49 protein-coding genes (1 of these 49 running past the window's edge) are annotated in these 57,671 nt (G+C 59.9%); 29 read left to right on the forward strand and 20 right to left on the reverse strand.

Features of this window, described 5'->3' with window-relative positions:
• Positions 1 to 213: 213 nt before the first annotated feature.
• Positions 214 to 834, reverse strand: coding sequence for a cell wall hydrolase (locus ACP7EE_RS22040; RefSeq protein WP_426236733.1), 621 nt, complete (start codon positions 832 to 834; stop codon positions 214 to 216).
• A gap of 202 nt (positions 835 to 1,036) precedes the next feature.
• Here ACP7EE_RS22040 and ACP7EE_RS22045 point away from each other — a divergent pair, with 202 nt between their 5' ends.
• Positions 1,037 to 1,888, forward strand: a complete 852-nt coding sequence (locus ACP7EE_RS22045) for a CAP domain-containing protein (RefSeq protein WP_426236735.1) — start codon at positions 1,037 to 1,039, stop codon at positions 1,886 to 1,888.
• A 43-nt stretch (positions 1,889 to 1,931) separates the two neighbouring features.
• Here ACP7EE_RS22045 and ACP7EE_RS22050 read toward each other — a convergent pair whose 3' ends face one another.
• From ACP7EE_RS22050 to ACP7EE_RS22060, 3 genes are all read right to left on the reverse strand, one after another.
• On the reverse strand, positions 1,932 to 3,218 hold the full coding sequence (locus ACP7EE_RS22050; RefSeq protein WP_426204355.1) for an ATP-binding protein: 1,287 nt from the start codon (positions 3,216 to 3,218) through the stop codon (positions 1,932 to 1,934).
• On the reverse strand, positions 3,219 to 3,926 hold the full coding sequence (locus ACP7EE_RS22055) for a response regulator (RefSeq protein WP_420649616.1): 708 nt from the start codon (positions 3,924 to 3,926) through the stop codon (positions 3,219 to 3,221).
• A gap of 141 nt (positions 3,927 to 4,067) precedes the next feature.
• Positions 4,068 to 4,670 (reverse strand): tRNA-(ms[2]io[6]A)-hydroxylase, encoded by a 603-nt coding sequence (locus ACP7EE_RS22060; protein ID WP_426236842.1) that lies wholly within the window; start codon positions 4,668 to 4,670, stop codon positions 4,068 to 4,070.
• Positions 4,671 to 4,829: 159 nt separating this feature from the next.
• On the opposite strand from ACP7EE_RS22060, the gene ACP7EE_RS22065 reads away from it, so the two are divergent.
• Positions 4,830 to 5,693 carry a universal stress protein gene (locus tag ACP7EE_RS22065; RefSeq protein WP_420649615.1) on the forward strand — a complete coding sequence of 288 codons (864 nt, stop codon included), beginning with the start codon at positions 4,830 to 4,832 and terminating at the stop codon, positions 5,691 to 5,693.
• 124 nt (positions 5,694 to 5,817) lie between these two features.
• Here ACP7EE_RS22065 and ACP7EE_RS22070 read toward each other — a convergent pair whose 3' ends face one another.
• Entirely contained in the window at positions 5,818 to 6,288 is a 471-nt protein-coding gene (locus ACP7EE_RS22070; protein WP_420649614.1) for a DUF1289 domain-containing protein, read from the reverse strand.
• Positions 6,289 to 6,756: 468 nt separating this feature from the next.
• Here ACP7EE_RS22070 and acnB point away from each other — a divergent pair, with 468 nt between their 5' ends.
• The gene (gene acnB / locus ACP7EE_RS22075; RefSeq protein WP_426236844.1) at positions 6,757 to 9,366 is read left to right on the forward strand and encodes a bifunctional aconitate hydratase 2/2-methylisocitrate dehydratase; all 2,610 of its coding nucleotides are present in this window, start codon (positions 6,757 to 6,759) and stop codon (positions 9,364 to 9,366) included.
• 618 nt (positions 9,367 to 9,984) lie between these two features.
• Here the strand turns inward: acnB and ACP7EE_RS22080 are convergent.
• The gene (locus tag ACP7EE_RS22080; protein ID WP_426236737.1) at positions 9,985 to 11,265 is read right to left on the reverse strand and encodes an HAAAP family serine/threonine permease; all 1,281 of its coding nucleotides are present in this window, start codon (positions 11,263 to 11,265) and stop codon (positions 9,985 to 9,987) included.
• Between the two features lie 473 nt (positions 11,266 to 11,738).
• Positions 11,739 to 11,933, reverse strand: coding sequence for a hypothetical protein (locus tag ACP7EE_RS22085; protein ID WP_426236739.1), 195 nt, complete (start codon positions 11,931 to 11,933; stop codon positions 11,739 to 11,741).
• A 456-nt stretch (positions 11,934 to 12,389) separates the two neighbouring features.
• Between ACP7EE_RS22085 and ACP7EE_RS22090 the strand changes: the two genes are divergently transcribed.
• The 3 genes from ACP7EE_RS22090 to ACP7EE_RS22100 all read left to right on the forward strand — a co-directional run bounded on the left by ACP7EE_RS22090 (position 12,390) and on the right by ACP7EE_RS22100 (position 15,407).
• Positions 12,390 to 13,358 (forward strand): 2-hydroxyacid dehydrogenase, encoded by a 969-nt coding sequence (locus ACP7EE_RS22090; RefSeq protein ID WP_426236741.1) that lies wholly within the window; start codon positions 12,390 to 12,392, stop codon positions 13,356 to 13,358.
• Between the two features lie 175 nt (positions 13,359 to 13,533).
• On the forward strand, positions 13,534 to 14,601 hold the full coding sequence (locus tag ACP7EE_RS22095) for a phosphotransferase family protein (protein WP_426204365.1): 1,068 nt from the start codon (positions 13,534 to 13,536) through the stop codon (positions 14,599 to 14,601).
• Positions 14,602 to 14,639: 38 nt separating this feature from the next.
• Positions 14,640 to 15,407, forward strand: coding sequence for an SDR family oxidoreductase (locus ACP7EE_RS22100; RefSeq protein WP_426204367.1), 768 nt, complete (start codon positions 14,640 to 14,642; stop codon positions 15,405 to 15,407).
• A 118-nt stretch (positions 15,408 to 15,525) separates the two neighbouring features.
• Here the strand turns inward: ACP7EE_RS22100 and ACP7EE_RS22105 are convergent, their stop codons facing one another.
• From ACP7EE_RS22105 to ACP7EE_RS22130, 6 genes are all read right to left on the reverse strand, one after another.
• Positions 15,526 to 16,179: a trimeric intracellular cation channel family protein gene (locus tag ACP7EE_RS22105; RefSeq protein ID WP_426236743.1), complete on the reverse strand. Its 654-nt coding sequence runs from the start codon at positions 16,177 to 16,179 to the stop codon at positions 15,526 to 15,528.
• An 885-nt stretch (positions 16,180 to 17,064) separates the two neighbouring features.
• The gene (locus tag ACP7EE_RS22110; RefSeq protein WP_426204371.1) at positions 17,065 to 17,316 is read right to left on the reverse strand and encodes a DUF1652 domain-containing protein; all 252 of its coding nucleotides are present in this window, start codon (positions 17,314 to 17,316) and stop codon (positions 17,065 to 17,067) included.
• 192 nt (positions 17,317 to 17,508) lie between these two features.
• Positions 17,509 to 19,005 carry a helix-turn-helix transcriptional regulator gene (locus ACP7EE_RS22115; protein WP_426236745.1) on the reverse strand — a complete coding sequence of 499 codons (1,497 nt, stop codon included), beginning with the start codon at positions 19,003 to 19,005 and terminating at the stop codon, positions 17,509 to 17,511.
• Positions 19,006 to 19,113: 108 nt separating this feature from the next.
• Positions 19,114 to 20,007, reverse strand: coding sequence for a LysR substrate-binding domain-containing protein (locus ACP7EE_RS22120; protein WP_426236747.1), 894 nt, complete (start codon positions 20,005 to 20,007; stop codon positions 19,114 to 19,116).
• Positions 20,008 to 20,013: 6 nt separating this feature from the next.
• Entirely contained in the window at positions 20,014 to 22,227 is a 2,214-nt protein-coding gene (locus ACP7EE_RS22125) for a molybdopterin cofactor-binding domain-containing protein (RefSeq protein WP_426236749.1), read from the reverse strand.
• The gene (locus ACP7EE_RS22130) at positions 22,227 to 22,691 is read right to left on the reverse strand and encodes a (2Fe-2S)-binding protein (RefSeq protein ID WP_426204378.1); all 465 of its coding nucleotides are present in this window, start codon (positions 22,689 to 22,691) and stop codon (positions 22,227 to 22,229) included. Before ACP7EE_RS22130 ends, ACP7EE_RS22125 begins: the two co-directional genes overlap by 1 nt.
• A gap of 118 nt (positions 22,692 to 22,809) precedes the next feature.
• On the opposite strand from ACP7EE_RS22130, the gene ACP7EE_RS22135 reads away from it, so the two are divergent.
• Positions 22,810 to 23,721 carry a LysR substrate-binding domain-containing protein gene (locus tag ACP7EE_RS22135; protein ID WP_426204380.1) on the forward strand — a complete coding sequence of 304 codons (912 nt, stop codon included), beginning with the start codon at positions 22,810 to 22,812 and terminating at the stop codon, positions 23,719 to 23,721.
• Positions 23,722 to 23,786: 65 nt separating this feature from the next.
• Here ACP7EE_RS22135 and ACP7EE_RS22140 read toward each other — a convergent pair whose 3' ends face one another.
• Positions 23,787 to 24,773 (reverse strand): GlxA family transcriptional regulator, encoded by a 987-nt coding sequence (locus tag ACP7EE_RS22140; protein ID WP_426236751.1) that lies wholly within the window; start codon positions 24,771 to 24,773, stop codon positions 23,787 to 23,789.
• 154 nt (positions 24,774 to 24,927) lie between these two features.
• On the opposite strand from ACP7EE_RS22140, the gene ACP7EE_RS22145 reads away from it, so the two are divergent.
• The 9 genes from ACP7EE_RS22145 to ACP7EE_RS22185 all read left to right on the forward strand — a co-directional run bounded on the left by ACP7EE_RS22145 (position 24,928) and on the right by ACP7EE_RS22185 (position 34,661).
• On the forward strand, positions 24,928 to 25,818 hold the full coding sequence (locus ACP7EE_RS22145; protein ID WP_426236753.1) for an MBL fold metallo-hydrolase: 891 nt from the start codon (positions 24,928 to 24,930) through the stop codon (positions 25,816 to 25,818).
• Between the two features lie 250 nt (positions 25,819 to 26,068).
• Entirely contained in the window at positions 26,069 to 26,998 is a 930-nt protein-coding gene (locus ACP7EE_RS22150) for an amidohydrolase family protein (protein WP_420649597.1), read from the forward strand.
• Between the two features lie 4 nt (positions 26,999 to 27,002).
• Positions 27,003 to 27,908: an amidohydrolase family protein gene (locus ACP7EE_RS22155; RefSeq protein WP_134418495.1), complete on the forward strand. Its 906-nt coding sequence runs from the start codon at positions 27,003 to 27,005 to the stop codon at positions 27,906 to 27,908.
• Positions 27,909 to 28,156: 248 nt separating this feature from the next.
• Positions 28,157 to 29,542 carry a UbiD family decarboxylase gene (locus tag ACP7EE_RS22160; protein WP_426236755.1) on the forward strand — a complete coding sequence of 462 codons (1,386 nt, stop codon included), beginning with the start codon at positions 28,157 to 28,159 and terminating at the stop codon, positions 29,540 to 29,542.
• An 11-nt stretch (positions 29,543 to 29,553) separates the two neighbouring features.
• The gene (locus tag ACP7EE_RS22165; RefSeq protein ID WP_426236846.1) at positions 29,554 to 30,168 is read left to right on the forward strand and encodes a UbiX family flavin prenyltransferase; all 615 of its coding nucleotides are present in this window, start codon (positions 29,554 to 29,556) and stop codon (positions 30,166 to 30,168) included.
• Between the two features lie 92 nt (positions 30,169 to 30,260).
• Positions 30,261 to 31,307 carry a CobW family GTP-binding protein gene (locus tag ACP7EE_RS22170; protein WP_426236757.1) on the forward strand — a complete coding sequence of 349 codons (1,047 nt, stop codon included), beginning with the start codon at positions 30,261 to 30,263 and terminating at the stop codon, positions 31,305 to 31,307.
• A gap of 250 nt (positions 31,308 to 31,557) precedes the next feature.
• The gene (locus tag ACP7EE_RS22175; RefSeq protein WP_426204388.1) at positions 31,558 to 32,925 is read left to right on the forward strand and encodes a nucleobase:cation symporter-2 family protein; all 1,368 of its coding nucleotides are present in this window, start codon (positions 31,558 to 31,560) and stop codon (positions 32,923 to 32,925) included.
• Between the two features lie 12 nt (positions 32,926 to 32,937).
• Positions 32,938 to 34,326, forward strand: coding sequence for an amidohydrolase family protein (locus tag ACP7EE_RS22180; RefSeq protein WP_426236759.1), 1,389 nt, complete (start codon positions 32,938 to 32,940; stop codon positions 34,324 to 34,326).
• Between the two features lie 125 nt (positions 34,327 to 34,451).
• Positions 34,452 to 34,661, forward strand: a complete 210-nt coding sequence (locus ACP7EE_RS22185) for a hypothetical protein (protein WP_426236761.1) — start codon at positions 34,452 to 34,454, stop codon at positions 34,659 to 34,661.
• A 133-nt stretch (positions 34,662 to 34,794) separates the two neighbouring features.
• Here ACP7EE_RS22185 and ACP7EE_RS22190 read toward each other — a convergent pair whose 3' ends face one another.
• Both ACP7EE_RS22190 and ACP7EE_RS22195 read right to left on the reverse strand, forming a co-directional pair.
• Positions 34,795 to 36,075 carry a Zn-dependent hydrolase gene (locus tag ACP7EE_RS22190; protein ID WP_426236763.1) on the reverse strand — a complete coding sequence of 427 codons (1,281 nt, stop codon included), beginning with the start codon at positions 36,073 to 36,075 and terminating at the stop codon, positions 34,795 to 34,797.
• Between the two features lie 156 nt (positions 36,076 to 36,231).
• Positions 36,232 to 37,716 carry an NCS1 family nucleobase:cation symporter-1 gene (locus ACP7EE_RS22195; RefSeq protein WP_426236765.1) on the reverse strand — a complete coding sequence of 495 codons (1,485 nt, stop codon included), beginning with the start codon at positions 37,714 to 37,716 and terminating at the stop codon, positions 36,232 to 36,234.
• A gap of 631 nt (positions 37,717 to 38,347) precedes the next feature.
• On the opposite strand from ACP7EE_RS22195, the gene hydA reads away from it, so the two are divergent.
• The 3 genes from hydA (at position 38,348) to preA (ending at position 42,624) form a co-directional block, all read left to right on the forward strand.
• Positions 38,348 to 39,790 (forward strand): dihydropyrimidinase, encoded by a 1,443-nt coding sequence (gene hydA / locus ACP7EE_RS22200; protein WP_426236767.1) that lies wholly within the window; start codon positions 38,348 to 38,350, stop codon positions 39,788 to 39,790.
• Positions 39,791 to 39,981: 191 nt separating this feature from the next.
• Positions 39,982 to 41,349 carry an NAD(P)-dependent oxidoreductase gene (locus ACP7EE_RS22205; protein ID WP_426236769.1) on the forward strand — a complete coding sequence of 456 codons (1,368 nt, stop codon included), beginning with the start codon at positions 39,982 to 39,984 and terminating at the stop codon, positions 41,347 to 41,349.
• Complete coding sequence (gene preA, locus ACP7EE_RS22210) at positions 41,350 to 42,624, forward strand: NAD-dependent dihydropyrimidine dehydrogenase subunit PreA (protein ID WP_426236771.1); 1,275 nt, start codon at positions 41,350 to 41,352, stop codon at positions 42,622 to 42,624.
• A 90-nt stretch (positions 42,625 to 42,714) separates the two neighbouring features.
• Here the strand turns inward: preA and ACP7EE_RS22215 are convergent, their stop codons facing one another.
• Positions 42,715 to 43,335 carry a TetR/AcrR family transcriptional regulator gene (locus ACP7EE_RS22215; RefSeq protein WP_064587091.1) on the reverse strand — a complete coding sequence of 207 codons (621 nt, stop codon included), beginning with the start codon at positions 43,333 to 43,335 and terminating at the stop codon, positions 42,715 to 42,717.
• A gap of 99 nt (positions 43,336 to 43,434) precedes the next feature.
• Between ACP7EE_RS22215 and copC the strand changes: the two genes are divergently transcribed.
• Complete coding sequence (copC, locus tag ACP7EE_RS22220; protein ID WP_426204405.1) at positions 43,435 to 43,797, forward strand: copper homeostasis periplasmic binding protein CopC; 363 nt, start codon at positions 43,435 to 43,437, stop codon at positions 43,795 to 43,797.
• A gap of 3 nt (positions 43,798 to 43,800) precedes the next feature.
• The gene (gene copD, locus ACP7EE_RS22225; protein WP_426236773.1) at positions 43,801 to 44,658 is read left to right on the forward strand and encodes a copper homeostasis membrane protein CopD; all 858 of its coding nucleotides are present in this window, start codon (positions 43,801 to 43,803) and stop codon (positions 44,656 to 44,658) included.
• 168 nt (positions 44,659 to 44,826) lie between these two features.
• On the opposite strand, the gene rnhA is transcribed toward copD, so the two are convergent.
• Complete coding sequence (rnhA, locus tag ACP7EE_RS22230; RefSeq protein ID WP_420649408.1) at positions 44,827 to 45,297, reverse strand: ribonuclease HI; 471 nt, start codon at positions 45,295 to 45,297, stop codon at positions 44,827 to 44,829.
• Positions 45,298 to 45,387: 90 nt separating this feature from the next.
• Positions 45,388 to 46,146 carry a methyltransferase domain-containing protein gene (locus tag ACP7EE_RS22235; RefSeq protein WP_426236776.1) on the reverse strand — a complete coding sequence of 253 codons (759 nt, stop codon included), beginning with the start codon at positions 46,144 to 46,146 and terminating at the stop codon, positions 45,388 to 45,390.
• 65 nt (positions 46,147 to 46,211) lie between these two features.
• Between ACP7EE_RS22235 and gloB the strand changes: the two genes are divergently transcribed.
• From gloB to fabI, 8 genes are all read left to right on the forward strand, one after another.
• The gene (gloB, locus tag ACP7EE_RS22240) at positions 46,212 to 46,979 is read left to right on the forward strand and encodes a hydroxyacylglutathione hydrolase (protein ID WP_426236778.1); all 768 of its coding nucleotides are present in this window, start codon (positions 46,212 to 46,214) and stop codon (positions 46,977 to 46,979) included.
• A gap of 99 nt (positions 46,980 to 47,078) precedes the next feature.
• On the forward strand, positions 47,079 to 48,542 hold the full coding sequence (locus ACP7EE_RS22245) for a transglycosylase SLT domain-containing protein (RefSeq protein ID WP_426236780.1): 1,464 nt from the start codon (positions 47,079 to 47,081) through the stop codon (positions 48,540 to 48,542).
• A 287-nt stretch (positions 48,543 to 48,829) separates the two neighbouring features.
• Positions 48,830 to 50,662 carry an extracellular solute-binding protein gene (locus ACP7EE_RS22250; RefSeq protein WP_426236782.1) on the forward strand — a complete coding sequence of 611 codons (1,833 nt, stop codon included), beginning with the start codon at positions 48,830 to 48,832 and terminating at the stop codon, positions 50,660 to 50,662.
• A complete protein-coding gene (locus ACP7EE_RS22255) occupies positions 50,659 to 52,500 on the forward strand; it encodes an extracellular solute-binding protein (RefSeq protein ID WP_426236784.1) in 1,842 nt (613 codons plus the stop codon). The genes ACP7EE_RS22250 and ACP7EE_RS22255 overlap by 4 nt, the downstream gene beginning before the upstream one ends.
• A gap of 4 nt (positions 52,501 to 52,504) precedes the next feature.
• The gene (locus tag ACP7EE_RS22260) at positions 52,505 to 53,578 is read left to right on the forward strand and encodes a microcin C ABC transporter permease YejB (RefSeq protein ID WP_426236786.1); all 1,074 of its coding nucleotides are present in this window, start codon (positions 52,505 to 52,507) and stop codon (positions 53,576 to 53,578) included.
• A 1-nt stretch (position 53,579) separates the two neighbouring features.
• Positions 53,580 to 54,599, forward strand: a complete 1,020-nt coding sequence (locus ACP7EE_RS22265) for an ABC transporter permease (protein WP_426236788.1) — start codon at positions 53,580 to 53,582, stop codon at positions 54,597 to 54,599.
• A 1-nt stretch (position 54,600) separates the two neighbouring features.
• Complete coding sequence (locus tag ACP7EE_RS22270; RefSeq protein WP_426236790.1) at positions 54,601 to 56,211, forward strand: ABC transporter ATP-binding protein; 1,611 nt, start codon at positions 54,601 to 54,603, stop codon at positions 56,209 to 56,211.
• Between the two features lie 19 nt (positions 56,212 to 56,230).
• Entirely contained in the window at positions 56,231 to 57,025 is a 795-nt protein-coding gene (gene fabI, locus ACP7EE_RS22275; RefSeq protein WP_150802880.1) for an enoyl-ACP reductase FabI, read from the forward strand.
• A gap of 622 nt (positions 57,026 to 57,647) precedes the next feature.
• Here fabI and ACP7EE_RS22280 read toward each other — a convergent pair.
• Positions 57,648 to 57,671: the final stretch of a sensor domain-containing diguanylate cyclase gene (locus tag ACP7EE_RS22280; RefSeq protein ID WP_420649417.1), read on the reverse strand. Its footprint extends 942 nt past the window's final position; 24 of the gene's 966 nt are visible here — the last part of the coding sequence; the start codon falls outside the window, past its right edge; the stop codon is at positions 57,648 to 57,650.

Here is a 57,671-nt window from a genome sequence, read left to right on the forward strand (position 1 = left end):
CTTTATCGGCGCTTGGGTGAAAGGAGGAGGGGCGAAATCTCCCACGGATCTGTACTGCGTCAACAGTCAGAAGCCAGCCTAGTCCCTTCTCCTCCCTTCAAGTACTAAGCATACAAGCTGGCTTGCCAGCGATAGCGGTGGGTCAGCCAGCAAAAATATCAGCCCTGCCGACCGCATCGCTGGCAGGCCAGCTCCCACATTTGATCCCTGCGCCTAACGCGCGTCGCCGTTCTTGGGTTTGTAGAACAGAAACTTGCCGGTCTCGGCAGTTTTGGTGTATTCCCCGGCCCAGCTCGGATGCACGTTACGGTCGTGGAAATATAACGCGCCGCGAGTGCGATCCTTGAGCTGACGGTTCAGTGCCTTGCCGGCGATTTTCTTGGCCAGGGTGTACTCGGCATCTTCGTTGACCTGGTCCGAGCGGCCATCGCACCACCAGGAAAACTGGCAGCTCCTGGTTTCCGAACCCTGCTTGACTACCTCGCAAACAGTGCCGGGAAAGCCGTCGTGGCCGAGACGATTCATCACCACGCTGGCCACCGCTTCCATCTCGGGAGTGTTGCGGCCCTTGGCTTCCCAATAAATGCTGCGCGCCAGGCAGGTGATCGGATCGTCCAGCGGCGCGGTGCCGGCCGGGTCGACGGCTTGCACCTCTTTCGGGGTGATGGCTTCGGATTTTGCTGCAGGCGGGGCGTCGGGTTTGTCAGCGGCTTTTTCTTCCAGCACCTGAGCCTTTTCTTCGGCCCTGGCTTTGATTGGCGCTTGATCGGTGGCGCTGGCAGCGCCGGTCAGCAGGGTTAACGCAAGACACACAAGAAAACCGTTCAATCGCATGATCGATTCTTCCGGCAGAGCCCGGTCCGGGCAAGTTGTTACGTGGTTGAGACCCCCGAATTGCGGGGCCTGCGCAGAGTGTAGACGGCAAATACTGACCCAACCTCAAGCGCAAAAATTCCACGTTTCAAGCAAAAAATCCATTGCCCCAAACCGGGGCTTTTCGAGCATCATGGGCGCATTCAGCCCAAGGGAGATTTCCATGCGCTTCATGTCATCCGTTCTGCGATTTGCCGCGTTGTCCGTGGGCCTGGCGTTTGCCGCTTCGGCCATGGCCAGCGACGAATCGCAACTGGTCGAGTCGATCAACAACTACCGCAGTCAACCGCAGCGGTGCGGCAGCCAAGCCTCCAACGAGTTGCCGCCACTGTCGGCCGACCCACGGCTGATTCTGTCCGCCAGCGGCGCCGTCGATTTGCAACAGGCGATGGCCCGCGCCAGTTACCCGATGGTCAACGTGCAAGCCATCACCCTCAACGGCCCGCGCGATGCGACGTCGGCGATGAAGGCGATTCAAGAGAGCTTCTGCCAGGTCGTGCTCGATCCGCAATTCGTCGATGTCGGCGTCAGCCATAACGATCGCGACTGGCGCATCGTGCTCGCGCGGCCGCTGCTGACTGCACGTCTCGGCGATGGTCAAAGTGAGGGGCAGAAATTGCTTGAGCAACTCAACGTCGCGCGCAGTCAGCCGCGTCAGTGCGGCGGCCAGGCATTCGCCGCAACCACACCACTGACGTGGAACGCGGTGCTCGGTGGCGCTGCCGAAAGCCACAGCCGGGCGATGGCCAACAACAACTTTTTCGACCACAAGGATCGCGACGGCCGCACCCCCGGCGACCGTGCGGAACTGGCCGGTTACAGCGGCCAACTGGTTGGCGAAAACATCGCTGCCGGGCAAGACACCGTGCGCAAAGTGGTCGACGGCTGGCTCGCCAGTCCGGGCCATTGCGCGAATTTGATGAACCCGCAATATCGCGAACTGGGCGCGGCGTATGCGACAGATCCGAAGAGCGACGCGGGGATTTACTGGACCGCGATGTTCGGCGCGCAATAACCTCGAACCCTCAGGGGATGTGTGCTGTTCAGGGGATCAGTGATTAATCCAGGTGTGCCCAGGTCATACGGAACGATGCCCCGCCCCACGCGGAATCGCCGACCTCAACCTGTCCGCCATGGGATTGCGACACGCGCCGTACCAGCGCCAGCCCCAGCCCGAAACCACCGGTGCGGCGGTCGCGACTGGCGTCGAGGCGCGAGAACGGCTCAAAGATTTTTTCGCGCCCGTGCAGCGGCACTCCCGGCCCGTCGTCGTTGACCTGCACCACGTAATAATCGCCAGTGCGCACCAATGACACCTCGACGCGCTGCTCGGCATAACGGATCGCGTTGCGCAGCAGATTGATCACGGCGCGCGCCATGAACCGCGGTTCGATGCGTACATGCTCAAGCTCGCAGTCGCAAATCAGCAACTGCACCCCCGCCGCCTCAGCCTCTAGCGCGACACTGCCGACCACGCTGTCGAGCCAATCGGCCGCCTGAATGTTCTCGCGGGTGATCACCGTGGCACCGCGCTCAAGACTGGCGTAGGTCAACAGTTCGGAAACCATTTCCTCCAGTTCGCCAAGATCGGCGTACATATCGGCGATCAGCTCGCGGTTCTGATTTGGATCAGGTTGCTGCTTGAGTTGGTCGAGTTCGAACGACAAACGTGCAATCGGCGTGCGCAATTCGTGGGACACGGCGTTGGTCAGCTCGCGCTGGTTGGCGATCAGGCTTTCGATGCGTGCCGCCATCAAGTTGAAGTGTTCGGCCAGATCGCGGATGTTCGAGCGCCTGGACAGCTGAATGCGCGACGACAGGTCGTTGTCGCCAAAACGTTCGGCGGCCAGCCGCAGTTTCTCCAGATCGCGCCAGTGCGGGCGCACCCAGAAGAACATGACGAAACCGAGCAGTACCGCCAGCATCAGATACGCGCCGACAATGTAGAACGTCATCAGGCTCGGCTCGGGCGGCAACTTGATGCTCAGCACTTGCGACCCGCCGTCGATGTTGCTGATGAACTGGGTGTAATTGTCACGCGTGACCAACAGCCCTCGGGCCAGTTCGGCTTTTTCCTGTTCATCCAGCGCCAGTTGATCGGCCTCGACCAGACTCAGCGTCAGCCCGTAATGCGCACGCAACGCCTCAAGTTGCTGTTCACGCGCAGCGCCCTGCCGATCACGCATGTGCTCAATCAGCGACCAGGCCTGACCACGGACTGCCTCGCGGTTGTAGGCTTTCATCTGATTGTCGAGCAGCGCATTGAAGGTGTGCTCGACCGTCTGTAACGCCAGTACCAGGCCGACCGTCATCACCAGAAACAGCCCGAAAAATAGCCGCAGCATCTACAACTCCCACGCGAACGGATTGAACAGGTATCCCTTGCCCCACACGGTCTTGATGCATACCGGTTCGCGCGGATTGTCCTTGAGCTTGTTGCGCAACTTGCTGATGTACACGTCGACGCTGCGATTCAGGCCATCGAAGGCGATGCCGCGCATGCGGTTGAGGATATCGTCGCGCGACAACACTTTGCCGGCGGCGCTCGCCAGCAGCCACAGCAGTTCGAATTCCATGGTGGTCATCTCCACCACTTCGCCGACCAGACGTACTTCGCGACAGCTGCGGTCGATGTTCAACTGGCCGAATTCCAGTGAATTGACTACACCGCTGTCCGGCACCTGGCGCCGTTGCAGTGCGCGCAAACGCGCGAGCAAAACCGGTGGTTTGATCGGTTTGATCACGTAATCGTCGGCGCCCGATTCCAGCCCGAGAATGTGATCGAGGTCGTCCTCTTTGGCGGTAAGGATGACGATTGGCGTATCCGACACGCTGCGAATCTCGCGGCACACGTGCAGGCCGCTTTGCCCCGGCAGCATCAGGTCGAGCACTACCACTTTCGGCTGAAATTCGACAAACGCTGCCACCGCCAGATCGCCGCGATGCACCGTGCGCACTTCGTAGCCGTGCTGTTCGAGAAAATGCGCAATCAGTGTCGCGAGGCGCTCGTCGTCCTCCACCAGCAGGACTTTGCCAAAACCCAGGTTATCCATACCAACCGCCGCCAACTGCTTTTTGAAGTGGCCGACATTATGGCGGCATTCGCGGGCAAGACGTTTAGCGCAGACAGCAAAAACCGGCCGCAGGGGCCGGTTTTCGATGATGTTTCATACTCTTAAGAGTTTTTAACAATCTTAAGCAGGCACACCACTGTGGAAACGGAATTCCACATCCGGCGATTCGATCAATTCCTGCTCGGCAGCGCGCACGCGTTCGATCACTTGCGCGATGTCCTTGGCGTCACCGTACTGATAAGCCAGTTTCAGATAACCCTGATAATGCCGCGCTTCGCTTTTCAGCAGACCAAAGTAGAACTTGCCGAGTTCTTCATCCAGATGCGGCACCAGCGCTTCGAAGCGCTCGCAACTGCGTGCTTCGATGAAAGCGCCGACCACCAGCGTATCGACCAGTTTCACCGGCTCGTGGCTGCGCACGACTTTGCGCAGGCTTGAGGCGTAACGGCCGGCGTGCAATTGACGCAGCTCGATCTTGCGCCGCTTCATGATGCGCATGACCTGTTCGTGGTGCACCAGCTCTTCCCGGGCCAGACGCGACATCATGTTGATCAGATCGACGTGGGAGTGGTACTTGGCGATCAGGCTCAACGCGGTGCTGGCGGCCTTGAACTCGCAGTTCTTGTGGTCGATCAGCAGGGTTTCCTGGTCGGCCAGTGCGGCTTGCACCCAGGCATCGGGCGTGCGGCAGCCAAGGAATTCGTGGATTTCGGGAAAGATCATCAGGCTCACGGCTAAAGGTGTTCGAGCGAAGGGCGCCGATTATACCGGCCTGCCCGCAGACCACCAGCCGCCCGCGTTGATATGCATCAACTCGCGGGCACGGGCGCAGCAACTATAGTTGTGCAACGCCGTGTTTTTTCTTTGCTGGAGACTCCGCTCATGCAAGCCATTCGCAGCATTCTGGTGGTCATCGAACCCGAACACGCCGAGAGCCTGGCGCTCAAGCGCGCCAAGCTGATCGCCGGGGTGACCTCAGCCCATTTGCACCTGCTGGTGTGCGACAAGAAGCACGACCACGCCGGCATGCTCGGCGTGCTCAAATCGGCGCTGCTGGCGGATGGTTACAGCGTGACCACCGAGCAGGCGTGGAACGAGAGCCTGCATGAAACCATCGTTGACGTGCAGCAGGCCGAGGGTTGCGGGCTGGTGATCAAACAGCATTTCCCCGACAGCGCGCTGAAAAAAGCCCTGCTGACCCCGGCAGACTGGAAGCTGTTGCGCCACTGCCCTACCCCGGTTTTGCTGGTGAAAACTTCTGGTTCGTGGAAAGACAAGGTGATTCTGGCCGCAGTTGATGTGGGCAATACCGATGGCGAGCATCGCCATTTGCATGCTGGCATCATCGACCATGGCTTTGACATTGCGGCTCTGGCCAAGGGGCATTTGCATGTGATTGCCGCTCATCCTTCCCCGATGCTCTCGGCCGCTGACCCTGCATTGCAGTTGAGTGAAACCATCGAGGCGCGATATCGCGAGCAATGTCGGGCGTTTCAGGCCGAGTTTGATATTGATGATGCACGCCTGCACATCGAGGAAGGCCCGGCGGATGTGTTGATACCGTTCATGGCGCACAAGCTGCAAGCGGCGGTGACGGTGATTGGTACGGTGGCGCGCACCGGTTTGTCTGGCGCGTTGATCGGCAATACAGCCGAGGTCGTGCTGGATGCGCTGGAGAGCGATGTGCTGGTGCTCAAACCGCAGGAGGTTGAGGATCATCTGGTGGAGCTGGCGGTGAAGCATTGAGAGATGTGAAGTCTATTCGGGCGCCATCGCTGGCAAGCCAGCTCCCACAGTGATTGTGTGATGCTCTCTGTTGAGGACACACCGAGAACCCTGTGGGAGCTGGCTTGCCAGCGATAGCGGTCAATCAGGCGCCGAAGGCATCTCTGAGGAAACCGGGAGCGATGTAACGCTGATAATGCGCTTCCGACAGCAGGAAAAATTCCCGATCAATGGCATCGCGCAATTCCGGCAGATTCCACTCGCGAAACTCCGGCAGCAACACCATCCCGTAGGCTTCCAGATTAATGATCACCCGCGCCCCTCGGGCAATCAGCTGATACGCCCAGCAATATTCCGACTGATGCGGCACAAAGCGGATCTTGCGCTGTTCAAGCTGCTGACGCAGCAGATCGCGGTCGAACACTTCGACCTTGCTCTCCATTACTTGTGACAGCAGTTGCTCCAGACGCAGCCACACCGCGCGCTTTTCCTCCTCGTTGTAACCATTCCAATTGATCACTTCGTGGTGAAAACGCTTGCAGCCACGGCACACGAGATCACCGTAAACGGTGGAGCAGAGGCCGACGCAGGGGGTCTTGATGGTCTGATTGGGCATAAATGGGCAAAACACTGCAACGCGGAACAGGCCGGCATGTTAGCCCTTTGTCGGGCATTGATCACCCCTCAAACGTCAGGGCTTAGCGCACAAAACGCACTTTGCCCCGTCGACGCGGCCCGCCACCAAAGTCCAATAGAGCGCGACTTACCTTTAAATTTTTTTTGCCGTAGAATCAGCCAGCCTTTTAAGGCGCAAATGTCCGTTAGAAGCTGTTTTCAAAGCGTCACGAGCACAGTCGTTCCTTCAGAACGGTGTTGGCGAAGGGTTTTTCCAGCGGGGAAAAATCCGACGCCAACCCTCATCAGCTCCACGTTCTGCAGGCGTAAAACTTTGAAAGCAGCTTCTGTAAGGAATGCCCGGTAATTCTGGCCAAGCGGCGCACAACGCCGCGCGGCGCATGAGTACGTGCATTTCGCGACGAGCGTCCCGGACACCCATTTGGGACCACTGATGAGGGTAATAACTGTGCTTGAAGCCTACCGCAAACATATCGAAGAGCGTGCAGCACTGGGTATTGTTCCCCAGCCGCTTAACGCCGAACAAACAGCCGGCCTGGTCGAGCTGTTGAAGAATCCTCCGGCTGGCGAAGAAGCTTTCCTCGTTGACCTGATCACCAATCGCATTCCGCCAGGCGTGGACGAAGCGGCCTACGTCAAGGCCGGCTTCCTGTCTGCTCTGGCCAAGGGCGAAGTCTCCTCCCCTCTGCTGGACAAAAAGCGCGCTGTAGAACTGCTCGGCACCATGCAGGGCGGCTACAACATCGTGACCCTGGTAGACCTGCTGGACGACGCCGAGCTGGCGCCAGTCGCTGCCGCGCAACTCAAGCACACCCTGCTGATGTTCGACGCGTTCCACGACGTCGCTGAAAAAGCCAAGAACGGCAACGTTCACGCTCAAGGCGTGCTGCAGTCCTGGGCTGACGGCGAGTGGTTCAAAAACCGTCCGACCCTGGCCGACAAGATCAGCCTGCGCGTGTTCAAGGTCACCGGCGAAACCAACACCGACGACCTGTCCCCTGCTCCAGACGCCTGGTCGCGTCCTGACATCCCGCTGCACGCCCTGGCCATGCTGAAAATGGCCCGTGACGGCATCGTTCCTGATCAGCAAGGCGCCATCGGCCCGATGAAGCAGATCGAGGAAATGCGCGGCCAAGGCTTCCCGATCGCCTACGTCGGCGACGTCGTCGGTACTGGTTCGTCGCGTAAATCGGCCACCAACTCGGTACTGTGGTTCTTCGGCGACGACGTTCCTTTCGTACCGAACAAGCGTGCTGGCGGTTTCTGCTTCGGCAGCAAGATCGCTCCGATCTTCTACAACACCATGGAAGATGCCGGCGCACTGCCGATCGAATTCGACGTTTCCAACATGCACATGGGCGACGTGATCGACCTGTACCCGCATGCTGGCAAAGTCTGCAAACACGGTACCGACGAAGTCCTGACCACCTTCGAAATGAAGACTCCAGTGCTGTTGGACGAAGTCCGCGCTGGCGGCCGTATTCCGCTGATCATCGGCCGCGGCCTGACCGAGAAGGCTCGCGCCGAGCTGGGTCTGCCACCGTTCGACCTGTTCAAAAAGCCTGATGCACCGATCGAAAGCACCAAAGGTTTCACCCTGGCGCAGAAAATGGTCGGCAAGGCTTGCGGTCTGGCAGAAGGCAAAGGCGTTCGTCCTGGCACCTACTGCGAACCGAAGATGACCACCGTAGGTTCTCAGGACACCACCGGTCCAATGACCCGTGACGAACTGAAAGACCTGGCGTGCCTGGGCTTCTCCGCTGATCTGGTGATGCAGTCGTTCTGCCACACCGCGGCTTATCCAAAGCCGATCGACGTGACCACCCACCACACCCTGCCTGACTTCATCATGACCCGCGGCGGCGTTTCCCTGCGTCCGGGCGACGGCATCATCCACTCGTGGCTGAACCGCATGTTGCTGCCGGACACCGTCGGTACCGGTGGTGACTCGCACACCCGTTTCCCGATGGGCATCTCGTTCCCGGCCGGTTCCGGTCTGGTGGCGTTCGCCGCTGCCACCGGCGTAATGCCGCTGGACATGCCGGAATCGATTCTGGTGCGCTTCAAAGGCAAGATGAAACCTGGCATCACCCTGCGTGACCTGGTGCATGCAATTCCTTACTTCGCCATCCAGAACGGTCTGCTGACTGTCGAGAAGAAAGGCAAGAAAAACGCCTTCTCCGGCCGCATCCTGGAAATCGAAGGCCTGGAGGGCCTGACGCTGGAACAGGCTTTCGAGCTGTCCGATGCCTCGGCTGAACGTTCGGCTGCCGGTTGCACCATCAAGCTGTCGAAAGAGTCGATCACCGAGTACCTGAACTCGAACATCACCCTGCTGCGCTGGATGATCGGCGAAGGCTACGGCGATGCACGTACTCTGGAACGTCGCGCTCAAGCGATGGAAGCCTGGGTTGCCAACCCGGAACTGATGGAAGCCGATGCTGACGCCGAATACGCCGAAGTCATCGAAATCGATCTGGCCGACATCAACGAGCCTGTGCTCTGCGCGCCAAACGATCCGGACGACGCCCGTCTGCTGTCCAGCGTTGCTGGCGAGAAGATCGACGAAGTGTTCATCGGTTCGTGCATGACCAACATCGGTCACTTCCGCGCTGCCGGCAAGCTGCTGGAACAGGTCAAAGGTCAGCTGCCAACCCGTCTGTGGCTGTCGCCGCCGACCAAGATGGACGCTCACCAACTGACCGAAGAAGGCTACTACGGCATCTACGGCAAGGCTGGCGCGCGCATGGAAATGCCGGGCTGCTCGCTGTGCATGGGTAACCAGGCACGTGTAGAGCCGAACTCGACTGTTGTGTCGACTTCGACCCGTAACTTCCCGAACCGTCTGGGCGACGGCGCGAATGTCTACCTGGCCTCGGCCGAGCTGGCATCCGTAGCTTCGATCCTGGGTCGCCTGCCGACCGTCGAGGAGTACATGGAATACGCTGGCAAGATCGACAGCATGGCCGCCGACGTTTACCGCTACCTGTCCTTCGACCAGATCGCCGAGTTCCGTGAAGCTGCTGCGAACGCCAACATCCCGGTCGTTCAAGCCTAACGCTACAACGCAATAAAAAACGCCGCCCATCGTGAGATGAGCGGCGTTTTTTTATGCCTGCTGGAAAGTCGCCACCTGTTACGGCCGCATCGCTGGCAAGTCGAATCGTCGCACCGCAGCTCCCACAGGTTTGAGATCCACCCAAAAACCGCACTTCGCTTCTAACCACTCAACACAATGAGCGTTAGCTCGAGTGCAGCTCTTGATCACAAGCGCCCGTCGGCAGGCTGAGTGGAGGGATTGATCCGGGGGTGGGAGCGCAGCGACCGTTTGGCGCAGCCAAACACATCGAGAGGAGGTGCAGCGCAGCAAACCGGAGGCGATGCGCCCGGAACAATCCCGGAGCGAAGGAACCCGAGCCACAGCGAGGGCCGAACGTCAGGGTAAAGCCTTTTTGGTTACTTTTTCGGCGTCTGGAAAAAGTGACCCGCCGTCAGGGCGGAACCCCAAGAAGCCGTCACCGCAGCACTGGATCTGTACTCAGCCAGAAAAAAACCATTGCCAGCGATGAGGCCGGAGCAGCCACCACAGATAAAAACAGGCGTAAAAAAGGCCGACCTGCGATGCAGATCGGCCTTTCTTGATTCGCCAGATCAGACCAAAATTTGCGCCTGTCAGTTAAGCAGTCAGCGAGTAAATCAACGCAGAAATCGCCACCAGACCAACTGCGGTGACAAACACGTTCGATGCCTGGCCGCGATAGCGGGCCATCGCCGGCACTTTGCGGATGGCGTACATCGGCATCAGGAACAGGATCGCCGCGATCACCGGGCCACCCACGGTTTCGATCATGCCGAGGATGCTCGGGTTGAGCGTGGCAACGATCCAGCACACTACCAGCATGAACGCCGCCACAATGCGATCCAGAGCCTTGGCACTTGGGCGCTTGCCGCTTTTGACGATCAGGCCTTTCAAGCCTTCGCTGGCACCGATGTAGTGACCGAGGAACGACTTGGAGATCGCCACGAACGCAATTAACGGCGCGGCGAACGCGATGGTCGGGTTACTGAAGTGGTTGGCCAGGTACGACAGGATCGACAGGTTCTGCGCCTTGGCTTCGGCCAGTTGTTCTGGCGTCAGGGTCAGTACACAGCTGAAAACGAAGAACAGCACCATTCCGACCATCAGCAAGTGCGCACGGCAGAGGATCTGCGAGCTGCGCTCTTGGGCGTGGACGCCGTAACGACGCTTCTGATCAACCGCAAACGCCGAAATGATCGGCGAGTGGTTGAACGAGAACACCATCACCGGAATCGCCAGCCACAGCGTGTGCAGCAGCGCGGATGGCGCCGGCACTTGCGAAACGGTGCTGAGGATGCCGCCATTCCAGTGTGGGATCAGGTACACCGCCAGAAACAGCAGCGCGACGATAAACGGATACACCATCAGGCTCATGGCCTTGACGATCACCTGCTCACCGCAGCGAACCACCGCCAGCAACCCCAGAATCAGCGCAAACGACAGCAACGCGCGCGGTGGCGGCGTGATGTGCAGTTGGTGTTCGAGGAAACTGGCGACCGTGTTGGTCAGGCCGACGCTGTAAATCAGCAGGATCGGGAAGATTGCGAAGAAGTACAGCAAGGTGATCAGCGCGCCGGCCTTGATGCCGAAATGCTGCTCCACCACTTCCGTGATGTCGGCGCCTTCGCGACCGGAGAGCACGAAGCGGGTCAGACCGCGGTGTGCGTAGAACGTCATGGGGAATGCCAACAGCGCCAGAATCACCAGCGGCCAAAAGCCTCCAAGACCCGCATTGATCGGCAAAAACAGGGTGCCGGCGCCGATGGCCGTCCCGAACAGTCCCAACATCCAGGTAGTGTCATGGCGATTCCAGCTCGACAGTTCAGTTGGTGCTGCCGCTTCATAGCGTTCGTCGACGCTATTGGCCTGATCATTCATCCGGTCGGATCTCCGCATTCCGGTCACTTGCCACTCGGTCAGGACGCGTCGGAAAAAACCGACAGACATGCTCCGGCCGAAACAGGGGCGCGATTCTCCGTGATAAATCAGCAGAAGCAAAGATTTAGCTGAGGAATGGTTGTGCGGTGCAGATCGGAGGGGTGTCGTTTTTGGTGAATTAGATGTCGGCCAAGGATACGTATATCGTCGTTTTCTGACACGTTGCAGCGCCACGCTTGCTCATCAGGCGCGATCAGAATGATCGGCCCAACATGAAGCCAAGGCAAACGCAAAACATGCCGAAACCTAACAGCACCCAGAATCTAGACATGTTCTCCTTGTCTTCAAGGCGCATTGCCTGGACATACTCCTCGAGCTCTCGATCCATTTGCTCTCCACGAGCTTTGACGTCATAGGTACTCATTTTGATTTTTCCTTTTCAGGTTATGGGGCTGACGAGTGGTGTGAATAATTCAAAATTTGAGTGCAAGCCCTGCTACAGCGACGAATGCGACTAACACTCCGCCCATTACTGCGAATGGATACAAATTCGTCTCCCACCTCAGCTTTCTTTCTTCCGTCAGAAGCTTCTTTGTCTCAACCGCGATTTTCCGCACTTCTTTTTGTAGCCTCTCGAGTTCCAGATTTTCACGATCATCCTGAAGCATTGGCCTTCCTTGGCTTTGAGTTACCGCTCGGCCGGCGATTGCATCCTGGACCGCACTGCCCTTTCCACCCGGTAATAATTTCGTATTCATCACCCGAAGACTAGCGGGCAAATCCGGCAGTGTGCGTAGGCAAAATCCGTGCTTTGTGTAAGCACGCTCCGAGGACAACCACTAGCGAAACTTCCGACAAACATTCCAGACCAAACGGCCTTTCAATCTCGCCCGCTTCATCTAGCGTGATAGCAACCCTCTTCACCTGCGGAGCTGGCCCATGCCTCTGGTGAACTGGTCGTTCAGCAACGGCATCGCTCAATACGCCAGTTGATACAACGAGCTGCGCATCAGCTCCTACACTGCCTGATGCGGGTCAGCGGCCACCATTGCCAAACCGCTGTGCAATCAGCACTCTGACATGACTTACGCGACCGAACCGCCATAGATCTCAGGAGCCGCGCAATGCCCGCAACCGTTCTGGTACTGGTTGAAACCATCAATGACTACCTGCCGATTCTCGAACGACAGGGCTTTCACCTGATCCTCGCGCCGACTCCCGCCGAGCGTGCCCAGGCTATCGCCACTCACGGCGCGCGGATCGATGCGGTGCTGACCCGTGGCCCGTTGGGCCTGTACGCCGAAGAAATCTCCGCGCTGCCGGTCTTGAAAATCATCACGGTGATTGGCGCCGGTTACGAGCAGGTCGACCTGCAAGCTGCCAGCGACCGTGGGATCACCGTGACCAACGGCGCCGGGGTCAACGCATCTTCGGTGGCCGATCACGCGATGGCCATGTTGCTGGCGCTGGTCCGCGACATTCCGCGTTGCGATGCGGCCGTTCGCCGTGGCGAGTGGCCAAAAATCATGCGCCCGTCGCTGGCCGGCAAGCATTTGGGGATTCTCGGGCTCGGCGCGGTGGGCATGGCCATCGCCAAACGCGCCAACCTGGGGTTTGACATGCAGATCAGCTACCACAGCCGCAGATTGGCCAGCGATGTGCCTTACACATTCTGCTCGACCCCGACCGAGCTGGCACGCACCGCCGACTTTCTGATCATTGCCACACCAGGCGGACTGGGAACCAAACATCTGGTCAACCGCGCCGTGCTCGACGCGCTCGGTCCGGAAGGTTTCATCGTCAACATCGCCCGCGCCAGCGTGATTGCCACGGCAGATTTGATCGCGGCGCTGGAACATCGAAAAATCGCCGGTGCCGCACTCGATGTATTCGACCACGAGCCGCAGGTACCGGATTCACTGAAAGCCCTGAGCAACGTACTTTTAACGCCGCATGTGGCTGGTCTGTCGCCCGAAGCCACCCAAGGCACGGTGGAACTGGTGGGCAAGAATCTGGTGGCGTTCTTCAGCGGGGAAGCGGTGCTGACTCCATTGGAACTACCGCCGAAGCTTGGCGAAGAACGCGTGCACTAAGCCTCATTGGTAGCGTCAGCAGACGCTGCCGTCCGCGCTGGTCCCAGCCTATTCGAAACGCTGATTATCCGGCAACACGCTAACCTATAAGACCGCAGCGCGCTTGTGGCCGCCCCGGCGCGCCATTAGATTAGCCAATGATGTCTGGCCTCCAAAATAAGCAGAAGGGATAAGCATGGCGCTTACTGACCAGTCCACCCGTATCCGCTCCGGCGAAGAACTCGATGCCAGCCTGATTGATCCGTACCTCAAGGCGCACATTCCGGGCCTCAGCGGTACGCCGCAGATCAGCCAGTTTCCCGGCGGCGCGTCGAACCTGACGTACCTGCTGGAATACCCGGAACAGGAGTTCGTCCTGCGCCGTCCACCGTTCGGCCACAAAGCCAAATCAGCCCACGACATGGGCCGCGAATTCCGCATCCTCAATCAACTGCGCGACGGCTTTCCTTACTGCCCGAAAGCCTACGTGCACTGCACCGATGAATCGGTGATCGGCGCCGAGTTCTACGTGATGGAACGCGTCAACGGCATCATCCTGCGCTCGGAACTGCCGGCGGAACTGGGCTTTGATTCAGCCAGGACCGAAGCCCTGTGCAAGAGCTTCATCGACAAGTTCGTCGAACTGCACCGCGTCGATTACAACGCCTGCGGCCTCGGTGATCTGGGCAAGCCCGAAGGCTACGTCGCCCGCCAGATCAAAGGCTGGAGCGAGCGTTATGAAAAAGCCCTGACCCCGGATGCGCCGCAGTGGCAAGCGGTCAAAGCCTGGCTCAACGACAAGATGCCAGCCGACCACCCGACGTCGAGCATCGTGCACAACGACTACCGCTTCGACAACGTGATCCTCGACCCGCACAACCCGATGCAGATCATCGGCGTGCTCGACTGGGAACTGACCACCCTTGGCGATCCGCTGATGGATCTGGGCAACACCCTCGCCTACTGGATTCAAGCCGACGACCCGGCACCGGTGCAACTGATGCGCCGCCAGCCGAGCCACGCCCCGGGCATGCTCACCCGCCGCGAGTTCGTCGATTACTACGCTGAACGCGCCGGGATCCAGATCGACAATTTCGACTTCTACTACACCTACGGCCTGTTCCGCCTGGCCGGGATCGTGCAGCAGATCTACTACCGCTTCTACCACGGCCAGACCCAGGACAAACGCTTCGCGCAGTTCATTCACATGAACAAACTGCTGGAGCAGATGAGCCTGCAGGTCATCCAGAAATCCACGCTCTGATCGCACGCCTCATAACAAGACTCTTTCAAGGGGATAGCATGTCCAAGACTCAGTTGTTCGACCTCGACGGCAAGATTGCATTCGTCTCCGGCGCCAGCCGTGGCATCGGTGAAGCCATCGCCAAACTGCTGGCCCAGCAAGGCGCACACGTGATCGTGTCGAGCCGCAAACTCGACGGCTGCCAGCATGTCGCCGACGCGATCATCGCTGCCGGCGGCAAGGCCACCGCGGTCGCCTGCCACATTGGTGAGATGGAGCAGATCAGCCAGGTATTCGCCGGGATCAAGGAACAGTTCGGCCGTCTGGACATTCTGGTCAACAACGCCGCAACCAATCCGCAATTCTGCAACGTGCTCGACACCGATCTGAGCGCCTTCCAGAAAACCGTCGACGTGAACATCCGTGGCTACTTTTTCATGTCGGTCGAAGCCGGCAAGCTGATGCGCGAGAACGGCGGTGGCAGCATCATCAACGTCGCGTCGATCAACGGTATTTCGCCGGGGATATTCCAGGGCATCTACTCGGTGACCAAGGCTGCGGTGATCAACATGACCAAAGTCTTCGCCAAGGAATGCGCGCAATTCGGCATCCGCTGCAACGCTTTGCTGCCGGGTTTGACCGACACCAAGTTCGCTTCGGCGCTGGTGAAAAACGACGCAATCCTCAAGCAAGCGCTGGCGCAGATCCCGCTCAAGCGCGTGGCTGATCCGAGTGAAATGGCCGGCGCAGTGTTGTTCCTGGCGAGTGATGCTTCGAGCTACACCACCGGTGTTTCGCTGAATGTGGACGGCGGCTTCCTGTCCTGATTGCGCTCCGTGTAGGAGCTGACGAGTAAAACGAGGCTGCGATCCTTTGACTTTGATTTTAAAAAACCAAGATCAACAGATCGCAGCCTCGTTGCACTCGACAGCTCCTACAGGAGGCTTACAGGTCCATGACTTTTGGTAGTTGCCAGCCGAAATGCACCGACAACAGTCGCAACGACAAGCACGCCGCGCCCGCCAGCAACGCCGCAGCCACCGGTGACACGCCCAGCCGCCGGCCAATGATCAACACCGCCGCCCCGACAAACGCCGAGCTCGCATACAAATCCGCCTGCAACACCACCGGCACCCGTGCCAGCACAATGTCGCGAATCACCCCGCCACCGACCCCGGTGATCGTGCCCATCAGCATCGCCACAAACGGCGAGATGCCATAGTTCAACGCCTTCTGCGCCCCGGCCACGGCAAACAACGCCAGCCCGGCGGCATCAAGCACGATCAACGTCGATCCAGACCAGCTCAGCACCTGTTCATGAAACACAAACGCCAGACCGCCCATGGCGAACGCCAGCGCAGGGTAACGCCAATCCGCCACAGCATTGGCCGGCGTAGCGCCAATCAGCAGATCACGCGTAACCCCACCGCCCAGCGCCACGATGAACGCAATCACCATGACCCCGAGCAGATCAAGCTGACTGCGCATCGCCGCAATCGCGCCCTCGACAGCAAACACCGCCGTACCGGCCAGATCGGCCACCAGCACAACCCGCTCAACCCGGGACTTACGCCGCGCCGGCGCTATTGCGTGACGCAACGGGTGGTCGTGATCTGTCGAGTGACTTGGCCATCGGCATACGCATCACCGACCACTTCAGTGTTTTCGAGGACTTCGCAAGTACGTTCAGGCGGTGGAGGCGGCGCGGCAGGCGGCGGAGGTGGAGGACTGGCGCAGGCACTGAGCAGCCCCAACAGAAAAGCAAACGACAACGCAGAACACACGCGTTTCCCAGGATTATTCATAGGACGACCCGCGAAGAATGGAAGAAAACTCCCGTGGCCGGGCAGGACAATGCACGGCAATGGAAACCGAACCACTCATTCCTTATAGACCAGAGTCCGGCAAGTGCCAGTGGAATGGTGGGACTAGAGGGAATTGGCTGTCGATTTTGGGGTGGGATGGTAAAAGCGGATCGCGTGGTTTGAGCAATCTGTGCATGACTGTTGATCGCGGCCCTCACCCTAGCCCTCCCGAAACGTCGGACCGCCCAGAGGTAGAGGGGACTGACCGAGGTGCTCACAAGAATTACGCCGACGTGGGATACCGAGGTGAATTCAACATTTAAAAAGCACGCAATCGCGGCTCAGATTTTGACCCACCACCACTCAACAGGATGAGCGTTAGCTCGGCTGCAGCCCTTGATCTTGATCTCAAGCGCCCATCGGCAGGCTGAGTGGAGGGATTGATTCGGGGATGGGAGCGAAGCGACCGTTTGGCGCAGCCAAACACATCGAGAGGAGGTGCAGCGCAGCAAACCGGAGGCGATGCCCCCGGATCAATCCCGCAGCGAAGGAACCCGAGCCACAGCGAGGGCCGAACGTCAGGGCAAAGCCTTTTGGGTTACCTTTTTGGCGTTTGAAAAAGGTGACCCGCCGTAAGGGCGGAACCGTAAGCAGCCTTCACCCAACAACGGATATGTAATCAAACAGGATCCACAAAAGACCGCAAAGAATTGCTCTCCAACTCATACCGCAACTCCCCAACCAACCCCTCCACAGCCTCCCCAGACCGCAAAGCATCCAGACTCAACCCACTAACCACCAGGTCAACCCGCCCCGACGCCGGGTGATACAACTTCACCGTCAGCGAATTCTCCCCATCCACCACACACTCACACGCCAACGGCGAAAAACTGCGCTCCAGCTGCACGCGCAACTGCGCCAGATTGATCATCCCGATACTCCCGCGTGACGACGCACCAGAAATGACTCAATGAAAGACAACAGACACATGGGTCGATCCTTAAACCGCTTCGAAGAGGATGCGACCAGAATCCGCAGACCCGTATCGCACCTGAACAGACTAAGAACCTGCGCCTGATGCCAAAACCCGAATTTGCACCCCTTCGACTAGTGCATTTGCACCTTATCGCTGGCCTTTGCTTCCCCACACGCCAGAGAACAGTCCACGCTCCCGCGCCCAGACAATCGCCTCGCTGCGGCTGTGCACATCAAGCTTGGAGTAGACCGTCGCCACATGATTACGCACAGTATTCGGTGCGAGTTTCAGGCGCGCCGCGATTTCCTTGTCCGCCAGCCCTTCGCAGATCAGCCCGAGCACGTCACGCTCACGCGCCGTCAGCTCCGTGAACGACACGCTAGGCAATTGCGGAGAATTGACCTTTTTCACATTGGCCAGTTTTTCAATCAGCGTGCGGCTGAACCAGGACGCGTCTTTCATCACCTCCTCAATCGCCGCCACCAGCTCCAATTCGGTGCGTTTGCGCTCGGTGATGTCCATCAGCGCCAGCAAATAGCACGGCGTGTCCTGGATGACCATCGTCTCGGCCGAGACCGCGCACTCGAGCAGATCCGCGTCTTTCTTGCGCACGCGCAAATCCACGCGATCAACCCGGCCGGATTTGACCAGCGCCGCAAACAGACGCGTGCGCGCCGCGACATCATCGACAAACTCCAGCTCGGAAACCGTCTTGCCCAGCACCTCATCGCCGCTGTAAGCCAGGGTATCGAGGAACGCCTGATTGACGTCGATCACCCGCTGCTCGTCAGTGCTGCAGATGAGAATCGGCACCGGCGTCAGGCGAAAGGCCTTGGCGAAGCGTTCTTCACTTTGCCGTAACGCCACTTCGACCTTGCGCCGTGGCTCCATGTCGACAAAGGAAAACAACATGCAGTCTTCATCGTTGAGTATCAGCGTCTGACCGGCGACGACTACCTGCTTGCTGCCTCCGTCGGCCGTGCGCAGCTCAGCCTGCATCTGCGGAATGGTCGCCACATCGCGCAGACGCTGGATCGCTAGCTCTTTGCGCTCGGCCTTTTCGAGGATGTCCAGCTCATAGGTCGAGGCGCCGATCACCTGATCGCGGCTGTAGCCGGTCATCTCCAGAAACCCCGGATTGACCTTGATGTAGCGCAAGTCGCTGAGACGGCAGATGACCGCAGGGGCCGGGTTGGCATTGAAGGTCTTCTCGAAGCGCTGCTCGGCGTTGGCCCAGTCGGTGACGTCGCTCATGATCAGCACCAGCGATTCGGGATCGCCGTTGCGATCAGTCAATACCAGACTGCGCACGGTATGCACCCAGGTGCGTTCTTCATCATGCGCCGGAGTGACTTCGACCAGCACGTCGCTGAAGGTTTCACCGGCCGCCACGCGGCTGAGCGGGTATTGATCGGCGGTCAATGGGTGATTGTTGCGATAGCGCAGGTTGAAGCGTTCAGCGTACTCCTTGGCATTGTGCCCGAGCTCACCGACGCGACTGATGCCGTGCATGGTCAACGCCGCTTCGTTGGCCCAGAGAATGCTCTGATCGAGTTCCAGCAAAATCACCCCGTCGGACAGACTCGCAATGATCTGCTGCAACTGGCGGCGATTGGTTTCGGTGGTCAGTACGTCCTGGCTCATTGGCTCTCCACAGGTGATGCGAGCATGTGAAGGTTACGACCGCAGGCTGTTGGGATCGTGCCGAGCATTCTTCCCGGACATCCACCAATCCCCTAGCTCCCACAAGGTTCAGTGCAGATTTGAGGTTTCGACCAATTCGCGCAAGGTATCGAGAAACAACCTGAGCACCGGCGAGGCATCGTCGGCGCGGTAAGTGGCGTACAGCGGCACTTCCGGCAGCGCCGGAGTCAGGCGGCGAAACACCAGCCCCGCCGGAGCCAGTTGCTCGATTGACGCCGGCAACAGCGCCACGCCAAATCCGGCGCTGACCAGGCTGAGCAAGGTCTGCACCTCGATCACCTGCTGACGAATCTGCGGCGTGAACCCGGCCTTGATGCAGCACTGAAACAGAAAATCGGCGAACCGCGACTGCTTCAATTCCAGCGCCACGAACGGTTCCTGCGCCAGATCGGCGGGCGCCAGATGTTCGCGACTGGCCAACGGATGATCCGCCGGCATCACTACGCGGATCGGCTCGTAGATCAGCAGTTCATTGCGCAACTGCGGGTCGTCATAGCCAACGCGAAACACACAGGCGTCAATGCGCTTTTCCTTCAACGCCTTGACCTGCGCCGCCGGGGTCATTTCATGCAGACGCCAATTGACCTGCGGATAGCGCTCGCGAAACAGATGCAGGGCTTTGGGCAGCACGCCGACCATCACCGAACTGATCATGCCGATTTCCAGCTCACCGAGCTGCCCGCGCCCGGTCTGACGGGTCAGGTCCAGCGCGCGTTCGAGCTGTTCGAACACCAGCGGTGCCTGCTCCTTGAGCATCTGCCCCGCTGCCGTCAGCTCAACCCGATGATGACTGCGCTCGAACAGCGGCGTGCCAAGTTCTTCTTCGAGCAAACGAATCTGCTGACTGAGCGGCGGCTGGCAAATGTGCAACCGCTCCGCCGCACGACCGAAATGCAACTCGTCGGCCAGCGCCATGAAATAACGCAGCAAGCGCAGGTCCATGGCGGCTTACCCGAGGCTCAGCGGCGTCGAGCGCTGACGCACGCCGGTCAGGCTGAACAGCGCGTTGGCGATGGCCGGCACCACCGAAGGACTGCCCAGCTCACCGACGCCGCCGGGTTTATCCGGCTGGCCGTCGAGCACAAGGATGTCCACCGCCGGCATGTCGGACATGCGCGTAACGCGGTAATCGTGGAAGTTGCTCTGCAGCACCCTGCCCTGTTTGATGTCGAGCCGATCAAACAACGCATGGCCAAGGCCCCACATCAGCCCGCCATAGATTTGTTCCTCGACGCCTCCGGGTGAGACCGCCAGACCACAATCGACCACACAAGTGAGCTTCTCTACTTTCGCTTGCCCATCGACTTTCACAACCCGCGCGACCACCGCGATAAAACTGGTGTAACCCTGATTGGTCGCGATCCCCAGCGCGGTATCTGGCGGCAATGGCTGGCCCCACCCGGCGCGCTCGGCGGCTTGTTTGAGCACCGCGACATGCCGTGGACGCTCCTGCATATTCGCCAGCCGAAATGCCAAAGGATCTGCGCCAGCCGCATGCGCCAGTTCATCCATGAAACTCTCGACGGCGAACACGTTGGGAATGAAACTCACCGAGCGATACCAACCACTGGGCACACCGCTTTCGTGCTTGACCCAATTCAGATCCAGGTGTGGCGGACGATAGGCGAAGTCCCACGCGGTGATCGCCTCGGTGGTGCTGTAATCCATGTGATCCGGGCGCTCGAAATAGCCCGGCTCCCACTGCTCTGGCGAGGCTGGCGACACGGCGTGCAATTGCAGTGCGCTGAGTTTGCCGCTCGCATCCAGTGCGCCTTTGACCCGATGCAGAGTCGCCGGGTGATAGAACAGCGCGTGCATTTCGTCTTCACGGCTGTTGAGCAACTTCACCGGCACACCGGTCTGCTGCGCCAGATAAGCGACTTCGAACAACCAGTATTTGGCTTCTCGTGCGCCGAAACTGCCGCCGGACACCAGTTCATGGATGGTGACTTGGTCTTTGTCGAATCCGCAGATCACTCGGGCGCCTTCCAGTGCCGAGGACGGCACCTGCACGCCGCCCCAATAGGTGATCGCCTTGTCCTTGACCTGCGCGGTGATGCAGATCGGTTCCAGCGGGTTTTGCACCTTGTAGGGCATGCTGTAATCGGCTTCGAGCAGCTTGGCTGCGCGCGGCCATTGTGCGGCGACGTCACCGTGGGTCATGGCTTTGATGGTTTGCGTTTTCGCGTCGCCAATCGCCAAAGCCTGGGCCTTGTGTAGCTCTTCGCTGTCGAATCCCGCCAGCGTCGATTCGCTCCATTTGATTTCCAGCAGCTTGCGCCCTTCTTGCGCGGCCCAGAAAGTATCGGCCAGCACCGCCACGCCCTCCTGATTGCCGCCGAGAACATCAGGCCGGCCCGGAATTGCCATGACGTTGCGAACGCCGGGCACTTGCAATGCCGCCGCTGAATCTACCGCCACGACTTTCGCCCCGACCACCGGTGCACGCTGAATCACCGCCACTAACATCCCCGGCAATTGCACGTCGATGCTGTACTTGAAGCGTCCGCAGACTTTGGCTGCTGCATCGCGTTTGTGCCGCAGTTTGCCGATGTATTTGAACTGCGAAGGATCCTTCAGCGTGACGTTGGCCGGTGCCGGCAGATGCGCCGCCACGCCGACCAGTTCGCCATAGCCGAGGCTGCGTTGGCTCGACAGATGTACCACCCGACCTTCTTCGGTAGAACAGCTATCGGCACTGACTTTCCACTGCCTGGCAGCCGCCGAAATCAACAGCGCCCGCGCCGTGGCCCCAGCCATGCGCAGCCGGTCGTATTCCAGCGAAACACTGGTGCTGCCACCGGTAGAAAACACCTTCCACACCGGATGAATGTAGGTTTCGAAAAACGGATCTTCCGGGGTAATCACCTGCACGGTCATCGGGTTGACGTCCAGCTCCTCGGCCACGCACGCAGCCAAAGCCGTGTGAGTGCCGGTGCCGGAATCGTGCTTGTGCACCACCAGTTTCACCGTACCGTCGGGCAGCACGCGCACCCAGGCATTCGGCTCGAATTCGGTGGCTGGCGCCGGGGCTTTCGGGTCAGTCGCGGCCGCGCCGGAGGGCAAATACAGGGCAATCGCCAAACCTGAAGCGACCGTTACCGCTTGCTTGAGAAATTCCCGGCGCGGCAGCTCGAATTGCGTGTCATCCAGGCGGCTCATCACGCCTCCTTCGGCGCATTCGCCGCGCGTTTGATGGCTTTGTTGATGCGCCCGTAGGTGCCGCAACGGCAGATATTGCCGGACATGGCGTTGCGGATCGAATCGTCAGTCACCGCCGCGCCAGTGTTGAGCAGCGCAGCGGCAGACATGATCTGCCCGGATTGACAGTAGCCGCATTGCGGCACATCTTCGGCGACCCAGGCCAGTTGCAGCGGATGGGTCTCGGTGGGCGACAAGCCTTCGATAGTGGTGATGTTGTGGCCAGCGACGGCGGCCACTGGCAACTGGCAGGAACGCACCGCGACGCCGTTCAGGTGCACAGTGCAGGCACCGCACAGGCCCATGCCGCAGCCGAACTTGGTGCCGGTGAGTTTCAATTGATCGCGCAAGACCCATAACAAGGGCATGGAGGGGGACGCCTCGACCAGCTCGCGTCGTTCGCCGTTTACCGTGAATGTAATCATTGTCAGGCTCCAAAAGAGCGGCCCGTCTTTGTGCAGGCCTGGTGACCGATTATTGGGAGCCACGACAAATCGCGGCCAGCGACGATTTCTGCCAACCGGTGTAAGCAGGACTAACAACATGTACAAGCGATACCCGTCGGTGCAGTCCATGAGCGCGTTTATTCACGCAGCGCGCAGCGGCAGTTTCTCCAGCGCCGCGCGCAAACTCGACCTCACACACAGCGCCATCAGCCAGCAGATCCGCGCACTCGAAGATTTCATCGGCCAGCCGCTGTTCGTGCGTGAAGGCGGCGGCAGCAACCTGACCGATGCCGGGCAGCTGTTTGCCAGCGTGCTGTCGGATGGCCTGGCGCAGATTGATCGCGCCTTGTCTTCGGTGAAAAACCGTAGCGTGGCTCAGCGTCTGACGCTGGATGTGGACAGTGAACTGGCGCAGAGCTGGCTCAATCCGCGCCTGCCGCAGTTACTCGATAGCCTGCCGGATTATGAGGTGACGCTGCTGTCGATGCCGCGCAGTGATCGCAGCACGTTCGAGCGCGTGGACCTGGCATTGCGTTATGGCTATGGCGATTGGGATGACTGCGAGATGGTGCAGATCTGTGGGGATCGGGTGTTGGCAGTGGCTTCGCCTGAGCTGCTGGCGCGGCATGAATTACAGGTGCCGCTGAGTCCGGCGCAGATTTTGGAACTGCCGCTTTTGGGGTATACGCGGCGCTCGTGGATTCCGTGGCTGGATGCCGCCGGCATGCCGCCGAACGAGCCTCCGGCACGGGTGATTTTTGATAATGCGGCCAACCTGATTGCCGCCGCCGAGGCCGGTGTCGGCGCAGGACTGGTGCGCGGATTATTGGCAGCAGATGCGTTGCGCAGTGGGCGGCTGGTGGCGTTGAACGAGGCGCAGATTGCCGCGCATTACAATCTCTATGCGGTTTGGCCGCATGGGCAGGCTGAGCGCGTGGCGCCTGTGGTTGAAGCCGTGCGGCAGTTGGTTTTGGGTACGCTTGAAGATCCTGCCCTCCCCCAGCCATGACCGCGCGCTTTACACCGGAGTCACCGAAGACTGTTGATGAGGTTTACTGCTGAGGCCTTTCGGACTCAGCTGCTCCGTTTAAATCCATCCGGCTTCATTTCGCGAAAAAACGTTCGCCGATATTCAGAAGGCGACGTGCCGAGATGAGCGACGAATTGTTGCCTCAAGGATAAGGGCGTTCCGAAACCTGCCTCTCCGGCAACGCATTCAATGGGTAAATCAGTCGTTTCAAGCAGTTCTTGTGCTCTGACGACTCGCTCGGCATTCAGCCATTTAGAGACGGTACTGCCCGTCGCCTCCTTAAAGCGGCGAGTAAACGTGCGCCTGCTCATTTTCGCCATGTCTGCCAGGACATCGAGAGACAGATCACTGGACAGGTGCGTACGCGCCCACGCCAGTACATCAGACAAATGAGTCTCGCTGGATAGCTGCGGCACAGGGCGCTCAACGTATTGAGCCTGACCTCCCTGCCTGTGCGGCGGCGTTACCAGCATCTTTGCGGTGCGATTCGCCACATCGGCACCGAGCCGCTGGCGTATCAAGTGCAGGCAACAATCGATTGCCGCCACGGTTCCCGCAGAAGTCACGATATTGCCATCACTGACATAGAGCACCTCGGGCCTGAAATGAACCTCAGGGAAGCGTCGGGAAAATTCGTCTCTGACGGCCCAGTGGGTGGTCGCTTCCTTGCCATCAAGCAGCCCGGCATCTCCGAGCACGAATGCTCCCAGACACAAGCCGACGATGAGCTTTCCCTGGGCATTAGCGAGCTGCAAGGCTTTCACAAGCTGCGCAGATGCAACGACCGACTGATCGCCCCACGCGGGAATGACAATTACATCAGATGCCTCCATCAGTTCCAGGCCATGAGCGACCTCCAGGCCGATGCCTTGGTCGCTACTCACCGTACCCGGCGACTCTGCGCAGTAGCTGACCTCGTATTGCGGTTCACCGGGCGCGGATTGAGCCGTACCCAGAACCACGCCCGGGACAGAAAGATGGAACAGACTTACGCCGTCGAAAGCCAGAACAGCCACACGTATGGATTGCATCAGGCAGCCTCAGAGGGATAAATCGCCCCTCTCAAATGTACGGGCACGTTAGTCGATTGGCCCGATTATATCGAAATATGTCATTCAGGCCACTGTCAGGCTTCAAAGCATTCGGCAAGAATGGTGTTCTCGATGTATCAACAGGATTAATCACATGAACTTCAGAACACTCCCTCTTGCGCTCAGCATTGCTTGCGCTGTGGCCACCGCACCGGCATTTGCGGGATCAAACGCCCCCAAGTCGCCGGACGCATTGCATAAAGTCGACTTGCAGCAAATTCGTAACGCCACGGTGAAAATCACCTACGGCGGCACGACATTCCTGATCGACCCAATGCTCGCCAAAAAGGGAGCCTATCCAGGATTTGAAAATACTTACCGAAGCAACCTGCGCAATCCGTTGGTTGATCTGACAGAGTCGCCGGCTGAAGTGATCTCCGGTATCGACGCAGTCATCGTCACGCATACGCATCTTGACCACTGGGATGATGCCGCACAAAAAGCGCTGCCCAAAGACATCCCTCTGTTCACTCAGCATGAAGAAGATGCGCAGCTGATTCGCTCCCAGGGTTTCAAGGATGTCCGCGTACTGACTGATGAAGCTGAATTCGGCGGCGTCAAAATCAGCAAGACCGGTGGTCAGCATGGCACCGACGAAATGTATGCCGTACCCGCTCTGGCGAAACCACTGGGCGAAGCAATGGGCGTCGTTTTTCAAGCGCCAGGCTACAAGACGCTCTACCTCGCCGGCGACACTATCTGGCGTAAAGAGGTCGACCAGGCCATCGAGAAATATCACCCCGAGGTCATCGTGCTCAATGCCGGGAAAGCAAAAATGACCGACTACGAGGGTGCAATCATCATGGGTGAAGAGGACGTTCTGCGCGCTTCACAGGTCGCGAAAAACGCAAAAATCGTCGCCGTGCACATGGACGCAGTCAACCATATGTCCCTGACCCGCAAGCAATTGCGCACCTACGTCAAACAGCAGGGTATCGAGAGTCGCGTAGACATCCCGGAAGACGGCGCTTCATTAGAGTTTTGATTCAAGCATCAAGAGCCGCTGGTGAAGGCGGCTCGCGATATCCCTGAAGTATCACCACCCCTCCCAATTAATATTGTACGAACCCAACCCCTCCTCCCAATACTCGCCCTCAAGCAACCACCCACCCGGGCCGGATGCGACCAGGCGAGGGAATGTGCAATCCAGTTGCCCATAGAAATGGCCGATGACCCGGGACGTGGAAGCTGTCAGCCGCAAGGCTGCCTTCCCCGCTATCAGGAGATCGACTGCAATGATCATCGATATCAGCTGCTATCCCACCGATCTGGTGGACCTCGCCTGGAGGCATGACGGTGACCCGTTCACCGGCGAGCGTCTGCTGGAGATGATGGATGGCCCGTACATGGTCAACGGCAAACCTCGCCGCATCGACAAAGCCTTCATCCAGCCCCCCCAAGGCAACACTATTTACACCTGGACCGACGGCGACCTGACCGGTCGTGAGTCCATCGACGCCTACATGGCCTACACCCTGAAAATGGTCCAGACCTACCCGGATCGTTTCATCGGCTGCTTCGTCTACAACCCGCGCTGCGGCGTGGAAAACGGCGTCGAGGCGATCGAGCGCTACGTCACCGAGCACGGTTTCAAGATGGTGCAGATGCAGGCCAACATGCATGCCTATCGGCCTGACCGTGCGCTGGACTGGGTGCGTCCGTGCTTCGAGAAATGCGCCGAGCTGGGCATCCCGGTCAAGCTGCACACCGGCGATGGGCCGTACAGCATCCCGTCGGAATGGGTGCCGATGATCAAGGAATTCCCCAACGTCGATTTCATCATGGCGCACTTCGGCGTGCAGACCGGCGGCGTCTACGTGTTCGAACCGATGCAATGGGCGATGGAGTTGCCCAACGTCTACTGCGAATCGGGTTGGTGCCTGCAATCGCGGATTGTCGAGTTCGCCAAAGTCCTGCCGACGCACAAGATTCTGTTTGGCACCGACACCCCGCCGAACGAACCGGGCATGTGGCTGCGTTTGCTCGAAGTGCTCTGCCACGAGCCGCCGCAGGGCCTGAACCTCGACGAGAACACGCTCGAGGATTACCTGGGCAACAACACCGCGCGGATGATCGGCCTTGAGCCAACCCCGCCACCACGTTCCGTTTCCGAAGCAGAGGCGCAGCTCAAGCGCCCCGTCACCACTCAACTGGCCAGGAGCTGAACCGATGATCATCGACACCCATCTGCACCCCACCAATCTGGTCGACGAGGCCTGGCGCCACACCGGCGAACCGTTCACCGGCGAGCGCATGCTCAAACTGATGGACGGCCCGTACATGATCAACGGCAAACCGCGCCGCATCGACATGGGCTTCATCCAGCCGCCACCGGGCAACACCGGTTATCGCGACGGCAACCGCCGTGGCCGTGAGGGCGTGCGCGATTACATGTCGTACATCGCCGAACTGTGCATGAAGTACCCGGACCGCTTCATCGGCAACTTCAACTTCAACCCGCGCTGGGGACCGGAAAATGGCGCGGCGGAGCTGGAATTCCACATCAAGGAATACGGCTTCAAGATGCTCAAGCTGCACGCCAACATGCACGGCTATCGCCCGGATCGCGCGCTGGACTGGCTGCGCCCGGCGATGAAGGTCTGCGCCAAGTACAACATCGTGGTGCTGATCCATACCGGCGACGGCCCGTACACCATTCCGACCATGTTCTACCCGATCATCCGCGAGTTCCCGATGGTCAATTTCATCATCGGCCACTTCGGTATCCAGACCGGCGGCAACTACTCGTTCGAAGCGTTCTGGATGGCCATGGACACGCCGAACGTGTACTGCGAATCCGGTTGGTGCTTCCAGTCGCGGATCGTCGAATTCGCCAAGGAACTGCCGCGCAACAAGATCGTGTTCGGCACCGACTCGCCGCCGAACGAACCGGGCATGTGGCTGCGTGAACTTGAGGTGCTGTGCTCGCCGGCACCGCAGGGCTTGGGGATCGATGAGGATCATCTCGAAGATTACCTGGGCAACAACATCGCCAGGCTGTGCGGGATCGAACCGACCCCGCCACCCAAAGACCTGATCGAAGCAGACATACGTCTGACCACCACTTACCTCTAACTGAAAGAGATGTTGCACCTCTGTGGCGAGGGAGCTTGCTCCCGCTGGGTGGCGAAGCCGCCCCAAAAAACAGGCCTGCTGCGCAGTCCAGCGGGAGCAAGCTCCCTCGCCACGGGGGACCCGCGCAAAGAGCACACAGCGACTTTACAGGCGCGAAGATGACCCGGCGTTCGCTCGACCGGCAGGCCAACGGCTTGTCGATTGAAAGCTCTGTCAGCCCTGCGCGCCTGCTTTTTTGAGGTGAAACCATGACCGTTTCGACGCTTGGCGATACCCAGGATTTCCACGTTTTCATCGACGCTTATCGCCGCGAATACCCGGACGATGTGCTGACCATCACCCAACCTCTTTCCGCCGATCAGGACGTCACCGCGCTGGTCGATGCCCTCGCCGCTCAGGGCCGCGATCCGTTGCTGATCTGCGAGCAAGTCGGCAACCTCGGCGTGCCGGTGGCGACCAACCTGTTCGCCTCCCGTACCCGCATCGCCCGGTTGTTCGGCGTGCCTGCGGCGCAGTTGCACGAAACCTTCCAGGCCCGCGCCAACCATCCAATTGCGCCGCGCTATGTAGAAACCGGCCCGGTGCTCGACGAAGTGTTCGAAGGCGAAACACTCGACCTGGCGCTGCTGCCGATGCTCAAGCATTTCGACAGTGATCGCGGACCGTACATCACCAACGCGATCATCATCGCCGAGGACCCGCAGACCGGCATCGCCAACATGAGCTATCACCGCTCGATGCGCCACGCCCGCCAAGCCCTCGCCACCAGCCTGCACTCGCGCGGACACTTGTGGCGGATGTTGCAGATCGCCCGCGAGCGCGGCGAGGAATTGCGCGTGGCGATGGTGGTCGGCGCGCATCCGCTGTTCATGCTCGCGGCGGCGGCACGTTTGCCGTTCGGCAGTGATGAACGCGCAGTCGCTGGTGGCCTGTTTGGCGCCCCGCTGGAACTGGTCAAGACCCCGCGTTACGGCATCGGCGTACCCGCGTATGCAGAGTTCGTCCTTGAGGGCGCAATCGATCCTGCGGCCTATGCCGAAGAAGGTCCGTTCGGCGAATTCAGCGGTTATTCCTCGGACCGTTCGACCAACAACGTACTGCGCGTCGACACGATGTTACGGCGCAAAAACGCGTGGCTGGTAGACGTGGTCGGCGGGCGCTACGCCGAACATCTCACACTGGCGCGACTGCCGCGTGAAGCGGAAATGAGCGAGAAGCTCAAGGCGCGTTTCCCCGCCGTGACCGCCGTGCATTACCCGAATTCCGGCACGCATTTTCATTGCTACGTTGCACTGGATCAAAGCCGAGACGGCGAGGCGCGGCAGATCATGCTCGCCCTGCTCGGCTGGGATCCGTACCTCAAAAGCGTGATCGCGGTGGACAGCGATATCGACATCACCGACGACAGCCAGGTGTTGTGGGCACTGGCCACGCACTTCCAGCCGCACCTGGATATTTTCGTCATCGACGGCTTGCCCGGCAGCCCGCTGGACCCGTCATCCTCGGTCAACGGCACCACGTCGCGCATGGGCCTGGATGCCACGCGCGGTTCGGGGTTTGACGGGATCAAGGCGCAACTTGATCAGGACGTGCTCGAACGTGCGCGTGTTTTGCTCAAGGATTATCCAGCGTGAACCGCCAACGGATGGTGGTCGGGATCAGCGGCGCGTCCGGGTTCATCTACGGCGTGCGTCTGCTGGAATTGCTGGCCGAGCTGAATATAGAGAGCCACCTGATCATCAGCCGCGCCGCGCTGCTGACCATGGCCCACGAAACCGATTACAAACTCGCCGACGTCACGGCGCTGGCCAGTCATTACCACCGCGCCGATGACGTCGCCGCCGGGATTGCCAGCGGCTCGTTCCGCTGCCTCGGGATGGTCGTCGCGCCCTGTTCCATGCGCACCTTGGCGGAGATCGCCACCGGCACTTCATCCGGGCTGATCGGCCGCGCTGCCGACGTCACGCTCAAGGAGCGCCGCACGCTGGTGCTGATGGCCCGCGAAACGCCGTTGACCCTGGCGCACCTGCGCAACATGACCGCCGTCACCGAGATGGGCGGGATCATCGCGCCGCCGGTTCCGGCGTTCTACGCACGTCCCGATAACCTCGCACAAATGGTCGACCACAGCCTCGGCCGCGTCCTCGACCTGTTCGGCCTCGATGCGGGCACCGCCACCCGCTGGCGAGAACACACAGAACCCTGTGGGAGCTGGCTTGCCAGCGATGGCGCCAGGTCAGCCAACCTCACTTCTGAATGACACACCGTCATCGCTGGCAAGCCAGCTCCCACAGGAATCCATGCATCACCCAATTCATCGTGCACCGGTTAATCAGTATCAAGGAGCCTCACATGAACACCCCATTCAACGCCCCGACCCCGAACACCAAAATCCCCGTGACTATCCTCACCGGGTTCCTCGGCGCCGGCAAAACCACCCTGCTCAACTACATCCTCAAGGAAAACCACGGGCGCAAGATTGCCGTGATCGAAAACGAGTTCGGCGAGGTCGGCATCGACGGCGATCTGGTGCTCAGCTCGGAAACCGAAGAAATCTACGAAATGGTCAACGGCTGCGTGTGCTGCACCGCCGAAGTTCGCGAGGATCTGGTGCGCATCGTCCGCGAACTGGTGGCGCGCCCGGTGCGGCTCGATCACATCCTGATCGAAACCAGCGGCCTCGCCGATCCGTACCCGGTGGCGCAGAGTTTTTTCATCAACGATCCGATCGCCGATGAAGTCGAACTCGACGCCATCGTGACCATGGTCGATGCCAAGCACATCGCCCGGCATCTGGAAGATCTGCAACTGGATGGCGTCGACAATCAGGCGGTGGATCAGATCGTCTGCGCCGACCGCATCGTCATCAACAAGGTCGATCTGGTCAGTGCCGAAGAAGTCGAGGCACTAAGCAGCAAGATTCGTGGATTGAATGCCACTGCAGATCTGGTGACCTCGACCCACGCGCAAATCGATCTGTCGAAAATCCTCGGCATCGGCGCCTTCGAATCCACCCAGAAGCTGATGGAAATCGGCGCCGAACACGACCATCACGCCGATGAACATCACCACGAACATGACGAACCGGACCATACCCATGACCCGAGCGTGACCTCGGTCGGCATCGCCTTGGATGGCGCAGTCGATCTGATGGCGTTCCACCGCTGGATCAGCGAATTGCGCAACGTACAGGCCGACAACCTGTACCGGATGAAAGGCGTGCTGGCGGTGGCCAACGAAGACCAGCGCTACGTGCTGCAAGGCGTGCACAGCCTGGTCGAGTTCCGCGCCTCGACCTTGTGGGGCACGGAGCCACGCTCGAGCAAGATCGTATTCATCGGCCGCGACCTGGATCGTGCGGCGCTGAATCAAGGGTTCGCCGCCTGCCTGGCAGGCTGAAGAACGGCATCGGAGCCGGTGGATGGCGGTTCCGGGCACGAATGACTGATGCCAGAACAGAAGGAACTACACAAAACCTGTGGGAGCTGGCTTGCCAGCGATAGCGGACTGTCAGTTGATAAAGATGGTGACTGCAAAATCGCCATCGCTGGCAAGCCAGCTCCCACAGGGTTCCATTGTGCTCTTGAGCTAAGCGGCATCAGACGAATACCCCTCTGTACCGAATAACAACAGCTAGAGGTGTTTCCCCATGTCGTCAGCCACAACCCCATCAAGTACCGCCTCAACCGTGCACCCGGTCGACCGCGTTTTGCCGGTGCGACAGATGCTCACCCTCGGCCTGCAACACATGGCCGTTTCGTACATCGGCGCCATCGCCGTGCCGTTGATTGTCGCCAGCGCGTTGAAAATGTCCCATGCCGACACGGTGGTGCTGATCAGCACCACGCTGTTCTGCTCCGGCATCGCCACGCTGCTGCAAACCGTCGGCTTCTGGAAATTCGGCGTGCGCCTGCCGATTCTGCAAGGCGTGGCGTTCAGCAGTGTCGGCCCGGTAATCGCCATCGGCAGCAACCCGGAAGTCGGCTTTGCGGGGGTCTGCGGAGCGGTGATTGGCGCCGGGATCTTCACCATGCTGATAGCGCCGTTCGTGGGCCGATTGCGGCGCTTCTTTCCGCCAGTGGTGACCGGTTGCATCGTCACCGTGATCGGCTTGCAGCTGTTCCCGATTGCCTACGAATGGGTCGGCGGCGGGCGCAATGCGAGCAACTTCGGTGCTCCAGCATTTCTCGGCGTGGCGGTTGTGGTGCTGCTGACCATCCTGTTGGTCAACCGCTACGGCAGCCCGCTGCTGCGCAACATGGCGGTGCTGGTGGGGATGCTGATCGGCGCGGGGCTGGCGTACGGTTTGGGCATGGGCAGTTTTCACAGCGTCGAAGATGCACCGTGGCTGACGGTGCCCTACCCGTTCTACTTCGGTCTGCCGACCTTCAGCCTGATCCCGATTGCGACCATGGTGGTGGTGATGATCGTGCAGATGGTCGAGTCGATGGGGCTGTTCGTCGCCATCGGCGACATCGTTGAGAAACCCGTCGAAGACAAACAAGTCATCAACGGTCTGCGCGCCAATGGCCTGGCCAGCACCATCGCCGGCATGTTCGCCGCGTTCCCGTTCATTGCGTTCATGGAGAACGTCGGCCTGGTGATCCTTACCGGCGTGCGCAGCCGCTGGGTGGTGGCGGTCAGCGGCTTGCTGATGTGCTCGATTGCGCTGGTGCCGAAAGCCGGGGCGATCATCGCCTCGATGCCGACCGCAGCCCTTGGTGGTGCCGGGATTGCCATGTTCGGCGTAGTCGCGGCGGCGGGGATTCAGACCCTGGCCAAAGTCGATTACGAGCGCAATCGCTACAACGTACTGATCGTCGGTTTCACCCTCGCCGCCGCGCTAGTGCCGGTGCTCGCGCCGGCCCTGTTCAAACAATTGCCCGAGTGGTCGCAGCCGTTCCTGCACAGCAGCGTGGTGATCGCCTGCCTGGTGTCGGTGCTGCTCAACGCCGCACTGAACGGCGTCAACGTGCCAGAGAGCACGCCCAGCAAATCCGCTTCGCACATCCTCTGACTGGAGCTGCCCATGACTCAACTTCAAAACATCCTGATCAAAAACCCCGTGGCGGTGATGACCGGCCTGCGTGGCCCGCGCGCCCGCGCCGGTGCGGTGGACATCCGCATCGTCAACGGGCGCATAGCTGAAATGGCCGCCAACCTTGAAGCGCAGCCCGGGGAACGGGTGATCGACGCGCGCAATTCACTGGTGTATCCGGGATGGATCAACACCCACCATCACCTGTTCCAGAACCTGCTCAAAGCCGTGCCTGAAGGCTTGAATCAGGATCTGCAAGGCTGGCTGGCCAGCGTGCCCTACCCACGTTTGAACCGCTTCACCCCGCAACTGGCGCAGATCGCCGCGCGGCTGGGCATGGTCGAGTTGCTGCTGTCTGGGGTCACCACTTGCGCCGATCACCACTACCTCTATCACGCCAACGGCAGCACCGAGACCGGCGATTTGCTGTTCGACACCGCTGATGAATTCGGCCTGCGTTTTGTGCTGTGCCGGGGCGGCGCGCTGGAGTCGGCGAGCGCCCATCCGGGCTTCTCGAAAACCGCGCTGCAACCGGAAAGTCTTGAGCAGATGGTCGGCGATATTGAACGGCTGAAATCGCGCTATCACCAGGACACACCGGATGCGATGCGCCGCGTGGTGGTAGCGCCGACCACGCCAACCTTCTCCCTGCCACCAACGCTGCTGCGCGAATTGGCGCACACCGCTAGAGGGATGGGCCTGCGCCTGCACACGCATTTGTCGGAAACTCAAAACTACGTGAATTTCTGCCGCGAAAAGTACAACTGCCTGCCAGTGGAATTCGTCGCCGAACACGAATGGCTCGGCCCCGACGTGTGGTTTGCCCACGCAGTGCACCTGCAACCGGGCGAGATCCGCATGCTCGCCCAGACCGGCACCGGCGTCTCGCACTGCCCGGTGAGCAACGCCCGACTGGGCAGCGGCGTGGCGCCAATCCCGCAGATGTATGAAGCGGGTGTGCCGATTTCCCTCGGCGTCGACGGCGTGGCGTCCAACGAATCCGGGAGCATGGTCGGCGAAGCCAACACCGCATGGCTGATTCATCGCGCGGAACAAGGTGCCGGCGCCACCACCGCCGAGGACGTGATTCACTGGGGTACAGCGGGTGGCGCGCAGGTGTTGGGGCTGGGTGCTGTCGGCACACTTGAGGTCGGGCAAGCGGCGGATCTGGTGGTCTACAGCCTCGATCATCCACGCTTCTATGGCTTCCACGACAGCGCGGTCGCGCCAGTGGTCGCGGGTGAGCCGATCACGGTGAAATACAGTCTGGTGGGCGGCCGGATTGTGGTGGATAACGGCGTGATTCCGGGGCTGGATATCGAACGGATGCGCGCCGAAGCGTGGGAAGGCGTGCAGCAACTCATGAACGTTGACGACTGACCCAAGCCCCCGCAAAAACCGTGGCGCGTGGTCATTCGCGCACCACGGCTTTCTCGACTAAAGTTAGTGCCTCATCGGATTGAGCCCCTGCCAGCTACATCGGGCTCTTGATCAAGGAGAGACTGATGACACACCGCAGCAACATCGAACGGACCTACCGCACCTGGTCCACGCCTATCCTGCTGGAATTGAAAAAACGCGAAGATCAGATGGCGCCTGTCGAGCGCCAGGCGCTTGAGGTTGTGTTGGTGGAACGGAGGTTGGTGGATTCGGGTAATCCGGAGGGTGGTGATCGCCGTCGAACCAAGTCAGGTGAAACTGAAAGGCCTCGATAGACTCATTTACTAAATCTTGCACAAAAACCTGTGGGAGCTGGCTTGCCAGCGATGGCGTCCGATCAGTTGCCATTCATTACGCTGACACACCGCAATCGCTGGCAAGCCAGCTCCCACAGGTTATTCGGTGTTTTCAGGCTGCTCGCTGTCCGGCCACCGCCGCCGAAGCCGCCAACATCGCCCGCAACAACACCGCACACCCCGCCGCCAAGTCATCCGGTGCGGCGTTTTCGATTTCGTTGTGGCTGATGCCGCCTTCGCACGGCACGAAGATCATGCCGGCTGGGCCGAGTTCGGCGAGGAAGATGGCGTCGTGGCCGGCGCCGCTGACGATGTCCATGTTCGACAGGCCGAGGCCTTTGGCGGCGTTGCGCACGGCGTCGACGCAGCCTTTTTCGAAGTACAGCGGCGGGAAGTCGGCGGTCGGGGTCAGCTCGTAAGTGAGGCCGTGTTCTTCGCAGGTGGATTCGATGACTTGCTTGACCTCGGCGATCATCGAATCCAGGCGTGCCGGTTCCAGATGACGGAAGTCGAGGGTCATGCGCACTTCGCCGGGGATGACATTGCGTGAGCCGGGATAGGCTTGCAGGCAACCGACCGTGCCGCAGGCGTGGGGTTGATGGCCGAGGGCGGCGCGGTTGACGGCGCCGACGATCACCGAGGCGCCGACCAAAGCGTCCTTGCGCAGATGCATCGGCGTCGGGCCGGCGTGGGCTTCGACGCCGCGCAGTTTCAGGTCGAACCACTTCTGGCCAAGTGCGCCGAGCACCACGCCGATGGTTTTGTGTTCGTCTTCGAGGATCGGGCCTTGTTCGATGTGCGCTTCGAAATAGGCGCCGACCTTGTGCCCGCTGACTTTACGCGGCCCGGCATAACCGATAGCGTTCAGCGCTTCGCCGACTGTCACGCCGTCGGCGTCGACCTTGGCCAGGGTTTCTTCGAGAGTGAATTTCTCGGCGAACACGCCCGAACCCATCATGCACGGGGCGAAACGCGAGCCTTCTTCATTGGTCCAGACCACCACTTCCAGCGGCGCTTCGGTTTCCACACCGAGGTCGTTGAGGGTGCGCAGCACTTCGACGCCGGCGAGCACACCGAAGCAGCCGTCGAACTTGCCGCCGGTGGGCTGGGTGTCGATGTGGCTGCCGGTCATCACTGGCGGCAAGTCCGGATTGCGCCCGGCGCGGCGGGCGAAAATGTTGCCGACTGCATCGACTGTGACGCTGCAACCGGCGTCCTCGCACCACTGCACGAACAGGTCGCGGGCCTGGCGGTCGAGGTCGGTCAGGGCCAGCCGACAGACGCCGCCCTTGACCGTCGCGCCGAGTTTGGCCAGTTCCATGAGCGACGCCCACAAGCGGTCGCGGTTGATGTGCTGATGGGTCGATTGCAGAACGTCTACGGCTGCGTTCATGGGGATCTCCTCAGGCGGTTCTTATGGATATTTCTGTGTTGTCTGTGAGGGCCTCATCGCTGGCAAGCCAGCTCCCACAGTGATTTCGGCTGTACACAAATTCTGTGTTCACCGGAAAACCTGTGGGAGCTGGCTTGCCAGCGATGGGGCCCTCCCTCACACCGTCGATTTCACGGCAGAAGGCTGCGCACGCATCGCGCACAACCCGTAATAAATCAACCCGCCCAGCGCCGAGCCGGTAAACCAGCCGTAGCTGTAAAACCAGCTGAAGGCATCGCTGCCCAGCGACAGCAAGGTCAGGGCCACCGGCACGCCGAACGCGATGAAACCAGACCAATTCCACGCCGGATACACGTCATCGCGGTACAACCCGGCCAGGTCCAGTTGCTGTTTCTTGATCAGGAAATAGTCCACCACCATGATCCCGGCAATCGGCCCGAGCAGGCTCGAATAACCCAGCAACCAGTTGGAATACACGGTCTCAAGACTCACGTCGGAGACGATCAGACCGAGTTTTTTCAGCAGTTCATGGCCCATCAGCACGAGGCCGACAAACCCGGTGAGGAGCACTGCTTTAGTGCGGTTGATCACCTTGGGCGCGATGTTCTGGAAATCGTTGGTTGGCGACACGATGTTGGCGGCGGTGTTGGTCGACAACGTAGCGATAATGATCAGCGCCATCGCGACCGCGACCCACACCGGACTCTGGATATGTCCGATCAAGGTCACCGGATCGGAAACGCTGACGCCGACCAGTTTCACCGACGCAGCAGTCATCACCACGCCCAGCGCGGCGAACAGAAACATGGTCAGCGGCAGGCCGATAATCTGCCCGAGGATCTGGTCTTTCTGACTCTTGGCGTAGCGGCTGAAATCGGGAATGTTCAGCGACAAGGTGGCCCAGAATCCGACCATCGCCGTCAGCCCGGCGGCGAAGTAACTGACCACGCTCGCGCCTTCCGGACGCTTCGGCGGAATCGCCAGCAATTCGGTCATCGACACGTTGGGCATGGCCCACACCAGCAAGCCGATGCCGACCGCTACCAGCAACGGCGCAGACAGTGTTTCCAGCCACTTGATCGACTCGGCGCCGCGAATCACTACCCACAGATTCAGCGCCCAGAACACCATGAAACCGATGACTTCGCCGGTGCCGCCAAGGGATTTCCAGCCCTCGAATACCGAGCCGAGAAACAGGTGAATCGCCAGCCCGCCGAACATCGTCTGAATGCCGAACCAGCCGCACGCCACCAGCGCGCGAATCAGGCACGGCACGTTGGAGCCGAGAATCCCGAACGATGAACGCAGCAGCACCGGAAACGGGACTCCGTACTTGGTGCCGGGGAACGCATTCAGCGTGAGTGGAATCAGCACGATGATGTTGGCGAACAGAATCGCCAGCAGCGCTTCGCCGACGCTCAAGCCGAAATACGCGGTCAGCACACCGCCCAGGGTGTACGTCGGCACGCAGATCGACATGCCGACCCACAGTGCGGTGATGTGCCATTTGTTCCAGGTTCGTTCGCGCACCTTGGTCGGCGCCATGTCGTGGTTGTAACGGGGACTGTCGAGGACGTCGCTGCCGGCTTCGAGCTCGAACAAGCCGTCGCGCTCGGTCACTTGCGATCTGATCTGTTGCATGGCCGCTCCACTGTTCTTCTGATTATTTTTTTGCTCATCAGGGGCTGGCGCACTCACGCGGCAGCCGACGATGGCCGGAGGAACTGACAACCTGCATGCACCGGCCAAGGTGTCAGCGGCGGCATCAATAAACGTGCCGGGTGCCCCGCTTACGCATCGGGCCATGCATTTGTAACTGTGCAACTTACTGAGTTTTATCAGTTTTAAATATTTACCGTTGAGTCCTCGGAAACTTGTCTGGGCGCTCAGGCTAAACCCCCGAAAAGTTATCCGAACCGACAGGACTCAAACTGGTGCACTGCATTTATTTTTCTGCTGATCGAACAACCGCAGCTCAACTTCAAGCGGCTGATTTCACATAAGAAATCTTGACCATATTTCCAACCTGTCAAGTGCGTCAAAATGGTGAAGGGCCTCACCATTTTGGTGATTGTCGTTTTTTATTGTTATTAATCAGCAAGTTAAAACACTTATAAGCTTATAAAAAATAATCTTGCTCTATTTGAATTCTGCGGCTAGCGTCTATTCCTGACAGCGCTGACAGGAATACGCCATTCAGTGCTGGGTTAATACAAAAAAAATAAAACACCTAGAACCGGCATAAGTCGGTCATGCCTGCGAGGAACTCGGAATGTCTCTGTTGATCCGTGGCGCCACCGTTGTTACCCATGATGAAAGTTACCGCGCCGATGTGTATTGCGCTGACGGCGTGATCAAAGCCATCGGTGAAAACCTCGATATTCCCGCCGGCGCCGAAATCCTGGATGGCAGCGGGCAATACCTGATGCCCGGCGGCATCGACCCGCATACGCACATGCAGCTACCGTTCATGGGCACCGTGGCCAGTGAGGATTTTTTCAGCGGCACGGCGGCGGGTCTGGCGGGCGGTACTACGTCGATCATCGATTTCGTGATTCCCAATCCGCAGCAGTCATTGATGGAAGCGTTTCATCAGTGGCGCGGCTGGGCCGAGAAGTCCGCCTCGGACTACGGCTTCCACGTTGCAATCACCTGGTGGAGCGAGCAGGTGCGCGAGGAAATGGCCGAGCTGGTCAGCCAGCACGGGATCAACAGCTTCAAGCATTTCATGGCCTACAAGAACGCAATCATGGCCGCCGACGACACGCTGGTGGCCAGTTTCGAACGCTGCCTGGAACTCGGCGCAGTGCCGACCGTGCATGCGGAAAACGGCGAGCTGGTGTATCACCTGCAACGCAAGTTGATGGCCCAGGGGATTACCGGGCCGGAAGCACATCCACTGTCGCGGCCGTCGCAGGTCGAGGGCGAAGCCGCCAGCCGCGCGATCCGTATCGCCGAAACCATCGGCACGCCGTTGTACCTGGTGCACGTCTCGACCCAGGAAGCCCTCGACGAAATCACCTATGCACGCAGCAAGGGCCAGCCGGTATACGGCGAGGTATTGGCCGGGCATTTGCTACTGGATGACAGCGTTTATCGGCACCCGGACTGGCAGACCGCGGCCGGTTACGTGATGAGCCCGCCTTTCCGTCCGCGCGGACATCAGGAAGCGCTGTGGCATGGTTTGCAAAACGGCAATCTGCACACCACCGCCACCGACCATTGCTGCTTCTGCGCCGAGCAAAAAGCTGCGGGGCGTGACGATTTCAGCAAGATTCCCAACGGTACCGCCGGCATCGAAGACCGCATGGCAGTGTTGTGGGATGAAGGCGTGAACACCGGTCGTTTGTCGATGCAGGACTTCGTCGCGCTGACCTCGACCAATACCGCGAAAATTTTCAATCTGTACCCACGCAAAGGCGCAATTCGCGTAGGTGCCGATGCCGATCTGGTGCTGTGGGACCCGCAAGGCACGCGCACCATCTCCGCCAAAACCCACCATCAGCAGGTGGACTTCAACATCTTCGAAGGCAAGACCGTAACCGGTGTGCCGAGCCATACCGTCAGCCAGGGCCGGGTGGTCTGGGCCGACGGTGATCTGCGCGCCGAGCGTGGGGCCGGGCGGTATATCGAGCGGCCGGCGTATCCGGCGGTGTTTGATTTGCTGAGCAAGCGGGCTGAGTTGCATAGGCCGGTTGCTGTGAAACGCGGATAGCGGCCTTCGGCCTATCGCTGGCAAGTCGAATCGTCGCACCGCAGCTCCCACAGGTTTTTGGCTGAACACAATATTTGTGTGCGACTTCAATCCCTGTGGGAGCTGGCTTGCCAGCGATGAGGCCATCAAAAGCACCACAAAATCCACTGCCCGATAGAGGCAGCACCTCAATAACCGTGAGGCAAAAAACCGTGATCGAGACCCTCAACCATCTCCCGCATCCGCACGAAAGCGCGGCCGCGCTCGCCGGGCATTTCAGCGATCTGGCGCCACCGCTCAACGCCCGTCAGGCACATCTGGAAGCCTCGCGCTGCCTGTATTGTTACGACGCACCGTGCGTCAATGCGTGCCCGAGCGAGATCGACATCCCCTCGTTCATCCGCAATATCCATCAGGACAATGTGACCGGCGCGGCGCAGAAAATCCTTTCGGCGAACATTCTCGGTGGCAGTTGCGCACGAGTCTGCCCCACTGAAATCCTCTGCCAGCAAGCCTGCGTGAGAAACAACGCCCACGAATGCGCACCGGTGTTGATCGGCCTGTTGCAGCGCTACGCGGTGGACAACGCGCACTTCACTGAACACCCGTTCCAGCGTGCCGCTGCCACGGGCAAACGCATCGCCGTGGTCGGCGCCGGGCCGGCGGGTTTGTCCTGTGCCCATCGCAGTGCCATGCACGGCCACGACGTGGTGATTTTCGAAGCGCGAGACAAGGCTGGCGGCCTCAACGAATACGGGATCGCCAAGTACAAACTGGTCGACGATTACGCGCAAAAGGAACTGGATTTCCTCCTGCAAATCGGCGGAATCGAGATCCGTCACGGGCAGAAACTCGGCGAGAATCTGACCCTCAGCGAACTGCATCAACAGTTCGATGCGGTATTCCTCGGCCTCGGCCTGAACGCCAGCAAACAACTCGGTCTGGCCCACGAAGACGCGCCCGGCCTGCTCGCCGCCACTGACTACATCCGCGAACTGCGCCAGGCCGATGACCTGACGCAACTGCCGCTGGCCGATCGCTGCATCGTCCTCGGCGCCGGCAACACCGCCATCGACATGGCCGTGCAAATGGCCCGCCTCGGCGCCCGCGATGTGAACCTGGTGTATCGCCGTGGTCTGGCCGACATGGGTGCCACTGGCCACGAACAGGAAATCGCCAAAGCCAATCAGGTTCGGCTGCTAACCTGGGCGCAACCCGAAGAGGTTTTACTCGACGATCAAGGAAAAGTGCGCGGCATGCGTTTCGCGCGCACTGAACTGGTGGACGGCCGCTTGCAAGCCACTGGCGAAACCTTCGACTTGGCGGCCGATGCGATCTTCAAAGCCATCGGCCAGTCTTTCGACAGCGGCGCCCTCTCCGACCCGATGGCGCGCGAACTCAAACGTCAGGGCGAACGCATTGAGGTCGATGAAAACCTGCGCACCAGCATCCCCGGCGTGTATGCCGGCGGCGACTGCACCAGCCTTGATCAAGACCTGACCGTGCAAGCCGTGCAACACGGCAAACGCGCCGCCGAGGCGATCAACGTCCAATTGATGCTCAACGTGGAGGCTGCGTAAATGGCCGATCTCTCGATAGTCTTCGCCGGCATCAAAGCCCCCAATCCGTTCTGGCTGGCCTCCGCGCCGCCGACCGACAAGGCCTACAACGTGGTGCGCGCCTTCGAGGCTGGTTGGGGCGGCGTGGTCTGGAAAACCCTTGGTGAGGATCCGGCGGCGGTAAACGTCTCGTCACGCTACTCGGCGCACTATGGCGCGAACCGCGAAGTGCTGGGTATCAACAACATCGAACTGATCACCGACCGCTCGCTGGAAATCAACCTGCGCGAAATCACCCAAGTGAAGAAGGACTGGCCGGATCGCGCGCTGATCGTCTCGCTGATGGTGCCGTGCGAGGAGGAGTCGTGGAAACACATCCTGCCGCTGGTGGAAGCCACGGGCGCCGATGGCATCGAACTGAATTTCGGCTGCCCGCACGGCATGCCCGAACGCGGCATGGGCGCAGCGGTTGGTCAGGTGCCGGAATACGTCGAGCAGGTCACGCGTTGGTGCAAGACTTACTGCTCGCTGCCGGTGATCGTCAAACTGACGCCGAACATCACCGACATCCGCGTCGCCGCCCGCGCTGCCTACCGGGGCGGTGCTGATGCGGTATCGCTGATCAACACCATCAACTCGATCACCAGCGTCGACCTTGAGCACATGGTCGCCCTGCCCACCGTCGGCAGCAAAAGCACCCACGGCGGGTATTGCGGCTCGGCGGTCAAGCCGATTGCACTGAACATGGTCGCGGAAATCGCCCGCGATCCGCAGACCCAGGGTTTGCCGATTTGCGGCATCGGCGGGATTGGCAGTTGGCGTGACGCGGCGGAGTTCATTGCGCTGGGCAGCGGCTCGGTGCAGGTGTGCACGGCGGCAATGCTGCACGGATTCCGGATTGTCGAGGAGATGAAGGACGGCTTGTCGCGGTGGATGGACAGTCAGGGTTACGCGAGCATCGCCGAGTTCTCCGGGCGTGCGGTCGGCAACACCACGGACTGGAAGTACCTCGATATCAATTATCAGGTGATCGCGAAGATTGATCAGGAGGCGTGTATTGGTTGCGGGCGCTGCCACATTGCCTGCGAGGACACTTCACATCAGGCGATCAGCAGTGTTCGCGAGGCGGATGGCACGCATAAATATGAAGTGATTGATGATGAGTGCGTGGGCTGTAATTTGTGCCAGATCACCTGTCCGGTGGCGGATTGCATCGAGATGGTGCCTATGGAAACCGGGAAGCCGTTTCTCGATTGGAATCATGATCCGCGGAATCCGTATCACGTTGCTGGTTGATTTTCAGGATCAAGAGATCGCAGCCTCGTTGCACTCGACAGCTCCTACAGAGATCCGTGTAGGAGCTGCCGAAGGCTGCGATCTTTTGATCTAAGGCTCCAACCCGATCCCACGCAATATCACACTGGTCACCGTTTGCACCGCCCGCTCGAACTGCATGTCCGACAACGGCTGATGCTCATTCAGGATATTCACCTGATGATCAAAGTCCGCATAGTGCTGGGTCGACGCCCAAATCATATACAGCAGACTCGACGGCTCCACCGGCAAAATCCGCTGATCCTCGACCCACTGGCGAATTTTTGCTTCCTTCATCTTCGCCCAGTCATACAGGCTCACATCCAGCGCCTCGCCCAAGGTCGGCGCGCCATGGATGATTTCATTGGCCCAGACTTTCGACCCATACGGCCGGCTGCGTGAGTGGTTCATCTTGGCGCGAATGTAGCTGCTGAGCACCACGCGCGGATCGTCGAACATCTCGAAGCACAGCGCGTCCTGTTTCCACACTTCCAGCAAGTCGAACAGCACCGCGCTGTACAGCTCGCTTTTGGTGCTGAAGTAGTAATGCAGGTTGGAGCGCGGCAATTGCACTTCGGCGGCGATGTCGGCCATGGCGGTGCCACCAAAACCTTTTTCGGCGAACACCTTTTCCGCTGCCAGGAGGATTTTCTCGACGTTACTGCGACGGATCTCGATCTTGTGATTGCCCATAAGGGCTCCCTGACGACAACGTGCTTGAAGACTAGCATCTGCTCAGGGCGAACCGCACGCCCTATACTGTCGGCCGCCATTCACTACCAAGGGATTCCCATGAAGCTGAAAAACCTGCTGACCACCGGCGCCCTGCTCGCCTCTGTCCTCGTGACTTCCCAGGCCTTTGCCCATGCCCATTTGAAAAGCCAGACCCCGGCCGCCGACAGCACCGTCACCGCGCCTGCGGACTTACGGCTGGTGTTTTCCGAAGGTGTTGAAGCGAGTTTCACCAAGATCACGCTGACCAAAGACGGTGCACCGATTGCAGTCAAAGCGCTGAGCACCGAAGCCGACAAGAAAACCCTGATCGTCACCCCCGCCGCTCCCTTGGCGGCTGGCGAGTACAAAGTCGAATGGCACGCCGTGTCGGTCGATACGCACAAAAGCGAAGGTGCTTACCAGTTCAAGGTTGGCCAGTAATTCATGAGCGAAGCGCTGGTGCTGTGCCGGTTTGTGCATTTCAGCGTGGTGTTGCTGCTGTTCGGGGCGTGGTTGTTTCGGCCGCTGCTGCTCGGGGGTGACGCGCCGTTACTGGATCGGCATTTGGCGCGGCTGGCTCGTGGGTTGGCCGCCGTTGCATTGGTCAGCGGCATTGCTTGGGCGCTGCTGATTACCGCGAGCATGGCCGGTTCGGCGGCGTCGGCGTTCGATCCGGATACCGTCGGGCTGGTGCTGGACAAGACGTTTTTCGGTCAGGTCTGGCGCTGGCATTTGCTGATCAATCTGATGTTGCTGGCGCTGCTGTTCACGCCTTGGCATTCGAACATGCCGTTGCGACTGGGGCTGAGTGCGTTGCTGCTGGCGACGCTGGCACCGGTCGGTCACGGGGCGATGCTCGATGGTCTGAGCGGGCAGATGCTGATCCTCAATCAAGTGATTCACCTGACATGCGTCAGCGCCTGGCTTGGCGGATTGTTGCTGTTGCTGATGATTTTGCGCCGTGCGGATGAGCCAGTGCGGCCGGTGTTGCAGCGCTTTAGCGGGATTGGATATTTGCTGGTTGCGGGACTACTGATCACCGGCCTGATCAACGTGCGAGTGTTGACAGGACAGTGGTGGCCGACGCCGATGTTTTCCGGATTTGCGCTGATACTGCTGATCAAGGCTTTGCTGGTGTTGGGCATGCTTGGGTTGGCGTTATTCAACCGCTTGCGCATCAACGATTGTGAACAGCGGATCGAAGCGCTCAAGCGCAGTGTAATCATCGAATGGCTGTTGGGGATTGGTGCGGTTGCGGCCGTGTCGCTGCTCGGGACCTTGCCGCCAATGATTGCAGGCTGAAGATCAAAAGATCGCAGCCTTCGGCAGCTCCAGGGGATGTACCAACCGGCAGAAACTGGTCGGCTGTCAGCCTGCCATCGCCAGCAGGCTGGCTCACACATTGGAAATTCATTCCCCGTGGGAGCTAGCCTGCTAGCGATTGGGCCACCTCGGTGCATCAGCCAGAAATCAGCTCTGTTTGTAACCGCGCACTTCATCCACACCACGATTGGCCAACTGGTCGGCGCGTTCGTTGCCGTGGTGACCGATGTGCCCGCGTACCCACTTCCAAGTGACCTTGTGGCGGTTGACCTGCTCGTCCAGCTCTTTCCACAGGTCGGCGTTTTTCACTGGCTCTTTGGCGGCGGTTTTCCAGCCGCGTTTTTTCCAGTTGACCATCCACTCGTTGATGCCTTTCATCACGTATTGCGAGTCGGTCACCAACAGCACTTCACACGGACGCTTGAGCGCTTCGAGGCCACGGATTGCGCCGAGCAGTTCCATGCGGTTGTTGGTGGTGTTGGCTTCGCCGCCCCACAACTCCTTTTCGATGCCCTTGCACACGAGCAAGGCGCCCCAGCCGCCCGGGCCGGGGTTGCCCTTGCAGGCGCCGTCGGTGAACAGTTCTACGCTATCGGTGCTTTCGCTGCTTTCAGTCATGCAATCTATCCAGAAAAATACGCTGCCTCGTCAATCGTAGACCGACGATGGTCGAGGCCGGGGCAAGCCCGGCCGGGAATTAAAGAGGGTTCAGGGTTCGATGCGTCGGCGGTTGACCTTGGCCATCGGCAGCGGGATCAGCTTGCCCATCGGCTCGCGTCGCTCCTGGCGCAGCGGTCGCAGACCGACGACGATCTTGCGCGCCACCAGCAGATAAAAGCCGCCGCCCGACAGTTGCCAGTCACCGGCCTTGCGTTCCCAGCCAGCCAGACGGGTCTGCCACTTGGCTGACGCGAGCGGCGGACGATAGCACCCGAAGCGGCGTTTCTCCAGCGCGAAGCCCAGCAGATTCAGCCAGTCGGCGACCCGCGAGGGCGAGATGCAGCGTGCCTTGCGCATGGCGTCGCTGGTGAAAACATGACGCAAGCCCCAGGAACTCCAGGGGTTGATACCGACGATCAGCAGATGCCCGCCGGGCCGTACGCTGCTCGCCGCTTCACGCAGCAAACCGTGGGGCGACAGGCAGAAATCCAGACCATGCTGCAACACCACCACATCGGCGGCGTGCTCGCTCAAGGGCCAGGCCTGTTCTTCACAGACGATCTCTACACCCGGCAATGGCGCACCGAGGCGCACATTGCGCTGCACTTGCGGCGCACACGGCGGGGTCTCGGCAGACGGGCCGTAATGCACCAGATAGCCACCAAAGAACCGGCCGAGCTCGTCTTCGAGCATGCGTCGCTCTTCGTCCAGCAGAAATTGCCCGAGCGGGCCGGATAGCCATTCACGGGCCGCACCGATCAGGGCCAGCCAGTCCGGATCAGCCTGTGCGAACGCTTTATCGGTCATGTCATTCTCCAAAGCGCCAGGAACCACTAAGATGCGCCAATGTTTACCGCTTGGCGAATTCGACGATGATACAGATCAGTGCCCTGCCCGCCTTCACCGACAACTACATCTGGTTGTTACAGGATCATGCGACCCAGCGCTGCGCGGTGGTCGACCCTGGCGACGCCGCGCCGGTACAGGCCTGGCTCGACGCCCATCCGGGCTGGGTGCTCAGCGATATTCTGATCACTCACCATCACCATGACCACGTCGGCGGCGTCGAAGCGCTGAAAAAGGCTACAGACGCCACCGTCTACGGCCCGGCCAACGAAAACATCCCCGCGCGCGATGTGGCGCTCAAGGACAACGACCAGGCCCGCGTACTGGGCTGGGACTTCGACGTGTATGCCGTGCCCGGCCACACACTGGGCCACATTGCCTATTACCATCACGGCTTGCTGTTCTGCGGCGACACGCTGTTCGCTGCCGGTTGCGGCCGCTTGTTCGAAGGCACCCCGGAGCAGATGCATCACTCGCTGAGCCGTCTCGCCGCGTTGCCTGAAGATACGCTGGTGTACTGCACCCATGAATACACCCTGAGCAATTTGAAATTCGCCGCAACGGTCGAATCGGGCAACCCGGATATTGCCGCTCGTCTGCAAAAAGTCATTCAGCAGCGGCAAAACGGCGTCATGACCTTGCCTTCGACCCTGGCGCTGGAAAAGCTCACAAATCCGTTTTTGCGTACCTCTGAAACATTAGTTACACAAAAAGTGGACGAACGGAATGGCGCTCAAAACCGGGCGCCGAGTGAGGTTTTTGCGGCTCTGCGGGCATGGAAAGATAATTTCTAAGGCACTCGTGCGCTGGTACAAAAATTCTGAATGGTTGACCGCGAGGGGTGCGCTTTCTAGAATCGCCCGACATTTTTGCCCGGAACTTACTTCCAGCCAATGTCGTCATCCATACGTAAGTCCGTCAATTCAGATGCTTTGACCCGCCTGGCGCAAGCCATCGCGGTGGCTGTGTCCGCCACACTGGCGGGTTGTTCCAGCCACGCTCCGCAGCCTGAAGCGACACATACGCCGAACATTGCTGCGCGAGCCAAGCAGAAGCCCATCTGGCTGACCGAAAAGCCTGTGCCGCAAGCGCCTCAGGACATCTGGGGCCGCATGCGCAATGGCTTCCAGTTGCAGGACGGTCTGGGCGTCAACCCGCGCATCGAGCAACAGCGCCTGTGGTTCGCCAGTAACCCTTCGTTTCTGGAAAACGCCGGCGAACGTGGCAGCCTCTACATCCACTACATCGTAGAGCGCCTCGAAGAACGCAACATGCCGCTGGAACTGGCCCTGCTGCCAGTGATTGAAAGTGCCTACAACCCGATGGCCTATTCCCGAGCCAACGCAGTGGGCTTGTGGCAGTTCATCCCTTCGACTGGCCGTTATTTCAACCTGCGTCAAACCCAATTCTATGATGGCCGTCGCGACATCACCGCCTCGACCACCGCTGCGATGGACTACCTGACCCGCCTGCACGACATGTTCAACGGCGACTGGCTGCTGGCACTGGCTGCGTACAACGCCGGTGAAGGCACAGTCAGTCGTGCGATCGAGCGCAACGAACGACTCGGCCTGCCGACTGACTACTGGAACCTGCCACTACCAGCGGAAACCCAGGCTTATGTACCGAAGCTGCTGGCCCTGTCGCAAGTGGTCCTGACGCCGGAAGCCTATGGCGTCAACCTCAACCCGATCGCCAACGAACCGTATTTCCAGGTTGTCGAAATCAACCAGCGCATGGACCTGTCCAAGGTCGCTGCTGTCGCCAACATCGACGAAGACGAACTGTTCCAGCTCAACCCGGCATTCAAGCAGCGCACCACCATCGACGGCCCGCAGCATTTGCTGGTGCCAACCTCGAAGGCGCAACTGCTGACCGCCAGTCTGCAGACCATGCGCCCGGACGAGTTGATCAGCCCGCGCTCGCTGAAGCCCGTATTCGAAGGTGCTGATCCGAGCGAAGTCGCGCAGCTCAAGCGTGCTTATCGGGTCAAGCGTGGCGATAACCTCGGTTCGATTGCCAAGGCGAACAAGGTTGAAGTCAAGGATCTGCAACGCTGGAACAAGCTGAGCGGCAAGAACCTCAAGGTTGGTCAGACGCTGGTGATGCAGGACGCTACCAAGCGCAGCCCTGCTCGCAACAGCGGCCGCGTCAACACCGTGATTGCGGCCAACAGCAAGACCAAAGGCAAGGCCGAGAGCAAGCAACAGACGCAGTACAAGGTCAAACGCGGCGACACCCTGTACGTGGTGGCCAAACGTTTCAACGTTGAGATGCAACATCTGCAGCGTTGGAATCCGGGTGCTGGCAAGGCGTTGAAGCCTGGGCAGATGCTGACGGTTTATCAGCCGCATTGATTGAGAGAGAGCCTCTGAGATTTCGGGGGCTTTTTTATTTTGTGGCGAGGGAGCTTGCTCCCGCTGGGGCGCGAAGCGGCCCCCTACATTCTTCCGGAAAAACCCGACACACCGGTTTTGCGACTGCTTCGCAGCCGAGCGGGAGCGAGCTCCCTCGCCACAGGTGATCTGTTGCCAGGGCTATTGCGGGCACAATTAACAGCGCATTAACCCCCCATCTTTTTCCTGTCCATACAAGCTGTTACTGTACGGCCCACTAAGCCCAAGCCGCCTGGATCGGATCTGACTTGAAGCGTCCCCTCCTCCTGCTCCTGATCAGCCTGGCCTTGAGCTCAACCGCAAGCGCGACGATTACCGAAAGTCACGGTTATGCGCAGTTCGGCACGCTCAAGTACCCGGCCAGATTTACCCACTTCGACTGGGTCAACCCGCAAGCGCCCAAGGGCGGTACATTGCGGGTGATGGCATTCGGCACCTTCGATACGCTCAACCCGTACACGTTCAAGGGCACCAGCCCGGTCACCACCGCGAATTTCCTGCAATACGGCATCAACGAGCTGAACGAGCCGTTGATGGTCGGCACCGGCCAATACTCGCCCTCCGGTGATGAGCCAGCCTCCAGTTATGGCTTGATCGCGCAATCGGTGGAGTACAGCGAAGATCGCAGCTGGGTGGTGTTCAATCTGCGCCCCGAGGCGCGTTTCCACGATGGCACGCCGATCACCGCGTATGACGTGGCGTTTTCCTATCGCCTGTTGCTCAAGGAAGGTCATCCGCTGTATCGCACCGCACTGCAGGAAGTGCTGCGCGTGGATATCCTCAACAAGCAGCGGATTCGTTTCGTGCTCAAGCGCTCGGGCAACCCGCTGCTGATTCTGCGTCTGGGTGAGTTGCCGGTGCTGCCGCAGCATTACTGGAAGGATCGCGACTTCAAGGCCACAACCTTCGAGCCACCACTGGGCAGCGGCCCGTATCGCATCACTTCGGCGACGCCGGGCCGGCAGTTGATCTTTGAGCGGGTCAAGGATTACTGGGGCAAGGACTTGCCGGTGAATCGCGGCAAGTACAACTTCGACAGGATGGAAGTCGAGTTCTACCGCGACAGCGACGTGGCGTTCGAAGCGTTCAAGGCTGGCGAATTCGATATCTACATCGAACACCAGGCGAAGAACTGGGCCAACGGCTACAACTTCCCCGCCGTACGCCGTGGCGAGGTGATCAAGGCGCAGATCCCGCACCAGATTCCGACGCAGAGTCAGGGTCTGTTCATGAACACCCGCCGCGCGATTTTCTCCGATGTGAAGACGCGTGAAGCGCTGGGGCTGATGTTCGATTTCGAGTGGACCAACCGCGCGTTGTTCAGCGATGCCTACAAGCGCACGACCAGTTACTACCCAAACAGCGAATTCGCCGCCAGCGGCCTGCCGGTCGGGCGCGAATGGCTGATGCTCAAGCCGTACAAGGATCAACTGCCGGCGCGATTACTCACCGAGCCGTTCAGCCTGCCGATAACCGAGGGGCGCGGCATTCCCCGCGAAACCATGCGTAAAGCCCTCGCGCTGCTGACCGAAGCGGGCTGGAAGCTAAACGGCCAACGCCTGCAAAACGCCGCTGGCCAGCCGCTGCGTTTCGAACTGCTGCTGGTCAATCCGAATCTGGAGCGCCTGCTTCAGCCCTACATCGAAAACCTCAACAGCATCGGCATCGAGGCGCGGCTGCGCACGGTGGATCGGGCGCAATACAAACAGCGCCTTGATCAGTTCGATTTCGACATGATCCTGATGACCCTCAACCAGACCCTCAGCCCGGGTCTGGAGCAGTGGCAGTACTTCCACTCCAGCCAGGTCGGGGTCAAGGGCAGCAAGAATTACGCGGGCATCGCCAACCCGGTGGTCGATCATCTGCTTGAGCAATTGCTCGCCGCGCGCACCCGCGATGAACAAGTCGCTGCGGGCAAAGCGCTCGACCGCGTGCTGCTGTGGCAGCACTACATCATTCCCAACTGGTACCTCAATTATCACCGTCTGGCTTACCGCAACCGGTTTGCCTTCGTCACCACGCCGCCCTACACGCTGGGCCTGAGCGCATGGTGGCTGAAATCTTCGGAGACAGATCGATGAAGCCTATCCGCGCCCTGCTGGTGCAGGTCGGCGGCCTGTTGTTCGCCGGGCTGGCCTGTGCCGCCCCGCAACACGCCGTGACCCTGTACAACGAGCCGCCGAAATACCCTGCCGATTTCAAGCATTTCGATTACGTGAACCCCGACGCGCCCAAGGGCGGGATCTTTCGTCAGGCCGGTTTTGGTGGCTTCGACAGCCTCAACCCGTTCATCAGTAAGGGTGTGCCGGCGGACGACATCGGGCAGATCTACGACACCCTGACCAAGCACAGCCTCGACGAACCTTTTACCGAATACGGCCTGATCGCCAGCAAGATCGAAAAAGCCCCGGACAACAGTTGGGTGCGTTTCTACCTGCGTCCTGAAGCCAGGTTCAACGACGGCCACCCGGTACGCGCCGAAGACGTGGTGTTCAGCTTCCAGACGCTGACCAAGGACGGCTCCCCGCTGTATCGCGGCTACTACAACGATGTCGAAGAAGTCATCGCCGAAGACCCGCTCAAAGTGCTGTTCAAGTTCAAGCACACCAACAACCGTGAACTGCCGCTGATTCTCGGCCAGTTGCCGGTGCTGCCGAAGCACTGGTGGGCGACACGCGATTTCAACAAGGGCAATCTGGAAATTCCGCTGGGCAGCGGCCCGTATCAGCTGACCCAGGTCAAGGCCGGGCGCTCGGTGCGTTATGAGCGGGTCAAGGATTACTGGGGCAAGGACTTGCCGGTCAATCGCGGTTTCTACAACTTCGACGTGATGACCACCGATTACTACCGCGACAACACCGTGGCGATTGAGGCGCTGAAGGCCGGGCAGTTCGATTACTGGCTGGAGATGACCGCCAAGAGCTGGGCCAACGCCTACAACATTCCGGCGGTCACTGAAGGGCGGCTGATCAAGGAACAGATCCCCAACGGCAACCCCACCGGCATGCAGGGCTTCGTGTTCAACCTGCGCCGCCCGGTGTTTCAGGATATTCGAGTGCGGCGTGCGCTGACGTTGTTGTTCGACTTCGAATGGACCAACAAACAATTGTTCAACGGCGCCTACGCGCGCAGCCGCAGCTTTTTCGAGAATTCGGAGATGGCTGCCACCGGCCTGCCCGACGCCGATCAACTGGCGATCCTCGATCCGTTCCGCAGCCAACTGCCGGCGCAGGTGTTCAGCGAAGCCTTCGAGAACCCGAAAACCGATGCCAGCGGCATGATCCGCACCCAGCAGCGCGAGGCCTATCAACTGCTGCAAGAGGCGGGCTGGAAGATCGTCGATGACAAAATGGTCGACGCCAGCGGCAAACCGGTGAGCATCGAATTCCTGCTGGCGCAAACCGATTTCGAGCGGGTGCTGCTGCCGCTCAAGCGCAACCTCAGCGACCTCGGTATCGAGCTGGTGATCCGCCGCGTCGACGTTTCGCAGTACATCAATCGCGTGCGCTCGCGGGACTTCGACATGATCGTCGGCAGCTTCCCGCAATCCAACTCGCCGGGTAACGAGCAGCGCGAGTTCTGGATGAGCGCAGCCGCCGACAAGCCGAGCAGCCGCAATACCATGGGCCTGAAGGATCCGGTGGTCGATCATCTGGTCGAGCGCCTGATCAACGCCGATTCGCGCCAGAGCCTGGTGGCCCATGCGCGCGCCCTCGACCGGGTGCTGCAGTGGGGTTATTACGTGATCCCCAATTGGCACATCAAGACCTGGCGCGTGGCTTATTGGAACCACCTCGGTCACCCGCAAATCTCACCCAAGTACGACATCGGCACCAGCACCTGGTGGATCAAACCCGATGCGAAGCCGGCAGTAGAAATCCAAAACCAACTGCAAGCCGACCCTGCGGGCACGGAGTAATCAGATGCTGGCGTACATTTTTCGGCGACTGCTGCTGATCATCCCAACCCTGTTCGGCATTTTGCTGATCAATTTCTTGATCATCCAGGCCGCGCCCGGCGGGCCGGTGGAGCAGATGATCGCCAAGCTCGAAGGCTTTGAAGGTGCCACCAGCCGCATCGCCGGTGGCGGTGCCGAAGTGTCCGTGGCAGGTTCCGCCTATCGCGGCGCGCAAGGTCTGGACCCGGCGCTGGTCAAGGAAATCGAGAAGATGTACGGCTTCGACAAGTCGGCGCCGGAACGCTTGTGGATCATGGTCAAGAACTATGCCTCGCTGGACTTTGGCGACAGCTTTTTCCGCGACGCCAAGGTCATCGACCTGATCAAGGAAAAGATGCCGGTATCGATCTCGCTCGGGCTGTGGAGCACGCTGATCATGTACCTGGTGTCGATCCCGCTGGGGATCGCCAAAGCCACGCGCCACGGCAGCCACTTCGACGTCTGGACCAGTTCGGCGATCATCGTCGGCTACGCGATCCCGGCATTCCTCTTCGCTATTCTGCTGATCGTAGTGTTTGCCGGCGGCAGTTATCTGGACTGGTTCCCACTAAGAGGCCTGACCTCGAACAACTTCGATGAACTGAGTTTCGGCGGCAAGATCCTCGATTACTTCTGGCACCTCGCGTTGCCAGTGACGGCACTGGTGATCGGCAACTTCGCCACCATGACGCTGCTGACCAAGAACAGTTTTCTCGATGAGATCAACAAGCAATACGTGGTCACCGCCAAGGCCAAAGGCCTGACCCGGCATCGCGTGCTCTACGGCCATGTGTTCCGCAACGCGATGCTGCTGGTGATTGCCGGATTCCCCTCGGCGTTCATCGGCATCTTTTTCACCGGCTCATTGCTGGTCGAGGTGATTTTCTCCCTCGACGGCCTCGGCCTGATGAGTTTCGAAGCGGCGATCAACCGCGATTACCCGGTGGTGTTTGGCACCCTGTTCATCTTCACCCTGCTGGGGCTGGTGGTGAAACTGATCGGCGACCTCACCTACACCTTTGTCGATCCGCGCATCGACTTCGAAAGCCGGGAGCATTGAGATGAACCTGTCCCCTCTCAACCGCCGCCGGTTCGAACTGTTCAAGGCCAACAAGCGTGGCTGGTGGTCGCTGTGGCTGTTCCTGATTCTGTTTGGCGCCAGCCTCGGTGCCGAACTGATCGCCAACGACAAACCGCTGGTGGTGCATTACGACAACAACTGGTATTTCCCCGCCATTCAGCGCTACCCGGAAACCACCTTCGGCGGCGAATTCCCGCTGGAAGCCAACTACAAGAGCCCGTACATCCGCGAACTGCTCAAGGCCAAGGACGCGTGGGTGTTGTGGGCGCCGATTCCCTACAACTACCAAAGCATCAACTACGACCTGAAAGTCCCGGCGCCGGCCCCGCCATCGGCGGACAACTTGCTGGGCACCGACGATCAGGGCCGTGACGTGTTGGCGCGGGTGATTTACGGATTCAGGATTTCGGTGCTGTTTGCGCTGACCTTGACCGTCTGCAGCTCGATCATCGGTGTGATCGCCGGGGCCTTGCAGGGTTTCTATGGCGGCTGGGTCGATCTGGCCGGCCAGCGCTTTCTGGAGATCTGGTCGGGGTTGCCGGTGTTGTACCTGCTGATCATCCTCGCCAGTTTCGTCCAGCCGAATTTCTGGTGGCTGCTGGGGATCATGCTGCTGTTCTCGTGGATGAGCCTGGTCGATGTGGTGCGCGCCGAGTTCCTGCGCGGGCGCAACCTCGAATACGTACGCGCCGCGCGGGCGCTGGGGATGCAGAACGGCGGGATCATGTTCCGCCACATTCTGCCCAACGCCATGGTTTCGACCATGACCTTCATGCCGTTCATCCTGACCGGCGCCATTGGCACCCTGACGGCGCTGGACTTCCTCGGTTTCGGCTTGCCGGCCGGCAGTCCGTCGCTGGGCGAATTGGTGGCGCAGGGCAAATCCAATCTGCAAGCGCCGTGGCTGGGCATGAGCGCGTTTGCCGTGTTGGCGTTGATGCTGAGTTTGCTGGTGTTTATCGGCGAGTCCGCTCGCGATGCCTTCGACCCGAGGAAGTGAAATGAATCAGGACAATCTGATCGAAGTGCGCGACCTCGCCGTCGAATTCGTGGTTGGCGAGCGCGTGCAACGGGTGGTCGAAGGCGTGAGTTTCGACATCAAGCGCGGCGAAACCCTGGCCCTGGTTGGCGAAAGCGGCTCGGGCAAATCGGTCACCGCGCACTCGATCCTGCGGCTGCTGCCCTACCCGCTCGCCCGGCATCCGTCCGGCACCATCGAGTACGCAGGGCAAAATCTGCTGGGGCTGAAAGAGAAAACCATCCGCCACATTCGTGGCAACCGGATCGCGATGATCTTTCAGGAGCCTATGACCTCGCTCAACCCGCTGCACTCGATCGAGAAGCAGATCAACGAGGTGCTGGGCATCCATAAAGGTCTGACCGGCAAAATCGCAACCAGGCGCACGCTGGAACTGCTGGAGATGGTCGGCATCCCCGAACCGCACAGGCGCCTCAAGGCCTTGCCGCACGAATTGTCCGGCGGTCAGCGTCAGCGGGTGATGATCGCCATGGCCCTGGCCAACGAGCCGGAGCTGTTGATCGCCGACGAGCCGACCACCGCGCTGGACGTGACCGTTCAGCTGAAAATCCTCGATTTGCTCAAGGAACTTCAGGCTCGATTAGGCATGTCGCTGCTGTTGATCAGCCACGATTTGAACCTGGTGCGAAGAATTGCGCATCGCGTATGTGTCATGCAGCGCGGTTGCATCGTCGAACAGGCATCGTGCGCAGAGCTGTTCGGTTCACCGCAGCATCCGTACACTCGGGAATTGCTCGGCGCGGAGCCTAGCGGAGGCCCGGCGACCAATGAAATCGGGCCAGCGCTGCTTGAGGTCGAGGATCTGAAAGTCTGGTTCCCGATCAAGAAAGGCCTGCTCAAACGTACGGTCGATCACGTCAAAGCAGTGGATGGCATCAATTTCACCCTGCCCCAAGGTCAGACTTTGGGGATTGTCGGGGAAAGCGGTTCCGGTAAATCCACGCTCGGTCTGGCGATTTTGCGTTTGATTGGCAGCAAAGGTGGCATCCGTTTTGAGGGCAAGCAGCTAGACTGCCTGACGCAGAACGAGATTCGACCGCTGCGGCGCGAGATGCAGGTGGTGTTTCAGGACCCGTTTGGCAGCCTGAGCCCGCGCATGTGCGTCAGCGATATCGTTGGCGAAGGCCTGCGGATCCACAAGATCGGCACAGCGGTAGAACAGGAAGCAGCGATTATCGCGGCTTTGAAGGAGGTAGGTCTGGATCCGGAAACCCGGCACCGCTACCCCCACGAATTTTCCGGTGGGCAACGGCAGCGAATCGCCATTGCTCGAGCCTTGGTGCTCAAACCGGCGCTGATCCTGCTGGACGAGCCGACTTCGGCGCTCGACCGGACGGTGCAGCGGCAAGTGGTCGAGCTATTGCGCTCACTGCAAGCCAAGTACAACCTGACGTATTTGTTCATCAGCCATGATCTGGCTGTCGTCAAAGCGCTGAGCCACCAGTTGATGGTGGTCAAGCATGGCCAAGTGGTCGAACAGGGAGACGCGCAAAGTATCTTTGCCGCCCCCCAACATCCGTATACACAGCAGTTGCTGGAAGCCGCTTTTCTGGCACCAGCCACTGCGCAATAACCTGAAAGAGGAGCAACACATGGGTTTTCTCGCCGGTAAGCGCGTACTGATCGTCGGTGTCGCCAGCAAGCTGTCCATCGCATCCGGCATCGCTGCCGCCATGCATCGCGAGGGCGCTGAGCTTGCCTTCACTTATCAGAACGACAAGCTGAAAGGTCGTGTTGAAGAATTCGCCCAAGGCTGGGGCTCGAGCCCTGAGCTGTGCTTCCCGTGCGACGTGGCCAGCGATGAAGAAATCGCCAAGGTCTTCGAAGCACTGAGCAAGAAGTGGGACGGCCTGGACTGCATCGTGCACTCCGTCGGCTTCGCCCCGGGCGACCAACTGGACGGCGACTTCACCGAAGCCACCACCCGTGAAGGTTTCCGCATCGCGCACGACATCAGCGCCTACAGCTTCGTGGCCCTGGCCAAAGCCGGCCGCGAAATGATGAAAGGCCGCAACGGCAGCCTGCTGACCCTGTCGTACCTGGGCGCCGAGCGCACCATGCCGAACTACAACGTAATGGGCATGGCCAAGGCTTCGCTGGAAGCTGGCGTACGTTACCTGGCCGGCTCCCTGGGCCCGGACGGCACCCGCGTCAACTGCGTATCGGCTGGCCCGATTCGTACTCTGGCAGCTTCGGGCATCAAGAACTTCCGCAAAATGCTGGCCGCCAACGAAGCGCAAACCCCGCTGCGTCGCAACGTCACCATCGACGAAGTCGGCAACGCCGGCGCCTTCCTGTGCTCCGACCTTGCGTCGGGCATCAGCGGTGAAATCATGTACGTCGACGGCGGCTTCAACACCACCGCCATGGGCAACCTCGAAGAGTGATCTTCGGTTAGCCAATAAAAAACCCGCCTGAATTCAGGCGGGTTTTTTTATGCAATTAAAATCAAAAGATCGCAGCCTCCGGCAGCTCCAGAGGATGTGTGCAACCGGGAAAGATTGGTTGGCTGATGGGCCGCCATCGCTGGCAAGCCAGCTCCCACAGGGTTGATATCCACCCGAGAACCGCACTTCGCTTCTCACCACTCAACAGGATGAGCGTTAGCTCGGCTGCGGCTTTAGATCTCAGGCGCCCGTCGGCAGGCTGAGTGGAGGGATTGATCCGGGGGTGGGAGCGCAGCGACGTTTGGCGAAGCCAAACACATCGAGAGGAGGTGCAGCGCAGCAAACCGGAGGCGATGCGCCCGGATCGATCCCGCAGCGAAGGAACCCGAGCCACAGCGAGGGCCGAACGTCAGGGATACAGCGTTTTGGTTACTTTTGGGCGTTTGCAAAAGTGACCCGCCGTCAGGGCGGAACCCCAAGAAGCCATCACCGCAGCAATGGATATGTACTCAGCCAGAAAAAACCATCGCCCGCACTGAAGCTATCGCTGGCAAGCCAGCTCCCACAGGTGTTGAGTACATCCGCAATAGCACCCGCGCCTGAAAGATAGCCATCGCCAAGACTAACTACGCTTGACCGCCTGCTT

It is taken from the genome of Pseudomonas sp. TWP3-2 (assembly GCF_049897765.1).
In the GTDB taxonomy this organism is placed as follows: domain Bacteria; phylum Pseudomonadota; class Gammaproteobacteria; order Pseudomonadales; family Pseudomonadaceae; genus Aquipseudomonas.

What these genes read in the sequence shown, in the direction of transcription:
- ACP7EE_RS22040 (WP_426236733.1), bottom strand. Translation starts at nt 834, where the DNA reads ATGCGATTGAACGGTTTTCTTGTGTGTCTTGCGTTAACCCTGCTGACC.
- ACP7EE_RS22045 (WP_426236735.1), top strand. Translation starts at nt 1,037, where the DNA reads ATGCGCTTCATGTCATCCGTTCTGCGATTTGCCGCGTTGTCCGTGGGC.
- ACP7EE_RS22050 (WP_426204355.1), bottom strand. Translation starts at nt 3,218, where the DNA reads ATGCTGCGGCTATTTTTCGGGCTGTTTCTGGTGATGACGGTCGGCCTG.
- ACP7EE_RS22055 (WP_420649616.1), bottom strand. Translation starts at nt 3,926, where the DNA reads ATGGATAACCTGGGTTTTGGCAAAGTCCTGCTGGTGGAGGACGACGAG.
- ACP7EE_RS22060 (WP_426236842.1), bottom strand. Translation starts at nt 4,670, where the DNA reads ATGATCTTTCCCGAAATCCACGAATTCCTTGGCTGCCGCACGCCCGAT.
- ACP7EE_RS22065 (WP_420649615.1), top strand. Translation starts at nt 4,830, where the DNA reads ATGCAAGCCATTCGCAGCATTCTGGTGGTCATCGAACCCGAACACGCC.
- ACP7EE_RS22070 (WP_420649614.1), bottom strand. Translation starts at nt 6,288, where the DNA reads ATGCCCAATCAGACCATCAAGACCCCCTGCGTCGGCCTCTGCTCCACC.
- ACP7EE_RS22080 (WP_426236737.1), bottom strand. Translation starts at nt 11,265, where the DNA reads ATGAATGATCAGGCCAATAGCGTCGACGAACGCTATGAAGCGGCAGCA.
- ACP7EE_RS22085 (WP_426236739.1), bottom strand. Translation starts at nt 11,933, where the DNA reads ATGCTTCAGGATGATCGTGAAAATCTGGAACTCGAGAGGCTACAAAAA.
- ACP7EE_RS22090 (WP_426236741.1), top strand. Translation starts at nt 12,390, where the DNA reads ATGCCCGCAACCGTTCTGGTACTGGTTGAAACCATCAATGACTACCTG.
- ACP7EE_RS22095 (WP_426204365.1), top strand. Translation starts at nt 13,534, where the DNA reads ATGGCGCTTACTGACCAGTCCACCCGTATCCGCTCCGGCGAAGAACTC.
- ACP7EE_RS22100 (WP_426204367.1), top strand. Translation starts at nt 14,640, where the DNA reads ATGTCCAAGACTCAGTTGTTCGACCTCGACGGCAAGATTGCATTCGTC.
- ACP7EE_RS22110 (WP_426204371.1), bottom strand. Translation starts at nt 17,316, where the DNA reads ATGATCAATCTGGCGCAGTTGCGCGTGCAGCTGGAGCGCAGTTTTTCG.
- ACP7EE_RS22115 (WP_426236745.1), bottom strand. Translation starts at nt 19,005, where the DNA reads ATGAGCCAGGACGTACTGACCACCGAAACCAATCGCCGCCAGTTGCAG.
- ACP7EE_RS22120 (WP_426236747.1), bottom strand. Translation starts at nt 20,007, where the DNA reads ATGGACCTGCGCTTGCTGCGTTATTTCATGGCGCTGGCCGACGAGTTG.
- ACP7EE_RS22125 (WP_426236749.1), bottom strand. Translation starts at nt 22,227, where the DNA reads ATGAGCCGCCTGGATGACACGCAATTCGAGCTGCCGCGCCGGGAATTT.
- ACP7EE_RS22130 (WP_426204378.1), bottom strand. Translation starts at nt 22,691, where the DNA reads ATGATTACATTCACGGTAAACGGCGAACGACGCGAGCTGGTCGAGGCG.
- ACP7EE_RS22135 (WP_426204380.1), top strand. Translation starts at nt 22,810, where the DNA reads ATGTACAAGCGATACCCGTCGGTGCAGTCCATGAGCGCGTTTATTCAC.
- ACP7EE_RS22140 (WP_426236751.1), bottom strand. Translation starts at nt 24,773, where the DNA reads ATGCAATCCATACGTGTGGCTGTTCTGGCTTTCGACGGCGTAAGTCTG.
- ACP7EE_RS22145 (WP_426236753.1), top strand. Translation starts at nt 24,928, where the DNA reads ATGAACTTCAGAACACTCCCTCTTGCGCTCAGCATTGCTTGCGCTGTG.
- ACP7EE_RS22150 (WP_420649597.1), top strand. Translation starts at nt 26,069, where the DNA reads ATGATCATCGATATCAGCTGCTATCCCACCGATCTGGTGGACCTCGCC.
- ACP7EE_RS22155 (WP_134418495.1), top strand. Translation starts at nt 27,003, where the DNA reads ATGATCATCGACACCCATCTGCACCCCACCAATCTGGTCGACGAGGCC.
- ACP7EE_RS22160 (WP_426236755.1), top strand. Translation starts at nt 28,157, where the DNA reads ATGACCGTTTCGACGCTTGGCGATACCCAGGATTTCCACGTTTTCATC.
- ACP7EE_RS22165 (WP_426236846.1), top strand. Translation starts at nt 29,554, where the DNA reads ATGGTGGTCGGGATCAGCGGCGCGTCCGGGTTCATCTACGGCGTGCGT.
- ACP7EE_RS22170 (WP_426236757.1), top strand. Translation starts at nt 30,261, where the DNA reads ATGAACACCCCATTCAACGCCCCGACCCCGAACACCAAAATCCCCGTG.
- ACP7EE_RS22175 (WP_426204388.1), top strand. Translation starts at nt 31,558, where the DNA reads ATGTCGTCAGCCACAACCCCATCAAGTACCGCCTCAACCGTGCACCCG.
- ACP7EE_RS22180 (WP_426236759.1), top strand. Translation starts at nt 32,938, where the DNA reads ATGACTCAACTTCAAAACATCCTGATCAAAAACCCCGTGGCGGTGATG.
- ACP7EE_RS22185 (WP_426236761.1), top strand. Translation starts at nt 34,452, where the DNA reads ATGACACACCGCAGCAACATCGAACGGACCTACCGCACCTGGTCCACG.
- ACP7EE_RS22190 (WP_426236763.1), bottom strand. Translation starts at nt 36,075, where the DNA reads ATGAACGCAGCCGTAGACGTTCTGCAATCGACCCATCAGCACATCAAC.
- ACP7EE_RS22195 (WP_426236765.1), bottom strand. Translation starts at nt 37,716, where the DNA reads ATGCAACAGATCAGATCGCAAGTGACCGAGCGCGACGGCTTGTTCGAG.
- hydA (WP_426236767.1), top strand. Translation starts at nt 38,348, where the DNA reads ATGTCTCTGTTGATCCGTGGCGCCACCGTTGTTACCCATGATGAAAGT.
- preA (WP_426236771.1), top strand. Translation starts at nt 41,350, where the DNA reads ATGGCCGATCTCTCGATAGTCTTCGCCGGCATCAAAGCCCCCAATCCG.
- ACP7EE_RS22215 (WP_064587091.1), bottom strand. Translation starts at nt 43,335, where the DNA reads ATGGGCAATCACAAGATCGAGATCCGTCGCAGTAACGTCGAGAAAATC.
- copC (WP_426204405.1), top strand. Translation starts at nt 43,435, where the DNA reads ATGAAGCTGAAAAACCTGCTGACCACCGGCGCCCTGCTCGCCTCTGTC.
- copD (WP_426236773.1), top strand. Translation starts at nt 43,801, where the DNA reads ATGAGCGAAGCGCTGGTGCTGTGCCGGTTTGTGCATTTCAGCGTGGTG.
- rnhA (WP_420649408.1), bottom strand. Translation starts at nt 45,297, where the DNA reads ATGACTGAAAGCAGCGAAAGCACCGATAGCGTAGAACTGTTCACCGAC.
- ACP7EE_RS22235 (WP_426236776.1), bottom strand. Translation starts at nt 46,146, where the DNA reads ATGACCGATAAAGCGTTCGCACAGGCTGATCCGGACTGGCTGGCCCTG.
- gloB (WP_426236778.1), top strand. Translation starts at nt 46,212, where the DNA reads ATGATACAGATCAGTGCCCTGCCCGCCTTCACCGACAACTACATCTGG.
- ACP7EE_RS22245 (WP_426236780.1), top strand. Translation starts at nt 47,079, where the DNA reads ATGTCGTCATCCATACGTAAGTCCGTCAATTCAGATGCTTTGACCCGC.
- ACP7EE_RS22255 (WP_426236784.1), top strand. Translation starts at nt 50,659, where the DNA reads ATGAAGCCTATCCGCGCCCTGCTGGTGCAGGTCGGCGGCCTGTTGTTC.
- ACP7EE_RS22260 (WP_426236786.1), top strand. Translation starts at nt 52,505, where the DNA reads ATGCTGGCGTACATTTTTCGGCGACTGCTGCTGATCATCCCAACCCTG.
- ACP7EE_RS22265 (WP_426236788.1), top strand. Translation starts at nt 53,580, where the DNA reads ATGAACCTGTCCCCTCTCAACCGCCGCCGGTTCGAACTGTTCAAGGCC.
- ACP7EE_RS22270 (WP_426236790.1), top strand. Translation starts at nt 54,601, where the DNA reads ATGAATCAGGACAATCTGATCGAAGTGCGCGACCTCGCCGTCGAATTC.
- fabI (WP_150802880.1), top strand. Translation starts at nt 56,231, where the DNA reads ATGGGTTTTCTCGCCGGTAAGCGCGTACTGATCGTCGGTGTCGCCAGC.